This is a genomic window from Streptomyces sp. NPDC001890 (assembly GCF_042891445.1).
Taxonomy (GTDB): Bacteria; Actinomycetota; Actinomycetes; order Streptomycetales; family Streptomycetaceae; genus Streptomyces.
In genome coordinates this window covers 1-48,649 of the sequence record NZ_JBIATE010000039.1, presented here as the reverse complement: position 1 = coordinate 48,649, position 48,649 = coordinate 1, and the positions used below count along the sequence as shown (strand labels likewise).

Here is a 48,649-nt window from a genome sequence, read left to right as displayed (position 1 = left end):
ACATGATCAGACGAAGGCCGCCCCCACGTCCGGCGAACCCCCAGGTGAGCGACCCAGTTCGAGACACCGTTCGAGGCCGGAAGATAAAGAGCAAGCTGAGCTTGAGACGGCGATCAGTACTCGGCTCGCCGGCGATGAGGATCCATCGTGAGCGTGGGGACCTGCTTCGGCCACAGCCGGATGCCGGCCGTACGGACCGCCCGGCGCGCTTCGCGGACCCCAGGCCCGGCCGCCGGTCCAGGTGGCGCACTGACGACCTCGCGCCCCATCGGGCCGCCGCTCCCGACGAGGGCTGGGAATCCGCCAGGGAGTCGGCCAGGCCGCGCATTCGCTCCTTCTGTGGCTTATGCGTGTCCACCCGCCCCTTCTGGGAGTCCGTCGAAGCCGGAGACTGTGCTGGGGCCCGCATGGTGCTGAAGCACGTCCACGAGTCGGCCGAGGACGAGGTGTAGCCATGCCCGGCCCCGGCGGGATACCCGACCCGGACGAGAACCGGGTCCTGGTCGAGTGGCTGGAGTGGCAACTACGGCAGGCCCGGAACCGGGTGCGGGAGCTTGAGGACCAGGAGCCGCGGCGCACGAGCGGTCAAGGGATGGACATCAGCAAAATCAAGCCGGTGGTGGACCGCGTCATGTCAGTTGCCAAGATGTGAGCGGCCTACGAGGCGCTCGCGACGGAGCACCCGCGTGGCGAGACCGTTCTCCTTGTCGATCCACGGGGGTGAGGAAGCGGGTAGACGACGCATCGGCTCTGCCGCATGGCCACGGTGTGACTGCCAGGTGGTGACGAACCCGCCGTCGATCGTGACGTCGGAGCCGGCGACCTTGCTTGTCCGGTCGCTCGCCAGCACCAGAACCGCGTCCGCAACCTCGGCCGGCTTCGAGAACCGGCCGGTCACCGCCATCCCTGCGGCCTGCGCGGTCACCTCCTCCGGCGCCATTCCTGTCGCCTGCGAAACGGTGGCTGCGATGCCCTCAACGGCCGACCGCAGACCAATCTTGACGAGGCAGGAACTGACCGTGTTGACGCGGATCCCGCGACCGCCCACCGCCTTGGACACGACTTTGAAGAAGTGCACCAGGGCAGCCGGCTCCGGAGACGACGAGGGCGACGAATTCCGCGCCCGCGAGGGCCGGCGAGAGGTCACCCTGCTCGACGGAACGGTCGGAGAAGACGTCCAAGGCGGCGATCAGCAAGTCCCTGGGCGTGTGGTCCTGTCGGGCTCCATGTCAGAGTCACTGGCCGCGACAGTGCGGCCGCCGCGCTCTTTGCCGCGGTCATTCCGCAGTGCCCCGCCGAACCAGCCGCCGTGCTCGCGGCAGGGATTTCCTGAGCCGGAACGTCGAAGGCCGGCATGGGCCTCTGCCGGGGCATGCCAAAAGAGTTCATGCCTGCTGGGTGAGCCAGTCGCTGAAGCGCGTGCCGATGACCAGGTTGGCGAAGGCGGCATTCTCGTCCTTCTCTGGCGTACGGTCTCCAGCTCCATCACCGCGTCGTGGACGGCGGGCACCATGGTCGTCACCGCCTCGTCATCGACGCCATTCTCGCCATCGGATCGTTCGTCGTCGATGCCCACGGCCGAGGCGGGGGCGGCCAGAACGGGCTCCTTCTCCGAGCCGAAGGACAGCCAGCAGTTTTTGCTGCGGCTTCAGTTCACCGTACTCCTCCAAGACGGCCTGGCACGCGGCCGAGAGGTCTCGGCACCCGGGCACCACAGCCTGCCCTCGATCCGCTCGTAGGGTGCCCGTTGAGTGAGCCCTGCCGCAGCCTCGCCCATGAACCGATCTTCCGGCGTCGGCGATCCGCCCGACACGATGCGGTCTTCGTCCACGGCTACCGTCTTCGCACCGATGAGATCGATCAGCTCGGCTTCCGCGAGTGCGTGGGACAGGTCACCGTGTCCCACGGGATGTTTCAGAGAGTGGTCCGTGACCATTTGAGCAACTATGTCGTCGTGTTCGCCCGCATCGGCGACGGAGTATTGTTCGAGACCGTCCTGTTCGAGAACTCTCCGGATTGGCAGACGACATGGTGAGGGTCGAAGAGCTGGAGGCCGCACTGCCTTCGATGACACGGTGGCGTGTGCCAGGCGGACGCAGCGTGGACTGGACCGCCCTTGAGGCGGGCCTCGGGACGGCGCTGCCCTCGGACTTCCGCTCTCTGGCGGAGGCGTACCCGGTATTTGCCATCGATGATTTCCTCATGGTGTCCCTTCCGACGCCCGGCGCCGAGGCGCCATGGGCGTCCGCGTCCAGGGACGACGAGATCCTTCAGGATCTGTACGAGATGGGCGATACCGAGGACTACGTTCCCTACCCGCAGCCGGGAGGCCTGATCTCCTGGGCGTCGTCCTATTCCGGGGACACTTTCTACTGGAGGACGAGCCCTGTGGATCCGGATGCATGGCCGGTGGTCGTCCGTACGGACAACGCCGAGTGGTTCGAGTTCCCAGTCGGTGCCGTCGAGTTCCTGGCCGGCGTGTACGGGCGCACCATCGATGTGCCGGGCATGCCCAGGAACTTCCCCAGCGACAACCCGAAGGTGCTGGGCCTGAGCGACCGCATCGACTGATCGGCAACCCAGAGGGCGCTATGTGAAGTTGGTGCCCGTGTTGTCCTTTCGCTTGAGGCGATCGGCCTGGCCGCGGGTTCGCTGGTCGGCTATGGCCGCGGCCGGGTGAACAACCCTTGCTCGGTCCGACCAGGATCCCGCGCTTGGTCAGCCGCTTGAGTCTCAGGCGGACGTTGTTGATGTTGTTGGGAGCGATCTCCACGTCCATCGCCTCGCACATCGCCCGCGCCCGCAGCGGGGCGTCGGCTGCGGCGAACACTGCCATGATCTCCCGGCAAGCCGGATGGTCCGGCAGCCACCAGGTACGGGGCCAGCCCGGGAGCAGCACGAGCGGTTCGGCCGAACCGATGCTCACGTAGTGCGGACGGACTCCGTTGACATGGGCGAAGTGGTGGTCGAAGGATTTGGATGGCGCGGGCGTGGTGGGCATGTGGGATCTCCTGCAGGTGCTGCGCCGTCGATGCGCGAAGGAGGCGTGTCCGCCCGGGCCGTGTCAGATCGCGTCGTGTCGGCGGCCCGGGCGCCAAGTTACAGGCTCTGGCTGAGTTCGGTCGTCCGCTTGCGCACGACCGCGTCGCTGGGGGAGTCCGTAGGCCTGGCACAGGGTCTCCTGGTCGGGAAGGGCGTCGAGGCGGGGTGGGTCGAAGGTGCTGTGGGGGCTTGTTGACCGTGCGGTTCTTGACCGTTTGGTGGTCATAGTCCGATGAAGTTCACTGTTTCGGTCATGTCTGCCCGTCCGGTGCGTAGTGGTGGGGTGCCTTCCTTCTCGAATCCCACCGAGACGCCGCAGAGCAGTACGTGTCCGTTGTCGGCCCCGACTGCCTGGCTGACGGTCTTGTGGTACATCGTCCACATCACCTGGGGGCAGCTGTGCAGACCTTCCGCCCTCAGCAGCAGCATGACCGTCTGCAGGTACATGCCTGTGTCCGCCCACTGCCCGGGGCCCATCGTCGGGTCGAGGTAGCAGAACAGTACGAGTGGTGCCCCGAATGCCTCCGTGTTCAGGGCGGCGATCTTCATGGGCCGGTCGGGGTCGTCGCGTTCGATGCCCAATGCCCTGTACCGCTGGGTGGCTGCGGCGGCGAAGCGGTCCTTGTACGGCGAGGCCAGTTCGGCCGGGTACATGGGGTACTCCCGTTCGTCGCCCGGGTCGCCTGCCAGTGCCCTGCCCGTCGCGCGTCTCTTCAGTTCGGCCAGGGGCTCGCCGGCCACGACGTAGACGTGCCAGGGTTGGAGGTTCCCGCTGGACGGAGCCCGTGTCGCTGCGGTCAGCACTCGTTCGAGAGCCTCCTGGGGTACCGGCTCGTCCCTGAACGCCCGCACGGCCCGGCGGCCGTCCACGGCTTCATACACATCCACGTGGTTCTCGTCCTCTCACTCGACGTAGTCCAATTCCTTGGCGCTGGGGCCGCCGAGATCCCGTGGCCCTTGAGTCGGCGACAGAACACTGATGGAAGACAGCTTCTTGCTCTGTGCGGCCGACGGCCGGCGCCCGCCGGGGTCAGAGGTCTCCGAGGCGCAGTCGGCCAAGGGGATCTACGGGCACCGATTCTGTTGGAGGTAGCTCTGTGTCAGTTCGAGCAGGCGGCTCCGGTCGAAGCTGCGGCCGTGGCCCGGGTGGACGACGGACAGGTCCAGGTCCGCGAGGTGCTCCATGCTGTGCCGGTAGGCGGAGCGGACCGATTCAGGGAGGTCATCGATGAGGTGGCCGTCGTAGACCACATCCCCCGTGTACAGCGCGCCGGTGCGCTCCTCGTGGAGGGCGATGCATCCGGGTGTGTGGCCAGGCAGGTGGATGACCGTCAGCGTTCGGCCACCCAGGTCGATGACGTCCCCGTCGTGAAGACGGCGGGTCACCGTCAGTGGAGCCACGCTGTAGGCGCGCGGGTCGTATCCAGGGCCCGGGAGAGAATCGATCAGCAGGTCCGGCAGGTACTCCTCCGCCGGGACGATGCCGATTCTGTTGTAGAGCTCGGTGGTGTACAGGCTCGCGGGTATGCCGCGCGCGAGCGCGTCGGCGGCAGCAGTGTGGGCGGCTTGTTCGCGGAACTCGCCCGCTCCTCCGACATGGTCCAGATGGGCATGGGTGAGGATCACCAGCGGATCCCGCTCGAACAGCTGCGGGATCTCCGCGCTCAGGGAGGCCACGCCCAAACCCGCGTCCACGACGATGTCGCGGTCTGCTCCACGCAACCACCACAAGTTGGCCCGCAGCAGCTTGTCGACATGCGGTTCGGTGATCCGGACGACTCCGTCACCCAGTTCGTGCAGCTCATACCAGCAGCCCGTGACCACCCCGATCATCCGCCGTTCCCCCGCAGAGTCTCGCCGCTCCCCGCTGTGAGCAGGCGGTGGCCGTACTCCACGGACTTCCGGTTCAGCTCGAAGGGCAGTTCCTCCGCGTCGGCCAGGACCTTGCGGCGACCGGGATGTGGGGCGAACGTGACCCGAGCGGGGGCCGCCGCGGTCACGTCCGCATCCGTCAGCTCGTAAGAGCCGACGCCCGCCCCGACATCGACTACGGTGCGAGGCCCAGCCATAGCGTTGCGGATCAGTTCGGCCAGGCGCGGGGCGGGTTTGCGGACCTGCTGGTAGCCGACACCGATACGGTCGTACGTCGCCGTCGCCGGGCTTCCCCCGGCAGCAGAAGCAGTCATGCGCCGGATCACATCAGGCTGTTCACCCACCACGCGAAAGATTTAGTGTGGGCCGAATGTTGCTGCTCCGGCTCGACGTCGACGACCTGGCCTCGGTCCGGTTCGCGTATTCACCCCTCACCGAGACCGTCCTGAGCCTGTGGGCGTGGCACAACCCGGCGCGGCATGCCGAACACCAGCCCTTTCTCCGTCAGTCCGCCCCGCTGCTGAGACAGCTCGACTGGCCCTTGCTGCAGGCACTGGTCGGCCCACGTCGACGGATTCCCGACTTCGTCACCCCGCATCCGACGACGTCCACCCCCGACATCGATGACGAGTTCGCGGCGCTGCGGGCGACACCGACCGAACGCATGATGCCCGAACTGCTCCAGGCCGCCAGCGGCAGAGAGCTGGACCCGAATCTCCAGCAGGTGTACGACGCACCTCGGCGCCTCCTCGCGCGGATCACCGACGCCCTCCACGCCTACTGGGCGCTCGTGATCGCACCGCATTGGCCGCGGATGCGCGCCGTTCTTCGGGCCGACGTCCTCCACCGGGCCCGCCGCCTGACCGACGAGGGCGCGGCCGCCCTCTTCCCGGACATCGACCCGGGGCTGTGCTGGGAGGCCGGCACGCTCAGTGTGGACACTCTGTGCGACGAGCCCCGCGATGAAGCCGTGGACGGACGCGGGGTGATCCTCACCCCGTCCCTGTTCAGCCACCACACCAGCACCCTCGTCAATCCCGCGCTGCCGCCGAGGATCCTCTACCCCGCGCGAGGCCGGGCCACGGTCTGGCACACCGAAACGGCCGCTCCACCCCAAGCCCTGGCAGACCTCCTCGGCAGTACCCGTGCCCGCATCCTGACACTTCTCGCCGAGCCCGCGAGCACCACGGACCTGGCCCGCCGACTCGCGCTCAGTCAGGGAGCGGTGAACCAGCACCTCGGCATCCTGCACCGGACCGGTCTGGTCACCCGGGCCCGGCACGGGCACCTCGTCCTGTACCTGCGCGCCCCTCTCGGCGATCAGCTCGTGACATGACGGGACCGCGGTCGCTGGTCCGGCGTCGGCGGCAGTTGATCGATGGCATACGGTTCCGGGTCCGGGCCAGACGAAGATCTTCGGCAAGATGGATCGCGCCGAGGACGTACCCGCCGACTACGCCGCCGGCTGGACGGCCTTCGCGTCGCTCAACCTCGTCCGCTCGGATCCCGCCGGAACGGCAGAGATCATGTTCCGCATGGTCACCGACGGCGACCGCAAGAAGGTCCACTACTACTCGGGCCCGGACGGCGAGGCGATCTTGCGAGTGAAGCAACTCCTCGGCCAGGACTGGTACTTCGAGGAGCTCAGCGCCCGCAACCGCGGCCAGGCCAGCCCCCTGTGGACCGCGGTAATGCCGACACCGGTCGCCGCGCCCGCCGGATAGCGGGAGCGGAGCGATGGCGCCGGAGTCCCGCCTCGCCTGGGCACGGCGCCTCACCGACGTGTGAACGGGCGATGGCTCACGCGCCCCACTCCCGCCCGGCTCGGCCCGGATCCGATCCGCCGCCTCCCGCAGCCCCACGACCGACGGCATCCCGCCCTCCCGGAGCGACGCCACGGCACGCCTTCACTCCCTGGGGCCGCCGCCCTCAAGCCTGAACAGCGGAAGAGCAGCCCCCGAGTCCCTGAAGACCAACAGTTGCTGAAACCGGATCCGGATCTCACACTCCTGCGTCACCCGGCATCTTCCTCATGCCGGGGGTAACCTTCCGGCGCCGCTGACCTCCAGTCAGCGCGGTGTGCCCGTGGCCGTCACGCGCCCGACGGCCACGGGCATTACTGCATCGCCGAAGGCGACTACGTCGTCGGACAGTGGGAGGACGGCGGCACCCACACCGGGCCGGTCGTCTTCGACGACCTCCCCATCGGCTCCGCCCCCGCGGGATCCGGCAAGACACTCCGCTTCACCGGTAGGTCGTCCGCATCTCCCGCTCACGATCGGGCAGGCCTTGGCCGAGCGCAGCCCGCTGCCGGGCCCGGCGCAGAGAGCCGGGCCGGTGGGCCTCCAGCGCGACCAGTGCGCCCTTCAGATCGTTCAGCACACCGGCAGTCTCCACCGGCAGTATCCACCGGCGTACCGGCCTCCCGCGGCTGGGTTTCACACCTTCACCAGTATCGACGCGCGAGACGCGGCGTCGGTGCGGGAAAGGAGCAGGCCGGTCAAGCGCACGGACGAGGGCGGGGCGGGCACGGGCGGCTGGCGGCGGCGGCCGGGAACAGGAAGCTCCGGACAGGCCCGCAGTGGCAGACTGCCGTAGAAATGCCAAGGGTGGTGAGGGGAGTTGGGGGTGGTCGAGAGCTTCGCTCCGGTGGACTTCCTGCTGGTGGGGCTCACCGGCCCGGGAAAGACGACCTACGCCCGGCGGGTGCTGGAGCCCCGGGGAACCGTGCGGCTGTCGGTGGACGAGGTGGTCTTCCAGCGGTACGGCAGGTACGGCATCGACTACCCGGAGAACACCTACTTCGAGAAGGAGGCCTCGGTCCTTGCCGAGCTGCACCGGCGGCCGGCCGAGCTGGTTGCGGAGGGCCGAGACGTGGTGTGGGACCACGGGCTGTGGCCGCGCAAGGACCGCGACGCGATGACGGAGCCGGTGGAGTCGGCCGGCGGGCGGTGGAGGCTGCTGTATTTACCGGTCGGGCGTGATGAGTTGCTGCGTCGCCTGGCGGAGCGCAATGAGCGCGGGGACGCGAACTCGTTGCTCGTGACGCCACAGGCCCTGGACGACTTCTTCGGCCGGTTCGAGGAACCTCAGGGGGAGGGCCAGGAGATCGTGGAGCCGGACTGTCTCTGAGGCGCCGGAAAGCGCCGGACGGTGGTGATCGTGCCGGTTTCGGCGGGCCAGCCGTCCGGGTGGCGGTCGAAGGTGACGCGGGCGGAAGACCGGGCGGGGGCCGGAGATGCCGATCCGGCCGGAGTGTTGTGGGCCCGTGCGTTCTTGAGGTCCTTCGGTCTGAGCGGAGGTGCGTGCGGGGGCGCGCCGCGGAGTTGCCGGTCCCCGTCCACGTCGTCGAGTGACTCGTTTCGGTGAACTCACCGCGGCACGTCTAGCACGGAGGCCCGGGATTTCACTAATAAAGGTGTCTGAACACTTTTGCCTGCCTCGGCGGGCCCGAAGAGATGGGGTGTCCATGAGCGTCCGACGCTGGGCGATGGCGGCAGTGGCTGCGTTCGCGTTCATCGGTAGCGGTATCGCTGTTTCACCGGCAGACGCCGCAGCGACGTGCCGTGGCAACGCCTGCGACGGGAAGAATCCGCATACGACCGGTTGCGACAAGGATGCCCGCAACCTCGGAGACCCGATCCGCGCCAGCGGCGGGCCCGCCGTACAACTGCGGACCTCCTCGCGTTGCAGCGCGGCCTGGGTCACCATCGAAAAGGGCGACCACGCCTGGAAAGGCTGGATCCAGATCAAGGGCGGTGCGCTGTACCACGTGAACGCGACCACTTCACGCCCCGCGTACTCCCTCATGGTCGGCACCAGCCACGCCTACCGCGCGTGCAAGAAGGACTCCGACGGCGGCCAGATCTGCGGCGCCTGGCACTGAGCGGCGCCACGAAGGCGGGGCGGCCCCGGCCGTACTGCGTCCCGTCATGGGGACCGGGGCCTGTCCCGCACACTCCATCCCGGCGCGGGCCACAGCGAGCCCAACGGGTGAGCCGAGAGCCCCTGCACGAGTCTCCGCCGGCCCGACTCACCGGCCGGGACGGGGCACCACAACGGGCACGGCACCGAGACTGCCATGAGGCGTTCACGCGGCTGGCTTCCGCACCCGAGAGGTGTCGCGAGCGACGTCTTCTCCCCGCACTGTCATCACCGCCCAGGACGCGGGCTGTGTTGGCCTCGGTGGGCCTGGCGGTGAGACCGAGAAGCCAGCGAAGGTCTCGACACCACTCTTCCCTTCCAACTGGGCGAGCAGCGCCGCTGCTGCCACGCCGCGAGCAAATTCACTCGCGGTCCGGACCACACGGTTCTGCGCGCGACCGACCGAGGACGACCATCGCTGAACTGAAGCACGTCACCGTTCTCGCCCGAACTGCCGCCGGCGCGCTCGGCTTCACCACGTACCTCCTTGCGAGTTCCTCCCGGCTGAGCCGGGGGTATGAACAGAGCGCCTCGTGGCGCACACGACCTGTTCGACCACACAGCGGCGACGCGCCAGCCGAGAATCCGATCGGCTCCTGAGAGCCCGAGGTCAACCTCTTGACCTCTGTGACCAGAGCCACTACTTTGCGGTAATCGTCGAACCATGACTACCGGAAGGAGGCGACCAGCGGATGTACACCAGCTCCGACCTCGGTCGCCTCGCCCAGTGCACGGCCTGGGTTCCGGGTCGGATCGCGCACGGCTGCTGAGCACGCCGTTCTGATGTGCCCGGTCGTGGCACATTCCGGGATTTCCCTTACCACCTTCCAGCACGTCGCTGTCACGTGCCTTTCTGCGCCCGCCCCTCTCACGTGGCGCGACTGAACACAGAAAGCTGCCTGAAAATTGGCGAACATGATGAATCGACCGATCACGCTCCGAAGCGAAGGCCTGTCATGGTAGCGGCGCGGATCACGGTCAACGGAAAAGAAGCACCGATTTCACCGGCCGCGCCCCACACCACAGCGCTGGATTTCCTGCGCGAGCGTGGCCTCACCGGAACGAAGGAGGGTTGCGCCGAGGGTGAATGCGGCGCCTGCTCGGTCCTGGTGGCCCGTCCCGGAGTGAACAAGCCCACCGAGTGGGTGGCGGTCAACGCCTGCCTGATCCCGGTCGCGGCGCTCGACGGTCAGGAGATCATCACCTCCGAGGGGCTCGCCACAGCTGGCGAACCCGGCAAGCCGCCCACCCTGCACCCGGTGCAGGAGGAGATGGCGGTGCGCGGCGGCTCCCAATGCGGGTACTGCACGCCGGGATTCATCTGCAGTATGGCCGCCGAGTACTACCGACCCACGCGCTGCGCGCACGCGGACTCGGCCGACAGTACGGGCTCGGAGGACAGCACTGACGCCGAACACGGTCCGAACGGTTTCGACCTGCACGCCCTGAGCGGAAACCTGTGCCGCTGCACGGGATATCGCCCCATTCGCGATGCCGCGTTCGCCGTCGGTGCACCCACCGAGGAGGATCCGCTGGCGCAGCGTCGCGAGCAGTCCCCGCCCGCACCGGCTGCCACCGAGTACATCCAGGACAGCAGTGTTTTCCTCCGGAAGAGCACCCTGGCCGAAACGCTGGAGTTGCTGCGCGAGCGGCCCGATGCGGTGGTGGTCGCCGGCTCCACCGACTGGGGCGTCGAGGTCAATATCCGTGCCCGTAGGGCGGACTGTGTGGTCGCCATCGACCGGCTGTCCGAATTGCGGGAGCTGCGAGTCGAATCCGACCACATCGAGATCGGGGCGGCGCTGACGCTCACCGAGATCGAACGCCGTCTCGACGGCGACGTCCCGCTGCTGGCCGAGCTGTTCCCGCAGTTCGCATCCCGGCTCATCCGCAACGGCGCCACCCTCGGGGGCAACCTGGGTACCGGCTCTCCCATCGGTGACAGCCCGCCGGTACTGCTCGCGCTGGAGGCGTCGGTGGTGCTCACCGATGCCGACGGTGAGCGCGAGGTCCCGTTGGCGGACTACTTCACCGGTTACCGGCAGAGCGTGCGCCGTCCGGGCGAGCTGATCCGCTCGGTGCGTATCCCGCTGCCTCTGTCGCAGGTCGTGGCCTTCCATAAGATCGCCAAGCGGCGCTTCGACGACATCTCCAGCGTGGCAGTCGCTTTCGCGCTCGACATCGAGGACGGCATCGTCCGCAAGGCACGCATCGGCCTGGGCGGCGTGGCCGCGACCCCGATCCGTTCCCTCGCCACCGAGGCGGCACTGGAGGGCAAGCCGTGGGTGGCGGAGACCGTCGAGGCCGCGGCCCGGGCGCTGCGGGGTGAGGGCACGCCGATGAACGATCACCGCGCCAGCGCGCTCTACCGTTCCGCGATGCTGGGCCAGAGCCTGCTGAAGCTGTACGCGCAAACCACTGAGGCGGTGTCGTCATGAGTCATTTGTCCGAGCGCCCTGAGAAGCCTGTCGTCGGCGTATCGATGCCGCACGAGAGTGCCACCCTGCACGTCACCGGGAGCGCGCTCTACACCGACGACCTGGTCTGTCGCACCAAGGACGCGCTGCATGCCTACCCGGTCCAGGTCATGAAGGCCCATGGCAGGATCACCGCGCTGCGCACCGAGCCTGCGCTCGCCGTGCCCGGTGTGGTCCGTGTCCTGACCGGTGCCGACGTGCCGGGCGTCAACGATGCCGGGATGAAGCATGACGAGCCGCTGTTCCCCGACGAGGTCATGTTCTACGGCCACGCCGTCGCCTGGGTGCTCGCTGAGACCCTGGAGGCGGCCCGGCTCGGTGCGGCGGCCGTCGAGGTGGAACTCGACGAACTGCCCTCCGTGGTCACGCTGCAGGACGCCATCGCGGCCGACAGTTTTCACGGCGCTCGGCCCGTGATGCTGACCGGCGACGTCGACGCCGGCTTCGCCGACTCCGCGCACGTGTTCACCGGCGAGTTCCAGTTCTCCGACCAGGAACACTTCTACCTTGAGACGCATGCGGCGCTGGCCCATGCCGACGAGGCCGAACAGGTGTTCATCCAGAGCAGCACCCAGCATCCTTCGGAGACCCAGGAAATCGTCGCGCACGTGCTCGGCCTGCACAGCCACGAGGTGACCGTGCAGTGTCTGCGGATGGGCGGCGGCTTCGGCGGGAAGGAGATGCAGCCGCACGGGTTCGCGGCCGTCGCCGCGCTCGGCGCCAGGCTGACCGGCCGACCGGTTCGGCTGCGGCTCAACCGTACGCAGGATCTGACCATGTCCGGTAAGCGTCACGGGTTCCACGCCCAGTGGAAGATCGGCTTCGACGCCGACGGCCGCATCCGGGCGTTGGAAGCCACCCTGACCGCGGACGGTGGCTGGAGCCTGGATCTTTCCGAGCCGGTGGTGGCCCGTGCGCTGTGCCACATCGACAACACCTACTGGATTCCCAACGCGCGCATCGCCGGTCGCATCGCCAAGACCAACAAGGTCTCCAACACCGCCTTCCGCGGCTTCGGCGGACCGCAGGGCATGCTGGTGATCGAGGACATCATGGGCCGGTGCGCGCCGCTGCTCGGCCTGGACCCGATCGAATTGCGGGAGCGCAACTTCTACCAGAAGGGGCAGGCGACTCCGTACGGACAGCCGGTCGTCCATCCCGAACGCATCTCAGCCGTCTGGCAGAAGGTCCAGGACAATGGCGGCATCGCCGATCGCAAGCGCGAGATCGCCGCGTTCAACGCCGCACACCCGAACACCAAGCGGGCACTCGCGGTCACCGGCGTCAAGTTCGGAATCTCGTTCAACCTCACCGCCTTCAACCAGGGCGGCGCGCTGGTGCTGATCTACAAGGACGGTTCGGTCCTGATCAACCACGGCGGCACCGAGATGGGCCAGGGCCTGCACACCAAGATGCTTCAGGTGGCCGCGACCACGCTGGGTATCCCGCTGTACAAGGTGCGGCTGGCCCCGACGCGAACCGACAAGGTGCCCAACACCTCTGCCACCGCCGCCAGTTCCGGGGCGGACCTCAACGGTGCGGCGGTGAAGAACGCCTGCGAGCAGTTGCGCGAGCGGCTGCTGCAGGTGGCCGCCTCGCAGCTGGGCTCGAATGCCTCGGATGTGCGCATCGTCGAGGGTGTCGCGCGTACCTTGGGCAGCGACAAGCAGCTGGCCTGGGACGATCTGGTGCGCACCGCGTACTTCCAGCGCGTCCAGTTGTCGGCGGCCGGCTTCTACCGGACCGAGGGACTGCACTGGGACGCGAAGACGTTCAGGGGCTCGCCGTTCAAATACTTCTCCCATGGCGCCGCCGCGGCCGAGGTGGAGGTGGACGGCTTCACCGGCGCCTACCGCATCCGGCGGGTGGACATCGTGCACGATGTCGGCGACAGCCTGTCCCCGATGATCGACATCGGTCAGGTCGAGGGTGGCTTCGTGCAGGGGGCGGGCTGGCTGACGCTTGAGGACATGCGCTGGGACGCCACTGACGGGCCGAACCGCGGCCGGCTGCTGACCCAGGCCGCGAGCACCTACAAGCTGCCGAGCTTCTCGGAGATGCCCGAGGAGTTCAACGTCACGCTTCTGGAGAACGCCACCGAAGAGGGCTCGGTGTACGGGTCCAAGGCGGTGGGTGAGCCTCCGCTGATGCTGGCGTTCTCGGTGCGCGAGGCATTGCGGCAGGCCGCCGCCGAGTTCGGACCGCGCGGGGTCGGCGTCGAGTTGGCTTCGCCCGCAACCCCGGAGGCGGTGTACTGGGCGATCCAAGCGGCTCGCTCGGACGATGCCTCCCGGAACGGTCATGCCCGTGACGGACACGCCGCCGACGGCGAGATCCGATCCGACGCAAAAGCGCTGAACGGTGCCTGACATGACGTGGGTTGCCGCGGTCGCACGGTTGCGAGCGCGCCGGGAGTCCGGCGTACTGGTCACCGTTGCGACCGTGCGCGGCCATGCCCCGCGCGATGCCGGTGCGAAGCTCGTCGTGGGGCAGACCGAGACGTGGGGTTCGATCGGTGGCGGCAATGTCGAGGCCGTAGCCATCGATCGGGCCCGGGAGATACTCGCCGTGTCCAAGCCCGTGCCGGAGCTGATTGATTTCGCTTTGAACGACAAGGTGACCAACCAGCATGGCGTGCAATGCTGTGGTGGCACGGTCTCGGTGCTGCTCGAACCGCTGCCGGTGGTACGGGCAGTCGCGGTCTTCGGCGTCGGGCACGTCGGGCTGGAACTGGCGCGCATCCTGGCACGCCAGGACCTCGACCTCCACCTGATCGACACCCGCTCCGACATCCTCACCGAGAAGCGGCTCGACGTACTGGCAGACGCGGTGGCGCAGGTACGCGTGCATCACACGCCTCTGCTGCCCGAGGAGGTGCTGGAAGAGTTGCCGCACGGCACCCACGTCCTGATCATGACCCATGATCATGCCGAGGACGCGGCTCTGTGCGACGCCGCCTTGCGTACAACCCATCTCGGCTCCATCGGACTGATCGGCTCGGCGGCCAAGTGGGTGCGGTTTCGCAAACGCCTCGCCTCCGAGGGCGGCCACGACGAGGCCATCATCGATCGGATCAAGACCCCGATCGGGCTGGCCGACATCACGGGCAAGGAACCCGCGACGATTGCCGTGAGCGTCGCTGCAGATTTGCTGCGTACCTTCGAATCCGAAGGCAACTGACCCCCTACCCTGGATCGAAGCGGTGCCCCGCGCTTGTGAGAACGCACACATGCGGGGCACCCATTCGGCATGACTGCGCCCGCCACTTCAACAAGCATCTGCTTCACCAAGGCAGGAACCCGCTTACGCCCTTCGACGACCCGAACGCCCTCCTGCGCAAATTGTTGGAGATCTTGGTGAGCGAGACAGCGGTGGTACGGAGTCGGCTTGAGGTTTCCACGAGCCAGTCCCGCGCGCCCTGTGTGCTCGGGGTCGGTGAGGGGCCGACGGCGAAGCCGGCAGCGGGGCATGCTGTGCGACGATTTCGCCGCCAGAGGTGAAGACGGTGATCTGGTCGTTTCCGGCCTGCACAGCGACCTGATGGTCGATCGCCGCAAAGCCGACGGATTCGCCGCAGATGTCGACGCGGACGTGGTGGTCGCGGCCCAGCCAGGTCTGAAAGCGCCACCAGGTCGACGGCGACCGCTCAAGCACCCCAGGTCAAGGCACCGACCAGCCCAGAGATGGCTTGTCGCACGATCTGACATGGACGTTCCGTGGAGCAGGGGGACGTGCGCGTCGGTGAGCCACAGGTCGCACTGGGACAGCTCACCCGGCCGTCAGACCGTGCGGAAGACCGGATCGACCGCTTGACCGACCGCTACCTCGGCATTCAGGGGCACTGCATGTTCGGGATCTGTCCGGGTGCTTGATCCCGTGAGACCGAGGGCCGACAGCGGTCAGCCGCAGTCACAGCTGGTGCGACGGAGAACGGCGGCCACACCATGGCGGTGGCGGTTCGGGAGACGCGCACCGTCCTGCCGCCCACCGCGACGGCGTGCAGCGCAGGCTTCGACGGCGGCTCGGGCTGTTGTGGCGGTGGTGTTCTTGCCTGGAGACATACGTCGATGGCCGCGTCCGGCGCGTCGATGTTGAGATGCTGGAGCGGACGACGGACTACAGACGGTGGCTGCGCGGCTGCGTGCGGCGCCAGCCGGATGTCGGTGAGCGGGTCGGCTCGGAGGCCGAGCACACCCAGGACGGACTGCAGGGCATCGTCGATCCATTCATCGATCCCGATGCAGGAGCGGGCCCCCGGTGAACACCGCGGCAGCGGCCGCGCATAGCAGCGCCAGAGCGGGGTACCGACGCCCCCGCAAGCCGCGGGGAGCAGGCAGCGGACCGATGAATCGTCACACGCGAGACCGGCGAACCGGACGGATCGCGACTTCGCAACGAACCTGCCGCTGCAGCCTTCGGATCTCTGCCCGGTCCGCCACGAGGATGGCCTCCCCGCCTGCTCTTGATCACCGAACCCGAATTCAGGCGGAGATCACCAAGTGAGTCACTTTTGATGCACCGTCAGAAGGTCAGTGTTCGGCCGTCGTAGAGATCCCTGGAGACGATCCCAGGACGATGTATGACTCGGTCGTCATGCCGTCCCCCGGCTTGCGGGGGTATTCAATTTTCCTCTCGGGGGTTCACTTCTCTATTTCAGTTCCAGAATTTTTGGGACCCGGAGAGGTCTGGTTGATTCGATGTACTCGATGCCGGTGCGCGGTGAGCCGGGTGCTCAGTAATCGATACGGTCGGACTTGGCCAGCCAGGCGTCGAACGGCGCCGTACGGTTCGGCATTTCCAATCGCTCGATCGCCATCGGCCACAGTTCCGCGGGCTTCTTTTCGAACAGGTCGTAGAACTTGCGGTCGTCGAAACCGGCCACCGCAGCGTCGTCGCGATCAGCAGCGAAGATGATCCGGTCGACCCGCGCCCACAGTGCAGAGGAAAGACACATGGGGCACGGCTCGCACGAGGTGACCAGGACGCAGCCCTCCAGCGAGAAGGTGCCCAGCTTCTGGCAGGCGGCGCGGATCGCGCTCACCTCGCCATGCGCCGTCGGGTCGAGGCTCGAAGTAACTCTGTTGTTCCCGATTGCGAATATCTCGCCATCCTTTGCCATGAGTGCGCCGAACGGACCGCCGCCGTTCTTCACGCTGTTGGTGGCAAGGGCGATGGCCTCGTCCATCCAGATGCGCTCAAGCGCGTGGATGCTCGTTTCTTGGGTGTGTGCGGTCATGGTCACTTCCTTGTCGCAGAGGTTGAGGGCTCCCCGAATGCTCTGCCCATGCGGGACACCGCACACGCAGACTAACCGGGGGAGCAAGTGGGGCTCTGCGGTTGCCGCCTCGAAAATCAACTCGGCCGGCGACACCCGCGGGAGATCAGCGCGGCTAAGGGCTGTCCCGTAATCCCTGGTGGGCGTGCGGCGTCAGACGCGGCACGCTGATCCACCAGGGATTACGGGACAGCCCTTAGGCGCACACAATGTGCTCTGGTGAGGTGGGAGGAATATGGATGGCCATCAGAAAGACCCTGCTGCCCCTTCCGTGACTCGTTCAGTTGCTGTTGACGCGGAATAGCACAAGTACATCCGGCGGACCCTGCCGAAGGTCAGTCACCGAAGCCATGAAGGAGTTGGCTGGTCGGCTGCCCCCTGTTGTGGATTCGCACGAAGGGCAGCGCTCAGTGAACCCTTCCGCGACCGGCTCGATACCGCACCACGCAGTCAAGGAGGCGGGGACCACTGACCGCAAACGCGGCAAACGGATCAAGGCACGCATGGCCCGGCGGACCCGCGAGCCAGGTCACCCACGCCTCGCTGCTGGTGAGCATGTCAGCGGTCCGTCTGTCGACGGGACCCGTGTGGAGCGCACGGCGTCGTTCTTGCGTCGGACGGTGGGGGCGCTGCCGCGCCGTGAAGCTGACGAAGCCCGGAAGCGTCACCGCGGGCACTCGCGCGACCTGGCCGCCTGCGAGGTCGCCGCTGACCTCCCGAACAGTGGCGCTCGCTGTCGTTTGCCGACAGGTGGTCCGTGTTCCGGTGACGCAACTGGGACAGGCTGCCGTCTGCCGTCGGTGAAACCGACCCGACAGGGCTCGACGGTCGATACCGTCCCATCTCGTGACGGTCAGATCTCGTACGATCGAATACCCGGCCTAGGGTCTGACGACGATGGGATACCTTGCGTTCCCCGCCGGTGCGGAGCGTCGGTCCGCAGCCTCGATCGGGCCCGAGGGGATCGGGATCAGCGACGAGCGTTGCCGAGCCGATGCCCTGGCCGAGATGGGGTACGTGGCGCCGGCCTTCGACTTCCACGGCGGACGCTGCCTGAGCAACCCAGGGGAGATGCGGGAGCGTTGCACGCCGCTGCACGCCGCTGCTCGCCGATTCCGACCGGATGCGGGGCATCGGCCGCGCGGCACTCGATGTGTTGCTCGCGGAACCGCAGACCGACCCCGACCGGGTCGCCGCCGTTGGCCACGGCACCGGCGGCGCGATCGCGCTGGAACTCGGGCGTGCCGCCGTCGCCCAGGACTTCGGCGTCCGGCCGACCGCCATCTCAAGACTCGAAAGAGGACTCAGCCGGGACGACGACCTCACCCACGCCCACCGCGACTGGCTCCAAGCCGCTTGACAGCAATAGGAGCATCATCCCCAGCGCCCGGGGTCGTCCACCTGAACCACCCCAACAGACAGGCCGCACCCGGCCCTGCCGCACACGAATCGCCCCTCACTCGGGCGAATGAGGGAAGAGCCCGGCAGCCGGGCATTCCGCCTCGCCCCGATCCCGGCAGCGAGGCGTGCCGGTGTGCTCCGCTTAGGGCCTGCCGGGAAATATCTCGCATGTTCTGGCTCTTGACGCCCCAGCGCAGTCAGGGTGTTCGAGAGCCAGTTGTTTTCCGGCAGGCCCTTACCGGCACCTCGCACCCTGGCGCGCTGCGCTTCCCGGGGGAGCACTCCTGCGAGGGACAGGGCGTTGCGCGGCCACCTGGAGGCGCGTCCGCCGCCCGCCCTGGTGCGAGATCACGCTCGACCACCATGCAGCCGCGCCCATGTCGGACGGTGCGATGTCCCGGCCGCTCGGTGCCGACCCACTGAGGTTGATCCCCGGTAGTGGGCAACAGGTTTCATGCGACGGGCAGGCCCAGGTCGGCTGCCAGGCGGGCGCGGTGCCAGGCCGGCGGGCCGAAGAGCTGGGCCGAGCCGTGCGCGCGCTTGAAGTAGCGGTGGGCGTCGTGCTCCCACGTGATGCCGATGCCGCCGTGCAACTGGATCATCTCGCCCGCCACCACCGAGAATGCCTCCGAGCAGGCCGACTTGGCGGCGGCTGCGTGGCGGGAAAGCTCCTGGGCGCCACCCCCGGCGGCTGCGAAGGAAGCGCCGAGCGCGACCGAGCGCGCAGATTCCACCAGGACGTAGGCGTCCGCGAGGCGATGCTTGACCGCCTGGAAGGAACCGATGGGACGGCCGAACTGGATCCGCTCCTGGGCGTAGGCGAGAGTGAGCTCCAAGCAGCGTGAGGCGGCACCGACCTGTTCGGCTGCCAATGCCGTGCAGGCCAGGTCCAGTACGTGTGACAGCACCCGGTCGCCCTCACCCTCCGCTCCGACGAGCCGGCCCTCCGCACTGGTGAGTACCACGTGTGCCTGCGTCCGTGTGGAGTCCATTGCCACCGTCGCCTCGCGGTCCACGCCCGCGCCGTCCCCGGAGACCTCGAAGAGCGAGACCCCCGCTCCCGAACGGGCCGCCACGAGCAGCACCTCGGCTTCCGCGCCGTCCAGCACGTGCTCCTTGGTCCCGGTGATCCGCCACCTTCCCCCGGGCCCCGGGGAGGCATCGGCCTGTATGGCAGAGGGGTCCCAGGAACCGCGCTCGGCCCACGCGAGGGCCCCCACAGCGGCACCCGAGGCCAGCCCCGGCAGCAGTCGCGCGCACGCTGCTTCGTCGCCGGAGGCGAGTAGTGCCTGCACCAAGAGCACCGCGGAGCCGAGGTACGGGACAGGGCTCAGCTCTCGTCCCAGTTCCTCCATCACCACGTTGACCTCCCGGGCCCCGCACCCGGCGCCACCGTACTCCTCGGGGACGGCGAGCCCCGCGACGCCGATCTGCCGGGTCAACGGCCGCCAGGCCGTGTCCCCCGCATGGCGTGAGAGGACGCCCCGCACAGCGGACCGCAGTTCTGCCTGCTCCTCGGTCAGTCTCACGCTTCTGCTCCTGTCGATGTCGGACGGGTACGGGGTTGCTCGCCGGGCGCGGCCGGGTACTCCTCCCACGAGTCCCGGCTCCGGGTCTCGGCGGTGCGCCAGACGGCCGGAGCGGTCACGAGTCCGCAGACGACGGCGGGCGTCGCGAGGGAGCGCTCCGGGCGTCGCCCGAAGCGGAGAGCAGGCCGTCGGCGACGGAGGGCGGGGTCAAAGGGTCTCTCGGGGATGTGCGGGGACGTGCGGGGAACACGGTTGACTCCCAGGTGCGGTGGGGATGCCGGGGCCCGGCGGGCGGTGGTGTGTCGGACCGGGGGAGTGGGCGCCGTTCAGGCAGCGAGGACTCGGGCGCGGCAGGCCGCGGGGGTGCCCCAGGCGTCGCGGAGGGGACGGGCCTTGCGGGTCCACAGGACGAGGTCCGGCTCCTGCGTGGAGCCGACGGCGCCGTGGAGCCGCAGGGCCGTGCGGGCGGCGGCGTACGACGCCTCACCCGCCGTGACCTTCGCCGCGGCGACCCCGGCGGTGCTGTGGCCCGTTCCTTCAGTCGGGGCCAGGGCGACGGAGCGGAGCAGGGGCTGAGTGGATTCCAGTGCGATGAGCGTGTCGGCGAGGCGGTGCTTGACCGCCTGGAAGGAGCCGACGGCGAACTCCAACCGGATGCGCTGTCCGACGTACTCGACAGTCCGGGTCGAGGAGGACGCGGTCGAGGCCGAGGGACTGGGCGGCGGTGGCCGGGGTGGCGACCTGACAGGTTCCGTGGACGCGGTGCGGGCAGTGGACATCCACCCTCCTTCCCTAACAAGTGTTTGGTAGGTTAGCGTACGGCCATGAGCAACGTCGAGGAGTTCCGCAGAGAGGTCCGCAGCTGGCTGCGCTCCAACCTCACGGGTGAGTTCGCCGCCCTGCGCGGACACGGCGGCCCCGGACGGGAACACGAGGCGCACGCCGAACGCCTTGCCTGGGAGCGGCACATGGCCGCCGAGGGGTGGACCTGTGTCGGGTGGCCCAAGGAGTACGGCGGGCGAGGCGTGACCCTCGAACAGCAGGTCGCCTTCCACGAGGAGTACGCCCTCGCCGGCGCCCCCGCACGCGTCGACCACATCGGCGAGCAACTCCTGGGACCCACCCTCATCGCCTTCGGCACACCCGAACAGCGCGAGCGGTTCCTCCCGCCGATCGTCGCCGTCGAGGAGCTGTGGTGCCAGGGCTACTCGGAGCCGGACGCCGGCTCGGACCTGGCCAATGTCCGGACCCGCGCCGAGCGGGACGGCGACCAGTGGGTGGTCACCGGGCAGAAGGTCTGGACCTCGCTCGCGCACGAAGCCGACTGGTGCTTCGTCGTCGCCCGTACCGAGCCCGGAACGACCCGCCACCGGGGCCTGTCCTACCTCCTCGTTCCCCTGGACCAGCCCGGCGTGGAGATCAGGCCGATCGTTCAGCTGACCGGGACCTCGGAGTTCAACGAGGTGTTCTTCGACGGGGCCCGCACCCACATCTCCCACATCGTCGGCGGCCCCGGCGACGGGTGGCGGGTGGCCATGGCCACCCTCGGCTTCGAGAGGGGCGTGTCCACCCTCGGCCAGCAGGTCGGCTTCCGCCGCGAGCTGGAGGCCGTCATCGAGCTCGCCAAGCGCAACGGCGCGGCCACCGACCCCCTGATCCGCGACCGGATCGCCCGCGCCTGGATCGGCCTGGAGACCATACGGTTCAACGCTCTGCGCATGCTCGGCGGAGTCGCGGCCGGGGCCCCGGGCCCCGAGGCGTCCATCGGGAAGATCTTCTGGGCCACCTGGCACAGGGAGCTGGGCGAACTCGCCATGGACGTCTGCGGCGCCGGAGGCATGCTGGCCGCCGGCGAGCCGTACGACCTCACCGACTGGCAGCGGCTGTACCTCTTCTCCCGCTCCGACACCATCTACGCCGGCTCCAACGAGATCCAGCGGAACATCATCGCCGAGCGTGTCCTCGGCCTGCCCAGGGAAGTCCGCCTGTGACCGCCCCGCACACGCCTCCGCCCTACGTGACAGGCCACGGACTGCTCGCCGGCAGCGCCGCCGTCGTCACCGCCGCCGCGGGCGCCGGCATCGGCGGCGCGACTGCCAGGCGGGCTCCTGGAAGAAGGCGCGCGGGTCGTCCTCTCCGACGCTCACGCCCGCAGACCGAGGGAGTCCGAGGCTGAGCCGGCCACGGAGTTCGGCGCCGCCCGCGTCGACGCCCTGCCCTGGGACGTCACCGACGAGACCCAGGTCGCCGCACTGTTCGACTTCGCCGTGGAGCGCCACGGGCGCCTCGGCATCGTCGTCAACAACGCGGGCCCCGGCGGTACCGCCGACCTGGTCGACATGGCCGACGAGCAGTGGGACAAGGTTCTCGACGTCACGCTGAACGGCACCTTCCGCTGCACTCGCGCCGCGCTGCGCCGCATGAAGGCCGCGGACGCTGGGGGCGTCGTCGTCAACAATGCCTCGGTGATCGGCTGGCGGGCCCAGAAGGGCCGGGCCCACTACGCCGCCGCCAAGGCCGGATTGATGGCCCTCACCCGCTGCGCCGCGCTGGAGGCCGCCGCGTACAGGGTCCGGGGTCAACGCCGTTTCCCCGAGCCTGGCCATGCACCCGCACCTGCTGAAGGTCCCCTGCTGCACGAACTGGAGCGCACCGGCGGTCGCTACGGCCTGCAGACCATGTGCGAGGGGGGCGGTCAGGCGAACGTGACGATCATTGAGCGTCTCTGACTCTGCCGGGGCATCGGAGGACATCTGTCGCCAGGCGGTGTGATCGGTGCGGGGATGGCGGGATCCGTTCACGGCCGGTGCGGAAGGAGGCCGGACGGAAGCGATCTGACCGTGAGGTCTCTGCGCGTGGGAAATTGTGTGAGAAATGAGGTCATGACAGAGGCCCGTCGGGGTGCAGACACCCAGGCGGACCTCTGTGGTGGGGGCCTGGTCACCGCACCAGTCTCGCGCGGAGCTTCGCCAGGGTCCGGGCGTCCAGGCCGAGCCCTTCCCCGAGGTAGCTGTGGAAGGAGCCGTAGTCCTTACGGATCTGGTCCAGGGCCGCCCCCAGGTAGTCGGCGCGGACCTCCTGCAGTGGCACGAGCAGCTCGGGGTTCTCCATGTAGCCGGCCTGCTTCAGCCCCTCGCGGACCTTGCGGTCCGCCTCCCCGCGGAAGTAGTTGGACAGCAGGTAGTCCCGCTCGGCGGCCCTGGACGGGACGCCGACTGCACGCAGCAGGAGATAGCTCATCCAGCCGGTGCGGTCCTTGCCCGAGGTGCAGTGGAAGAGCAGCGGGGCCCCCTTGTGATGGGCGATGTCGCGGATCGTCGTGGCGAACTGGCGGCGGCTGTCTGCGTCGGTGACGAAGGTGCGGTAGATGTCCCGCATGAGCTGCTCGGCCCTGCCGTTCCCGAGCGCCTCGTGCTGCCTCACGGGATCCTTGGAGCCGATGACCGCCTTCGTCGTTGCATACAGGCCGAGGTCGGCCACGGGGCGGGCGGTCGGCGCGAGTTCTCCCGGGAGGCGGTCTGCGCCGTCCTGCGCGACCTCCTCCGGGGTACGGAAGTCGAGCACGGTGCGCAGGTCCAGTGCGGAGAGGACCGCGAGGTCGGCGTCGGTCAGTCCGTTCAGCGCGTCGCCCCGGAACACCTGGCCGTAGCGGATCCGTCGGCCGTTGTCGGTGCGCTGGCCACCGAGGTCGCGGACGTTGACCGCGCCCTGGAGAGCGATGTGGCGGACGGCGCCGGGCCCGGCTTGGTGGGAGGCCGATGTCACGGGCCCGGCCGGGGCGTCGGCTGCGGCGAGGGTGGGCAGAGCGCTCAGGACGACGGTGGCGGTGACGGCGGCGGTCGCACGTCGGATGGGGAGGGCGCGCATGATTCGACTCCAACGGGTTTCAGGGGAAGGTGCCTGTAGGTGAGGAGTGCGGTGGGGCGTGGTGCGGTCGGTCCGTGGTGGGCAGGGCGTGGATCACGGCCCGCGCATCGGTCACGAGGCGGTCGACGAGTTCGGTGCAGGACGGCAGATCGTCGGTCACTCCCGCGACCTGCCCGGAGGGCATCACGCCGAGATCGGTACGGCCGTCCACCATGGACGCCTTGAGCAGCATGGGGGTGTTGGCGCCCAGCAGGATCTGGTTCCACGTCAGGTCCTTGCCGTGCTTCATCGCCAGGCCGTCACGGATCATCTCCGCCCAGGTCCTGCCGGACTCGGGCCGGAAGGCCGAGGCATGCCGAGACCAGGCCGCGGCCGTCGTGGAAGCCGCCGGCCGCGACGACCGGGATGTCCACGGCGTCCACGACCCTCACCCGAGCCACGCCATGCCTCCGCGCAGGCGACGACGCAGTACTCGGCCCGTGTCGCCGTCGCGGCCGTCGGGGTGATGCCGGTGCCCTCACGCTTCCTCCTCGTGGAACGCCGCGACCGCGGTCCGGTAGGCGTCCTCGTCGCCGGACAGGAACCGGGCGGTGAAGGCCTGCCACGCCTCGGGGTCCCGGGCCGCCCCGGCGTAGGCGCGCTGGAACCTCTCGTCCCGGTCGTAGTCGGGGACGCAGGAGGTGAAGTGCGCGCCGTTCGAGGTCTCGACGACACCGTCGACGAACGCGCGCTTGAGCAGCAGTGACTGCGGTCCCGCCTCCTTGAGCAGGTCCGAGGTCTCCACGATCCGCTCGCACGAGACGTACGCGGCGTCGGCGGCCTCGCAGAACAGGTCGTCGAAGTACGGGTCGGGGCCCAGGTACTGGCCGTTGCCGTGCGCGTCGGCACGGTTGAGGTGGACCAGCGCGGCGTCCAGGCGCAGTGCGGGGACGGCGACGAGCTCCTCGCGTTCTCCGTACGGGGACGTGATCGTCCGCAGCGACGGGTTGACGCTCATCACGTCCGAGGCGAGGCCGGCCCGGACGGGCATGAAGGGCAGCCGGTGCACGGCGGCGGTCAGGCCCCACATGACCATGGCCTCGTCCAACTCCACCAGTTCGAAGGCCCCGTGCTGCCGGGCCCCGCCGAAGTGAGGCTCCAGGGGGATGGAGTCGAGCGTGGCGAAGGCCGCGACCAGCTTCCGGATCTTCCCGGCGGCGGCCAGCAGCCCGACGTCCGGGCCACCGTACGAGACCACGGTCAGATCCGTGAGGTCGGACCGCAGCAGCGCCCGTACCAGTGCCATCGGCTTGCGCCGGGAGCCCCAGCCGCCGATGCCGATCGTCATCCCGCTCCGGAGCCGGCCCACGACATCCTCGGCGGTCATCGTCTTGTCCCTGCTCATGACTGCTGCTCCTTGTCCGTGTCGAAGGCGACGTCCTCGCCGGCGGCGACGTCCTCGCCGAACGTGTCGCGGACCCGATCGGCGACGCCGCTGAGGTCGGCCTCGAAGGTGAAGCCCTGTTCGAAGCCGTAGCTGTGGCGGACGTCCACCGGATCGATTCCGTTCATCGCGGCCTCGGCGAACCGGACCAGCTGCCCGTCCTTGGCGGAGATCTCCCGGGCCGGTTCCAGCGCCGTGTCCAGCAGCCGTTCGCGCGGGACGACGCGCCGGACCGAGCCGTGCCGGTGCAGTTCCCCGGCGGCAACCGTGACGCAGCGCACCCGGGGATCGGCGCCCGCGGCCCGTTCCGCAGCGGCGAAGTCGTACCAGCCCTGCACGGGGGAGGCGTTGACCGGTGAGAAGCCGACGGTGACGACGGCGACGCCCTCGTCCGGGGCGGAGGTGAAGACACCCATGAGCCGATCAGCCACCTTTCCACCAAACGTTTGTTAGGCGGAAGATAGCAGCGGTTCGCGCGCTGCGGGAGGTGTCCATTGGCAGTCACCATCGATCTGTCGGGATCCGTCGCCGTCGTCACCGGCGGCACACGGGGCGTCGGCGCCGGGATTACCCGGGCGCTGCTCGAAGCCGGCGCGGAGGTCGTCACCTGCGCGCGAAGGGCTCCGGACAAGCCCGTCGAGGCGGCCGGGCGCACGGCCCGCTTCCTCCCCGTCGACCTGCGCGACCCAGCCGCCGTCGCGGACTTCTTCGACCGGGTGCGCGCCGACCACGGAAGGCTGGACGTCCTGGTCAACAACGCCGGGGGTACCCCGTTCCGGATGCTCAGTGACGGCGGAGCCGAGCAACAGGCCCGGGTCGTCGAGCTGAACCTCGTCGCCCCGTTGACCGCCTCCCTCGCCGCGTACGAGGTGATGCGCCATCAACGCGAGGGAGGGGCCGTCATCATGATCGGCAGCGTCAGCGGCACCCGCCCCTCACCGGGCAGCGCGGCCTACGGGGCCGCCAAGGCGGGCCTGGACAACCTCGCCCGGTCCATGGCGGTGGAATGGGCGCCGCGGGTGCGGGTCAACACGCTCGTCCTCGGCATGGTGCGCACCGAACTGTCCCACCTGCACTACGGGGACGGGGCCGGCACCGCCGCCGTCGGCCGCACCGTGCCGCTCGGCCGGCTCGCCGAGCCCGCCGACATCGGCGACGCCTGCGTCTTCCTCGCCTCCGACCGGGCCGCGTACATCAGCGGCGCCAGCCTGCTTGTGCACGGGGGCGGGGAACGCCCGGCGTTCCTGGACGCGGCCACCGTCAATCACTGACTCACCCATCGGCCATCGCTCATCGAAAGGCGCACACCATGACAGGACTGCGCCAGGGGCGCGCAGTGATCGTCGCCGGGGCCGGCCGCGGGCCCGGCCGCGCGCGATGGCGCTCGCCTTCGCCGCCGAGACGGCCCGTTACGGCGTCCGGATCACCGTCATCGAGGGCCGGCGCCCGGGCCCGACGGCCGACAAGGGGGGCCTCCGAGGCATCGGGCCCAGGGCCGGCACCGTGTTCCGAGCCGCCGTCGGCGCCTCGGCGGTGGCCTTTCCCGCTCACCGGGAACCGGCGCTCCCCGGGGCCGTCGGCACCGGCCTAGCCTCGCCGGACAGCCCCAACCGCCCCCAGGAGGGACCCGCCATGCTCACGGACCGCCAGAGACACGAGGCGGCCGAGCTGTTGCGCTCCGCCGAACACGGTGTGACGCCGATCGCTCCGCTCACCGAGGCGTTCCCCGGCATCGGCACCGAGGACGCGTACGAGATCCAGCTCGTCAACATCCGGCACCGCCTCGCGGCCGGGGCGGAGGTACGCGGCCACAAGGTCGGCCTGTCGTCCCCGGTCATGCAGCGGATGATGGGCGTCGACGAACCGGACTACGGTCATCTGCTCCATGACATGCGACTGCGGCCCGACGTTCCCGTGCCCGGCGTCCGCTACTGTCACCCGCGTGTCGAGGTCGAGGTCGGCTTCGTTCTCGGCGACGACCTGCCGGGCTCGGCCTGCACCCCGGCGGACGTGCTCGCCGCCACCGAACGGGTCGTGCCCGCACTGGAGCTGATCGACAGCAGGATCCGCGACTGGCGGATCACCATCGCCGACACCATCGCGGACAACGCCTCCTCCGCCGGATACGTCATCGGGGAGGGCCGGGACCCCCGCGAGCTCGACCTCAAGGCGATCGACGCCCGGCTGACCAGCGACGGCGAACTCCTCGCCGAGGGGCGCAGCGACGCCGTGCTCGGTGACCCGACCGTCTCCGTGGCCTGGCTCGCCCGGACCGTCGCCCGCTTCGGCGTGCCCCTGAAGAAGGGGCACGTGGTGCTGCCCGGCTCGTGCACCCGGGCCGTCGACGTGGCGGCAGGGGCGACCTTCACCGCCGAGTTCACCGGGCTGGGCTCGGTCTCCCTCTCGTTCATCTGAGGTGATCATGACCATCAAGACAAAGGCGACCGCCGCCATCGTCGGATCCGGCAACATCGGTACCGACCTGCTGTACAAGCTGCAGCGCTCCGAGTACGTCGAGCCCCGCTGGATGATCGGCGTCGACCCCGGCAGCGAGGGCCTCGCCCGCGCCGCCCGAGCAGGCCTGGAGGCCAGCCACGAAGGCGTCGACTGGCTGCTCGCACAGAGCGAGAAGCCCGACATCGTCTTCGAGGCCACCAGCGCCTACGTCCACCGGGCCAACGCCCCGCGCTACGCCGAACTGGGCATCAAGGCGGTCGACCTGACCCCGGCGGCGGTCGGCCCCGCCGTCGTACCGCCCGCCAATCTCCACGAGCACCTCGACCAGCCCAACGTCAACATGATCACCTGCGGCGGGCAGGCCACCATCCCCATGGTGTACGCGGTCTCCCGCGTCGTCCCCGTGGCATACGCGGAGATCGTCGCCTCGGTAGCCTCCGTCTCGGCCGGCCCCGGAACCCGGGCGAACATCGACGAGTTCACCCGCACCACTTCGCGCGGCATCGAGACCATCGGCGGTGCCGGGCGCGGCAAGGCGATCATCATCCTCAACCCGGCCGAGCCGCCCGTCATCATGCGCGACACCGTCTTCTGTGCCATCCCCGAGGACGCCGACCGGACCGCAATCGCCGTCTCGGTCAAGGAGATCGCGGACCAGGTCGCCGCCTATGTGCCCGGCTACCGGCTGCGTACCGAACCGCAGTTCGACGATCCGAGCCCCGAGAACGGCGGGATGGCACGCGTCGCGATCTTCCTGGAGGTGGAGGGCGCGGGCGACTACCTGCCGCCCTACGCCGGAAACCTCGACATCATGACCGCCGCCGCCACCAAGGTCGGTGAGGAGTTCGCCAAGGCGATCCTCGCCCCGGGCGCGTAAGGAGTACTTCGCATGCCCTACTCGGACACCCTCGACATCCGGATCACGGACTCCTCGCTGCGCGACGGCTCGCATGCCAAGCGCCACCAGTTCACCGCCGACGACGTACGGTCCGTCGTCGCGGCCCTCGACGACGCCGGCGTCCCGGTGATCGAGGTGACGCACGGCGACGGGCTCGGCGGATCCTCGTTCAACTACGGCTTCTCCAAGACGCCCGAACAGAAACTGATCAAGGTCGCGGTGGACACCACGCGGCGGGCGAGGATCGCCTTCCTGATGCTCCCCGGACTCGGCGTCAAGGACGACATCCGGGCCGCCCACGGCAACGGCGCGAGCATCTGCCGCATCGCCACCCACTGCACCGAGGCCGACATCGCGGACCAGCACTTCGGGCTCGCCCGGGAGATGGGTCTGGAGACCGTGGGCTTCCTGATGATGGCCCACTCCACGACACCCGAGAAGCTGGCACGGCAGGGTCGCATCATGGCCGACGCGGGGTGCCAGTGCGTGTACGTGGTCGACTCGGCCGGCGCCATGGTCATGGACGACGTCACCGCCCGGGTCGAGGCCCTGGTGGCCGAACTCGGCGACGACGCCCAGGTCGGCTTCCACGGACACGAGAACCTGGCGCTCGGCACCGGCAACTCCATCGCCGCCGTCAAGGCCGGGGCCCTGCAGATCGACGGCTCCACCCGTCGGCTCGGCGCCGGCGCGGGCAACACGGCCGTGGAGGCCCTGGTCGCCGTCTGCGCCAAGATGGGCATTCGCACCGGCGTCGACGTACTGAAGATCATCGACGCGGCCGAGGACGTGGTCCGCCCGGTCATGGACGACGAGTGCCGACTCGACCGGCTCGCCCTGCTGATGGGTCACGCCGGCGTCTACTCCAGCTTTCTCAAGCACGCCTACCGGCAGGCGGAGCGCTACGGCGTCTCCGGCGCCGAGATCCTCCTGCGCGCGGGCGAGCGCCGCCTGGTCGGCGGCCAGGAGGACCAGTTGATCGACATCGCCGTGGAACTCGCCGCACAGAACTGAACCGACAGAAAGAGGAGGGACGAGATGACTGCTCTCAACGACGAGGTCCGGGTCATCGAGACGGGCAGGCCGCCGGCACGCTTCGCCCGCGGCTGGCACTGCCTCGGCCTCGCCGAGGGCTTCAAGGACGGAAAACCGCACGAGATCGAGGCCTTCGGCACCAAGCTGGTGGTCTTCCAGGGGCAGGACGACGGGCAGCTGCACGTCCTGAACGCCTACTGCCCGCACATGGGCGGCAACCTCGCCCAGGGCAACGTCAAGGGCGACGCCGTCGCCTGCCCCTTCCATGACTGGCGCTGGTCCGGCAACGGCCGCTGCGCCGGCATCCCGTACGCCCGCCGGGTCCCGCCGCGTGCCAGGACCCGCGCCTGGATCTCCCTGGAACGGAACAAGCAGCTCTTCGTCTGGAACGACCCCGAGGGCAACCCGCCGCCCCCCGAGGTCACCGTCCCAGAGATCGCCGGCATCCACGGCCCGGACGCCGACCAGTGGAGCGACTGGACCTGGAAGACCCTCCGGGTCGAGGGAGCCAACTGCCGCGAGATCGTGGACAACGTCGTGGACATGGCGCACTTCTACTACGTCCACTACGCCTTCCCGGAGTACTTCAAGAACGTCTTCGAGGGCCACGTCGCCACGCAGTACATGGAGAGCAGCCCCCGCGGAGACATGGAACTGGGCACCCTCAGCTCCGGCCGCCTGCGTTCCGACGCCTCCTACCACGGCCCCTCCTACATGATCGACCACCTCTACAGCGACGTCGGCGGCGGCGCGGAGATGGAGATCGTCCTGATCAACTGCCACTACCCGATCGACGCCGACAGCTTCCTGCTCCAGTACGGGGCGATCGTCAGGCGGCTGCCCGGGATGACGGACGAACAGGCCGCCGACGCCGCACGGCTCACCGCCGAGGGAGCCACCGTCGGCTTCGAACAGGACGTGGAGATCTGGCGGAACAAGACCCGGATCGACAATCCCCTGCTCACCGAGGAGGACGGACCGGTCTACCAACTGCGCCGCTGGTACGAGCAGTTCTACGTCGACGTCGCCGACGTCAAGGACGAGATGACCCATCGCTTCGAGTTCGAGATCGACACCCAGCGTGCCAACAAGGCATGGCGCGCGGAGGTCGAGGAGAACCTGGCCCGCCGCGCGGCGGAGACGGAAGCCGGAGCCTGACATGCGAGCGGTGGAGTGTGCGACCTGCGGCAACCAGGTCCTGTGCGAGAAGTTCAGCATCGCCCACACCTCCGTGCAGTGGACCGCCGACGCGGCCGTCGTCTGCGCGGAGTTCCGCGACCGGGTGGGGCAGTGCGGGACCACCGCCCGGATACGGACCTGCCGGGCGCTGCGGTCGAGCATCGACCGCGCGGTCGAGGACGGAACCCTGGAGATCGGCACCCTGGGGTCCGGCGCCCCGGAGGTCGCCGATGCCTGAGTCCACGACCGGGGCCCGCACCCACTGGCTGCGCGTCGTCGAGGTCATCGCCGAGACGGCGGACGCGCACTCCCTGGTGCTCCAGGCACCACCGGAGAGCGCGGACCGCTTCAGCTACCGCCCCGGGCAGTTCCTCACTTTGAAACTGCCCGGCGTCGCGGGCGGCCGACCGGCCGCCCGCTGTTACTCCCTCGCCAGTTCGCCCCACACCGGTGAACCCATGAAGATCACCGTCAAACGGGTCGCCGGCGGATACGGCTCCAACTGGGTCTGCGACCACCTGTCGCCGGGGGACGAGCTGGAGGCGCTGCCCCCGGCCGGTACCTTCACCCCTGCCTCCCTCGACCGCGACCTGCTGCTCGTCGCCGGAGGAAGCGGCATCACCCCGGTCCTGTCGATCACCAAATCGGCCCTGGCCGAGGGCCGGGGCCGGGTGGTGCTGCTGTATGCCAACCGCGACGAGTCCTCGGTCGTCTTCCGCGACGAACTGCGGGCGCTGGCCCAGGACCACCCGCACCGGCTGGTCGTGGTCCACTGGCTGGAGTCGCTCCAGGGACTGCCCGCTGTGGACCGGCTGGCCGCCACGCTCGCGCCGTACGCCGACCGCGAGGCATTCGTGTGCGGCCCGCAGCCGCTCATGGACGCCGTCGAGCAGGCCCTGTGCACGCTCGGCGCGCCTGGCGACCGGATTCACCGGGAACGGTTCTTCTCTCTCGACGCGGACGTCTTCGACGCCCCCGCGGTGCCGCCGGACACGGCGGCCGGGGGCGGCGGCACGGCCGAGGTCGAGCTCGACGGCGAGACCCACACGGTCGACTGGCCGCCCTCCGCTCCGCTGCTCGACGTGCTCCTGGCCGCGGGCGTGGACGCCCCGTACTCCTGCCGGGAGGGCGCCTGCAGTGCCTGTACCTGCCGCGTCGTGGCGGGCGAGGTCAAGATGCTCCGCAACGACGCCCTGGACGACCGGGACATCGCCGAGGGATACGTCCTGGCCTGCCAGGCCCTCCCCCTCACCGACCGGGTAGAGATCACCTACTCCTGAAGAGGAACCCACCATGTCGCGTACCTGCCTGGTCACCGGATCGGCCTCCGGCATCGGCAAGGCCACCGTGGCCTTCCTGGCGCAGCGGGGCCACACCGTCATCGGCGCCGACCTCGACGACGGCGACATCCGCGCCGACCTGGCCACGGCGCAGGGGCGGGCCGAACTCGTCGTCCGGGCCCGCGAGCTGACCGGCGGTCGTCTCGACGCCGTCGTCTCCTGCGCGGGCGTCGCGCACTTCGACCCCCTCACCATCAAGGTCAACCACTTCGGTGCCGTGGCCACGCTCGACGGTCTGCGGCCGCTGCTGGCGGCCGGTACCGATCCGCGGGCCGTCGTCGTCGGCTCCATCGACTCCGTCCATCCCACGGACCCCGCGATCGTGGCCGCCGCGCTCGCCGGGGACGAGGCGGCGGCGGTGGACGCCGCACGGGCCGCCGTGGACCGCGGCGAGGGGCACCTCGTGTACTCCTCCTCCAAGGCGGCGATCTCCCGCTGGGTCCGTCGCGCCGCCGCCACCGACGACTGGGCCGGCGCGGGTGTCCCGCTCAACGCCGTGGCCCCCGGCGTGGTCGTCACGCCCCTGACACGCCCACTGCTCGACGATCCGCAGACGCGGGCGCTCGTCGAGCGGAGCGTGCCGATGCCGCTGGACGGTCACGCCCGCCCCGAGCAGATCGCCCCGCTGATCGCATGGCTGGCCTCGCCCGAGAACACGGTCGTGACCGGGCAGGTCGTTTTCGCCGACGGGGGCGCCGACGCGGTCCTGCGCGGCGACAGCACCTGGTGACGAACCGTACGAGGCCGCGGACCCGGCTCCGCACCCGTACCCGACCCGTACCCGACCCGTACCGAGGAGACGACCATGAAGCCCCGCACGCTCGAACGCTCCATTACGCTCGCGGCCACGCCCGACGCCGTGTGGGCGGTCATCGGTGATTTCGGCACTCTCGCCGACTGGCACCCGCACCTGCCGCCGTCCACCCTGGAGGACGGCGCTGACCCCGAAGTCCCCGGCGCCGTCCGGGTCTTCGCGGTCGACGGAAAGGCCGTCGCCCGGGAGCGCCTGCTCGACCGCGACGCCGCTGCCCGCTCGTACCGCTACACCCTCCTCGACCCCGTCGCGCTCCCGGTCCACGACTATGTGGCGACGCTCGCCGTGCGTCCGCACCCCGACGGGGCCGAGGTGACATGGTCGGCCGCCTACCGGAGCGCGGACGACGTGGTGTCCGAGGTGGAGGCCCTCTTCGGGGACGGCACCTACGGCACCGGACTCGCCGCCCTGCGGGCACGCCTCACATCCAGTCGCTGAAGCGCAGCCAGGCCATCATGTTGTCCATAGAGGGCTGCGGAACCCCCGGAGCGGCCACCGCGCCGACCGCCCGCTTCTCCGACTGCCGCCCCGGACCGAACAGCGACTGCCACACCGACCGTGCGCAGCCGCGTACAGCCGGGGCGAGCCGTTCCATCTCCCGGTGGACACCGTGGCCGCACACCGAGATCGCGGCGACCGCCCGGCCCGCGCCACGCAGCGGAGCGGCCACGCAGAAGACCTCCCGGTACCCCTCCTCATGGTCGAAGGCCACGCCGCGCGCCCTCGTCCTCGCCAGCTCATGACGGAAGGAATCGGGGCGGGTGATGGTGCGCGCGGTACGCGGCCGCAGCCCGTCCCGTACCACCTGCTCGACCAGGGAGCCGTCACTGAAGGCCAGGATCGCCTTGCCCGACGCGGTGCAGTAGGCCGGCTGCCGCCCGCCCATCCGTGACGGCACCCCGGAGTCGTCCGACCCGCCGATCCGCTCCAGATAGACCACCTCGGAGCCGTCGAGCACGGTGAGGTGCACCAGATGGCCGGTGGACTCGTGCAGCGCGTGCAGGTACGGCAGTGCCGCCCGGCGCAGCCGGTTGTGGTGCGAGGCCATGGCGCCGAGCTCCAGCATGCCCATGCCCAGCCGGTAGTCGCGGCCCTCGCGCTCCAGCCAGCGCAGCTGCACCAGCTGATCAAGGATGCGGTGCGCGGAGGACCGGCGGATGCCCGAGCGCTGCACGACCTCGGTCAGCGTGAGCCGGGGCCCCGCACTCTCGAAGGCGCTCAGCACCTTCGCCGCCTTCTCCAGCAAGGACAGAGGCGGCATCCCGGACTCGGAAGCCTCGACAGCATGGGTCGTCATCGGCACCTCCCACACGCAGAGTCGGCCGACTGACGCCGGCCGAGTCCGTGATCTCCTGTATTGCGTGGAGATTGTCAGAGGATGGCAGGTGCAGGGAAGAGGGAGTTCCGTCTCGGAACAGTAACGCGTAGGTTCCCTCTCGTCACGACACGACGAGACCGGAATCCGGGAGGGGCGCCATGAGCGACGACGACGTCCTCATCGCGGTCCGCGCTCTCGCCCCCGCCCTGCGCGAGCGCGCGGCCGGGACCGAGGCACTGCGGCGCGTTCCCGACACCTCCGTGAAGGAGCTGGAGAGCGCCGGATTCTTCCGGCTGCTCCAGCCCAGGGCGTACGGCGGACTCGCCACCGATCCGGCCGTCTTCTACGCGGCCGTGCACGAGATCGCCAAGGCCTGTGGCTCGACCGGCTGGGCCGCTTCGGTCCTCGGCGTCCACCCCTGGTACGTCGCCCAGTTCGACCCACGGGCCCAGGAGGAGGTGTGGGGCGCGGACGGTGCCTCCCGGATCTGCTCCTCCCACGCCCCCACCGGGAAGGTCGCTTCCGTCGCCGGTGGTTTCCGGCTCTCCGGCCGGTGGCGCTTCTCCGCCGGTTGCGACCACGCCCGCTGGGCCCTGCTCGGCGGCCTCGTCACCGACGGCGAGGGCCGGCCGGTCGATGTGCGGACCTTCCTGGTGCCGTGCGCCGACTACCGCGTCGACGGCGTGTGGGACACCGTCGGCCTGCGCGGCAGCGGCAGCAACGACATCGTCGTCGAGGATGCGTTCGTTCCCGCCCACCGGACGCTCGGCTACGGCCCGGTGACCACGCTGCGCTGTCCCGGGCACGAGATCAACCACGAGCCGCTCTACCGGCTGCCGTATGCCGCGGTCTTCACCACCGCTGTCTCGACCGCGATGGTGGGCATCGCCGAAGGCGCCTACGAGGACCACCTCGTGGCGGCCCGGGAGAGCGTGCGCGCCTCCCACGGCCGGCGGGCCGCCGAGAGCCCCTTCGCCCAGGTGCGCCTCGCCCGCGCAGCCGGCGAGATCGACGCGGCCCGACTGCAGCTCGGCCGCAACATGACGGACCTGTACACGATCGCGCGCAGCGGTGCGGAGATCCCGACGGAGCTGCGCGCCCGCACCCGCCGGGACCAGGCGCTCGCCACCGAACGCGCCCTCACGGCCGTGGACCTCCTCATGGAGAACGCCGGCCGCGGGCCGCTGCGCACGGACGACGGCGTCCTGCAGCGCGCCTGGCGGGACCTGCACACCGGCCGCGGCCAGGCGGCCAACGACGTGGAGCGGGCTCTGGCCCTCTACGCCCAGGACGCCCTCGGCATGGACGTCCACGACCCCATGCTCTGAGCCGCAGATCCCTTTCCCGTGCGGGGGTTCCCGCTGAGTGGGAGCAGCGCATTTCGCCGCTGTACGGCACGCCGTACGGTCCTGGCATTCCCCCACCACGACCCGAAAGGGGATGCCCCATGGCCGATGACGTCCTGGCAGCGATCCGTGACCTGGCCCCCGCCCTGCGCGAACGCGCGGTCGAGGCCGAGGCACTGCGCCGGGTGCCCGACACCTCCGTCAACGAAATCGAGGACACCGGCTTCTTCCAGCTCCTCCAGCCCAGGGCCTTCGGCGGGCGCGCGGCCGACCCGGTGCTCTTCTACACGGCAGTCAAGGAGATCGCCAAGGCGTGCGGCTCGACCGGCTGGGTCGCCTCCGTGGTCGGCGTCCACCCCTGGCACGTCGCCCTGTTCGACCCCCGCGCCCAGCAGGAGGTGTGGGGCCAGGACCCCAAGACCCGCATCGCCTCCTCGTACGCCCCCACCGGCAAGGCCACCGGGGCGGCCGGCGGCTTCCGGCTCTCCGGCCGGTGGCACTTCTCCTCCGGCTGCGACCACGCCCGCTGGGCGCTCCTCGGCTGCCTCGTCACCGACGGCGAGGGCAACCCGGTCGACATGCGGGTCTTCCTCGTCCCCCGTTCCGACTACCGCGTCGACGACGTCTGGGACACCGTCGGCCTGCGCGGCACCGGCAGCAACGACATCGTCGTCGATGACGCCTTCGTCCCCGAGCACCGCGCCCTGAGTTTCGGCCCGGTCACCGCCCTGAAGGTGCCCGGCCACGAAATCAACCCCGAGCCGCTGTACCGGCTGCCCTACGCCGGAGTGTTCACCACCACCATCTCCACCCCGATCGTCGGCATCGCCGAGGGAGCCTTCGACGCCTGCGTCGAGGCCACCAGACAGCGGATCCGTGTCTCGTACGGACAGAAGGTCGTCGAGGACCCCTTCGCGCAGGTCCGCATCGCCCGCGCCGCCGGCGACATCGACGCGAGCTGGCTGCAGCTCACCCGCAACATGGGCGAGATGTACGCCCTCGCCGAGCGCGGCGAGGAGATCCCGATGGAGCTGCGCACGCGCACCCGGCGCGACCAGGTGCTCGCCACCGAACGCGCAGTCGCGGCGGTCGACCTGCTGATGGAGAACTCCGGCGGCAACGCCATGCGCACCGGCCCCGGTCTCGTCCAGCGCGCCTGGCGCGACGCCCACACCGGTCGCGGCCACGCCGCCAACGACCCGGAGCGGGCACTGCTCCTGTACGGGCAGAGCGCGCTCGGCATCGACATCCAAGACACCATGGCCTGAGAGGCGTTGCAGATGGCTGAGCTCACCCACGAGTCGACCTCCCGCACCGTCAAGGCGGCGGGACTCACCCTCCACTACCACGAGGCCGCGCCCGCCGGCCGCCCGCACGAGGCACCCGTCGTCATCATGCTCCACGGTGGCGGTCCCGGCGCCTCCGCCTGGAGCAACTTCGGCCGCAACCTCCCCGTCCTCGCCGAGCACTTCCGCACCCTCCTCGTCGACCAGCCCTGCTTCGGCCGCTCGGACAAACCGGAACTCGACAAGGACTACTTCAGCTTCAGCGCGGACGCCGTCGCCGCCCTGATGGACGAACTCGGCATCCACCAGGCGCACTTCATCGGAAACTCCCTCGGCGGCGGCACCGCTGTCCGCATGGCCCTGAACCACCCCGACAAGGTCGGCAAGCTCCTTCTGATGGGCCCCGGAGGGGTCTCCGTCAACCTTTTCGCACCCGACCCCACCGAGGGCATCAAGCGCCTCTTCGAGTTCAGCGCCGCACCCGAGCCGGCCAAGGAGCAACTGCGCGCCTTCCTCGAAGTCATGGCGTACGACCAGTCGATCGTCACCGACGAACTGGTCGAGGAACGCTGGGCCTCGGCCAGCGACCCCGACACCCGGCTCGGCAACGCCCGGATGGCGGCCTCCTTCGCCAATCCCGCCTGGGCCGAGGACGTGATGCTCTGGCGCGAGGCCCACCGGATCACCCAGCCGGTGCTGCTCACCTGGGGCCGCGAGGACCGCGTCAACCCCCTCGACGGCGCGCTGGTCGCCCTCAAGACCATTCCCGACGCCCGCCTGCACGTCTTCCCGCACTGCGGGCACTGGGCCCAGACCGAGCAGGCCGACGAGTTCAACCGCCTCGCCGTCGACTTCTTCTCCCACTGAATCCCCCCTGACCTCCCCTGACCTTTCGTCACGACACAAGAGGTGCTCACCATGGACATCCGTGCTCTCGGCTACCTTCGCCTGGAGACCACCACGCTGGACGACTGGCGGCGCTACGCCCTCGACGTCCTCGGCATGGTGGAGGCATCCGGCACCACCGAGGACACCCTCTGCCTGCGCCTGGACGACCGCGCGTACCGCATCGTGATCCAGGCGGGCGAGAGCGACCGGCTCCTCGCGGCCGGCTGGGAGGTGGCGAACGCCGCCGAACTGCTGCGCGCAGCCGACGAGCTGGAAGCGGCGGGAGTCGCCGTCAAGGCCGCCGACCCCGCCGAGCTGGCCGAGCGCCGCGTCCGCGGCCTGATCCACGTCACGGACCCGGGCGGCAACCCGCTGGAGATCTACTGGGGCCAGGCACAGGACCACAGCGCGCTCGGCACCCCGTACGGCAATCGCTTCGTCACCGGAGACCTCGGCCTCGGCCACGTCGTGCTCCCGGTACCGGACATCGAAGCCGCGCTCGACTTCTACGAGAACCTGCTGGGCTTCCAGCTCCGCGACTCCATGAAGCTTCCGTCGCAGGCCGTCCCGACCGCCGCTGAACAGCGGGAGTTCCACTGGATGCACTTCCTGAGCCCCAACCGCCGTCACCACAGCCTCGGGCTCTACCCCGGCGCGCTGCCTCCAGGCATCGTGCACTTCATGGTCGAGCTGGAGACCCTCGACGACGTGGGCCGGGGCCTCGACCGCATGCAGGCCGCGGGCATCCCCATCGCGTCCAGCCTCGGCCGCCACACCAACGACCGCATGGTGTCGTTCTACGCCCAGGCCCCCGGGGGCTTCCAGGTCGAGTACGGCTGGGACGGGCTGATCGTCGACCCCGCCACCTGGGTGGCCAAGGAGATCACTGCCGACAGCTTCTGGGGCCACCAGTGGAACGGCTGATCGCCCCCTCCGAATTCAGGGACGTGCTCGGACGTTTCGCCAGTGGCATCACGGTGGTGGCGACACTCGACGGCGCGGAGCCCGTCGGGTTCGCCTGCCAGTCCTTCGCCTCGCTGTCCCTCGACCCCCCGCTGGTCATGCTGGCCGTCGGCAAGAACTCCACCAGTTGGCCGAGGATCGAGCGGTCGGGCCGCTTCTGCGTCAACATCCTTGCCGAGGACCAGCAGGCCACCTGTGCCGCCCTCGGCCGCAGCGGACCCGACAAGTTCGCCGGGGTGCGGTGGCGCGTCGGCGAGCACGGGACCGTGCGCGTCGACGGAGCCCTGGCCCATGTGGAGTGCGAGCTGCACGCCGTGCACGAAGCCGGGGACCACCACCTGGTCACCGCACAGGTGGTGGCGCTCGACGCCGGCGAGGACGGCCGGCCGCTGCTGTTCTTCCGCAGCCGCTACGCCGTGGGCGCGTTCTGATGGCCCTCGACGTCGCGAAGGCGACCTCCGCGCCTCCGGTGCGCACCGAAGTCACGTGGGACGAGCGCGACGTTCGGCTCTACCACCTGGCGCTCGGAGCGGGCGTCCCCGAGACCGACCCGCGCGAACTGCGGTACGTCTACGAAGGATCCGAGCGGGGCCTCCAGGTCCTGCCCACCTTCGGAGTCGTCGCGGGCGGCACCGGTGGCGTCGGCTTCCAGGTCTTCGACCTGCCGGGCGTCGACATCGACCTGGCGAACGTGCTGCACGGCGGCCAGGAGATCACGGTGCACCGCCCGTTGCCCACCGCGGCCCGTGCGACCGCGGTCACCCGGGCCGCGGCCGTGTACGACAAGGGCAAGGCCGCCGTCATCGTCCAGGAGTCCACCCTCCTCGGCGAGGACGGCGCGCCGCTGATCACCCAGCGCAACCAGATCTTCGTCCACGGGGAGGGCGGCTTCGGCGGCGACCGCGGCCCCTCCGAGCGCCTTCCCGCGCCCGACCGCGCACCCGGCCTGGTGACCGAGATCCCGACGCTCCGTCAGCAGGCACTGCTCTACCGGCTCACCGGGGACTGGAACCCGCTGCACGCCGACCCCGCCATCGCCCGCCGCGCGGGCCACGACCGCCCCATCCTGCACGGCCTCTGCTCCTTCGGGATGGCGGTCAAAGCGGTCACCGACCGTCTGCTCGACGGCGACGCGAGCGCGGTCACCGGCTGCCGCACCCGCTTCGCCGGGGTGTTCTACCCCGGCGAGACCCTGCGGCTGCGTGTCTGGGACACCTCCGACGGCTACCGGCTGACGGCCACGGCCGCGGACCGCGACGACGCGCCGGTCCTCACCGATGCCCGTATCGCCGCACGCTGACCCGGGGGCCGGGACGGGGGACGGCCCGCCCCGGCTGCCGACCCACCCGACAAGATCAGGGAGAACGCGATGAACGACACGTGGGACCACACGTACGACGTGGTGGTCGTCGGCTCCGGTGCCGCCGGTCTGGCCGCGGCCATCACCGCCCGGCTGCGCGGACTGAGCGCCCTGGTGGTGGAGAAGACCGACGTCTACGGCGGCTCGACCGCCCTGTCCGGCGGCGCGATCTGGGTCCCGGACAACTTCCACCTGGACGCCGCCGGGCTCGGCGACACCCCGGAGAAGGCCCGCGCCTATCTGGACGCCACGGTCGGCGACCGGGTCCCCGCCGCACGCAAGGACGCCTATGTCGCGTACGGACCACGGATGGTGCGGGAATTCCATGACCGTACGGCCGTGCGGTTCGTCTACACCCCTGGCTACTCCGACTACTACCCCGAGCGGCTCGGCGGCTACCCGCAGGGCCGTTCCATCGAACCGCAGATCTTCGACCTCAAGAAACTCGGCCCGGAACAGCGGGCCACCCTGCGCCGTGCCGGGTTGCCCACCTACGGCCTCACCATCACCTCCAAGGACTTCCGACAGCTCAACATGGTCGGACGCACCTGGGCCGGCCGCCGGACCGCCGTCAAGGCCGGCGTCCAGGCGGTCAAGGCCCGGCTCTCCGGCCAGGAACTTCTTTCCCTCGGCGAGGCGCTCGTCGCCCGCATGCGGCACTCCCTCGACACCCTCGGCGGCGAACTGTGGCTCTCCGCCCCGCTGACCGGACTGCTGGAGGAGAACGGCAGGGTCACCGGCGTCCGGGTCACCAGGGACGGCCGGGAGCTCACCGTCCGGGCGAACGGAGGTGTCGTCCTCGCCTCCGGGGGCTTCTCCCACGATCAGCGGCTGCGCGAGAAACACCTGCCGACGCCCACCTCCACCGAGTGGAGCTCCGCGGCCGACGGACAGACCGGTGACGCCCTGGAACCGGCGGTGGCCCTCGGAGCCGCGACCGACCTGATGGACCGGGTGTGGGGCGCGCCGTCGGTGGTGCCACCCGACGGGAAGCCGTTCTTCCTCGTTGCCGACCGCGGAATCCCCGGCATGGTGATCGTCAACGCGGTGGGGGAGCGCTACGCCAACGAGGCCGCCCCGTACCACGAGTTCGTCGACGCCATGTACGCCAACGACAGGCCGGGGGCGACCACTGTGCCTTCCTGGCTGCTCCTCGACGCCACGTCCAAGGCCCGCTACATCTTCGTGGGACTCTTCCCGGGCCAGGCCTTCCCCAAGCCGTGGCTGGAAAGCGGCTTCGTCAAGAAGGCCGCGACAGTCGAGGAACTGGCCGCACGCATCGGCGTCGCCCCGGAGCGGCTGCGCGCCACCGTGGACCGCTTCAACGGCTTCGCCCGCGCCGGCCGCGACGAGGACTTCCACCGCGGCGACAGCGTCTACGACCGCTACTACGGCGACCCGACGCTGCCCAACCCCAGCCTCGCGCCGCTGGAGAAGGGCCCGTACTACGCGATCCCCGTCCACCCGGGCGACATCGGTACCAAGGGCGGCCTGGTCACCGACCCCACGGCCCGGGTGCTGCGGGAGGACGGCACCGCCATCGACGGCCTGTACGCCTCCGGCAACGTCTCGGCCGCCGTCATGGGGGAGACCTACCCGGGGCCCGGCGCGACCATCGGCCCCGCCATGACCTTCAGCTGGCTCGCGGTCGACCACATCGCCCGTACCCGCTCCCCCGAGAAGCGGTGAGGGGTCCGGTGGCGGATCTGCGGGGCAGGACTGTGATCATCACCGGTGGAGCGCGAGGGATCGGAGCGGAGGCCGGACGGGTGGCCGCCGAGGCGGGCGCCCGGGTCGTGCTCACCGACGTACGCGCGCAGGAGGGGCGGGCCGCGGCCCGGAGGCTCGGCGCCGACGCCCGGTTCGTCCGCCACGACGTCACCTCCGAGGACGACTGGCGCGAGGTGGTGGAGTTCGCGGTGGCCGCCTTCGGACAGGTGGACGGACTGGTGAACAACGCGGGCATTTCCGGCGGTTCCCACCTCCTGGAGGAACAGCCGGCCGAGGCGTTCCGCCGCGTCCTCGACATCAACCTCACCGGCGTCTTCCTCGGTATGCGGGCCGTGATCCCGGTGATGCGGGAGAACGGCGGCGGTTCCATCGTCAACATCTCCTCCGCGGCCGGCCTCATGGGCCTGGCGAAGACCGCCGGCTACGGGGCGGCCAAGTGGGGAGTGCGCGGGCTCACCAAGCTCGGCGCGGTGGAGCTCGCAGCCGACCGGATCCGCGTCAACTCCGTACACCCCGGCATGATCCACACTCCGATGACCGCCCACGTCGGCATCGAGCGCGGCGAGGGAAAGTACCCGAACACACCCATGGGCCGAGTCGGTGAACCCCGGGAGATCGCGCACACGGTCGCCTTCCTGCTCTCGGACGCCGCCTCGTACGTCACCGGCGCCGAACTGGCCGTCGACGGCGGCTGGACGACCGGCCCGACCCTCCGACCGACCGAGGAGAACCGCTGATGCCCGTCGATCTCACAGGAAAGGTCGCGCTGGTCACCGGCGCGGCACGCGGCATGGGCGAGGCCGAGGCCCGCCTGTTCACCGCCCTCGGGGCGAAGGTCGTCCTCACCGACGTCCTGGAGGCCGAGGGAGCGGCGACGGCCGCCTCCCTCGGCCCCGTCGCCCGCTTCGTGCACCACGACGTGACCGACGAGCGGTCCTGGGCGGCCGCCGTGGCCACCGCCCTGGACGCCTTCGGCCGACTCGACGTCCTCGTCAACAACGCCGCGATCTACTCCACCTCGCCCATCACGGAGGAGGACCCGGACCGCCTGGAGGCGATCCTCCGCGTCAACCTGATCGGCCCCTTCCTCGGCGTCCGTGCCGTCGCCGGGGCGATGAGCGCGAACGGCGGCGGGTCCATCGTCAACATCTCCTCGCAGGCCGGCCTCCAGGGCGTGTGGGGGCACGGCGCCTACGGAGCCGCGAAGTGGGGGCTGCGCGGCCTGACCAGGACGGCCGCGCTGGAGCTCGGTGCGGACGGCATCCGGGTCAACTCCGTCCACCCGGGCGCCATCGCCACGGCGATGACCGCCCACCTCGGAACCGAGAAGCATCCCGGCACGCCGCTCGGACGGGTGGGGCAGCCCGTGGAGGTTGCCCACCTCGTCGCCTTCCTCGCCTCCGATGACTCCTCGTACCTGTCCGGCGCCGAACTCGCCGTGGACGGCGGAGCGTCGGCGGGCCGCATGCCGGTCCTCACTCCGAAGGGAACGGACGCGTGAACCGACCCGACCCCGAAGTCCAGGCGGTCATCGACCTGGCCACCGCGGGCTTCCCACCGCTGGCGACGGAGATGACGGACATCGCCGAGGTACGCGCCTTCTTCGCCGCCCGCCCCCGCCCGCCCGTCCTCCCGCCCCCCGTCGCCCGGGTCTCGGACGAGGACGCCGACGGCGTGCCCGTACGCGTCTACGAACCGACTGCCCACGAGACCGCCCCCGTCATCGTGTTCTGCCACGGGGGCGGCTTCGTCCTCTGCGACCTCGACAGCCACGACGGCTTCTGCCGCTCCCTGGCCCGCGCCACGGAAGCGGTCGTCGTCTCCGTCGACTACCGCCGGGCCCCCGAGCACCCCTTCCCGGCCGCCCCCGAAGACGCCTACACGGCCCTGCTGTGGACGGCGGCGACCTTCCCGGGCCGCCGGATCGCCGTCGCCGGGGACAGCGCGGGCGCCAACCTCGCCACCGTGCTGACCTTGCTCGCCCGCGACCGGGGCGGCCCCGAGATCGCCTGCCAGGCGCTCTACTACCCGATGCTCGACCCCACCCGCTCCCGCCCCTCGCACCGGGAGAACGCCCAGGGCTACTTCCTCACCTCGGATCATCTGCGCTGGTACTGGGACGGCTACCTGCCGGACCCGGCGGCTCGCACCAGTCCCTACGCGGCCCCGCTGGCGGGCGCCGACCTGTCCGGGCTCCCGCCGGCCCAGGTCGTCACCGCCGGCTTCGATCCCCTGAGGGACGACGGACTGGCGTACGCGGACGCCCTTGCCGCGGCGGGCGTTCCGGTGGAGGCCCACCACCACCCGGGGATGTTCCACGGTTTCCTCTCCATGGCGGGCGCCCTGTCCGTAGCGGCCGAGGCCCGGGAGGCCGCCTTCGCCGCCCTGCGCGCGATCCTCGCCCCGAACTGACCGCCGCGTACGTGCGCGCTCCGCCCCCACCCGATCAGGTGGGGGCGGAGCGCGTTCCCGCATGACGGACGCCGCATGGACGTACCGTCGGCCCCGCCTCAGTCCCGTATCAGCGCGAACCCCTCGTACCCCGAGGCAGCGACGTCCGCGATGATCTCCCCGTACACCCCGAAGCCACCGATGAACGGCATGAACACCCGCGGCTTCCCCGGTATGTTGGCCCCCAGGTACCAGGAGTTCGCCGCCGGGAACAGTGTGGCCGCGGCCCGGTCGCGGCATTGCGCGCCCCACTGCTCGACGGCTTCCCCGCTCGCCTCGATCGCGCGGTAGCCGTGCTCGTCCAGATGGCCCAGGCAGTCGCCGAGCCAGTCGACGTGCTGCTCGGCGCACAGCACGACGTTGGCCATCACGGACGGACTGCCGGGGCCGGTGAGGTTGAACAGGTTCGGGAAGCCGTCGACACTCAGGCCCAGATAGGTCCGGGGGCCCTCGCTCCAGACGTCCTTCAGCGTCCGGCCGCCACGCCCGCGGACGTCCACCCGGTCGATCGCGCCGGTCATCGCGTCGAAGCCGGTCGCGTACACGATCGCGTCCAGCTCCACACGGGTGCCGTCGGCCAGCACGATCCCGGTGTTCTCGATGCGTTCGATCGCGTTCCCCCGCAGGCTGACGAGGCGTACGTCGTCGCGGTTGAACGTCTCGTAGTAGTGCGAGTCGGTGACGATCCGCTTGGTGCCGATCGGATGGTCGGTGGGGACGAGCAGGTCGGCGGCGGCCGGGTCCTCGATGATGGCACGGACCTTCTTCTCCCAGAACGCGCGTGCCGCGTCGTTCGCCGTGCGGTCGGTGAGCTGGTCCGGGAACGTCTTGGAGTACAGGACACCGCCGAGATCCCAGCGCTCCTCGAACGCGGCCCGCCGCTCCTCGGGGGACACGTCGAACGTCGCCGACGCGTGTGCCGTGTGGGGCGAACCGCCACCGCTGAGCCGGGACAGCCGCCGCCGCTCGGCGTAGCCGGCCTTCTGCCGGCGGCGCGTCGCGTCGTCCAGTGGCTCGTTGCCCGCCGGGATGCTGAAGTTGGCGCTGCGCTGGAAGACGGTGAGGTGCGCCGCCTGCGCGGCGATCAGCGGGATCGCCTGGATGCCGGAGGAGCCGGTGCCGATCACCCCGACGCGCAGGCCGCTGAAGTCGACGCCCGCGTGGGGCCAGGCACCAGTGTGGTAGGTGGCGCCGGTGAACTCCCCGGCCCCCGCGATGTCCGGTACGTGGGTGCTGGAGAGGCAGCCGACGGCGAAGACGCAGAACCGGGCCGACACCACCTCGCCGCCGTCCGTGCGGACCGTCCAGCGCAGCGTTTCCTCGTCCAGCTCGGCCGAGGTCACCGAGGTCGAGAAGGTGTAGCTGCGGCGCAGGTCGAAGCGGTCGGCGACATGGTGCAGATAGCGGATGATCTCCGGCTGGGCGGCGTACTTCTCGCTCCAGTCCCACTCCTGCTGTAGATCCTCGTCGAAGGAGTACGAGTAGTCCACGGACTCCACGTCGCAGCGGGCGCCCGGATAGCGGTTCCAGTACCAGACGCCGCCCACGTCGTCGCCCCGCTCGAAGCCGCGCACGCTGTGGCCGAGACCGCGCAACTTGTGCACGGCGTACAGACCGGTGACGCCCGCTCCGACGACCACCACATCGACATCGACGGACTCGGTGATGCTGTCGTTCACGTTCGTACTCTCCTCATCGGGTGGTGGTGTTCCCCGCCGGCCGCCGCAGCGCGTTCTTGTCGACCTTGCCCGCCGCGTTGTGCGGCAGGGCCGGTACGGAGCGGAAGGCACGCGGGACCTTGAAGTTCGCCAGCCGCTCACGCGTGTACGCGGTCAGCTCCACCGCGTCGATCGGAGCCCCGGCCGCCGGTACGCAGTAGGCGACGCCGACCTCCCCGAGCCGCGCGTCCGGCGCGCCCACGACCGCCACGTCCAGGACGGCCGGGTGGCCGCGCAGCACCTGCTCCACCTCCGCCGGGTACACGTTGAAGCCGCCCACCACGAACATGTCCTTCAGCCGGTCGGTGATCCGCAGGAAGCCGCGCTCGTCGAGGACACCCACGTCCCCGGTGTGCAGCCAGCCGTCCGCGTCGACGGCCTGGGCAGTGGCCTCGGGGTCGTCGAGATAGCCCTGCATCACGTGGTAGCCGCGGGTGAGGATCTCCCCGGGCTCCCCGGGCGGTCCGTCGACGCGCAACTCCGTGCCCTCCAGAGCCGTCCCGAAGGTGCGGGCCAGTGTCTCCGGGGACTCGTGCGGCGGGCAGATCGCGACCACGCCTGTCGACTCGGTCAGTCCGTACGCGGTGTTGACGCTTCGAGCGCCGAGGCACGTCCTGATCTGCTCGATGAGCGCGGTGGGGATGTTCGCGGCGCCCGTGACCGCCATCCGCATCGACGTGAGGTCGTACGTCTCGCGCTCGGGATGATGGATGAGCGAGGTGAAGACCGTCGGCGCACCGGTCAGGACGGAGATCCGCTCGTCCTGCATCCGCCTGAGGACGGCCCCCGTGTCGAACACCCGCTCCGGGACGATCGTCGCCCCGCGCAGCAGGCAGGCGAGGACACCGGCCTTGTAGCCGAAGGTGTGGAAGAACGGGTTGACGAGGAGGTAACGATCGCCACGCCGGAGGGTGACCGTACGCGCCCAGGCGTCGTAGACGCGCAGGTTCTGTCCGTGGGTGGTGGGCACGCCCTTGGGGCAGCCGGAGGTGCCGGAGGTGAAGAGGATGTCGGCGGTGTCGGCGGGGCGCACGGCGGCGGTACGGGCCAGCCGCTCCTCCCCGGTCACCCGGTCCGCACCCGAGAGGAATCGAGACCAGTCCGCGGAGTGCAAGGTCACCGTCCGCTCCAGGAGCGGGAGTTCCTCACCCGAGGCCGCAAGCAGCGCCCGGTAGTCCGTACCCAGGAAATCGTGCTCGGTGAACAGGAGCCGGGTGCGGGACCGGCGCAGGATGTCGGCGGCCTCGGCCGCCTTGTAGCGGGTGTTCACCGGGACCAGCACCCCGCCTGCCGCCACCGTGCCCAGCGCGGCCACCACCCAGCGGGCACTGTTGGGCGCCCACACAGCGACCGGGTCACCCGGGCGCACCCCCTGAGCGATCACCGCGCGTGCCATCCGGTCGACCCGGTCGCGCAGCTCCGCGAACGTCCAACGCTCCTCGCCGAAGACGAGGGCCTCCTCATCCCCGTATCTCTGCGCGGCCCAGTCCGCGAGCCGGGCGATGGTCTGCGCGCCCTTCATGATCTGTCACGTCCTCCCTGCGGCCCGGCCCCTCGGGCGGGGCACGGGCGGTGGAACCACGGCGGATCGGAGCCTGACAGGAAGAGGTGGCCCGGCGCAGGTGGCGGTTCCCGCTCACCGGGAAGGTGGTGGGAGCACTTCGGCCTTCCGGCTCTCCGACCGTCCGACACGACCGCGCAGCCTCCGGGAAGCCGCAGTGACACGGCGGACATGGCAGGGGCAACGCTTCAGCGCCGGATGCTGACGGTCACCTGAATGCCACCAACAGCGCTCATTCCGCCGCCGAGCACGGTCACGGCAGGGGCCGCGGCCAAATGGCCTGTCAGAGCCAGGACCACCACGGCGATGAAGGTGCCCTTGCCGAAAACGTCATCCGCATGAGGTCATGCGGCATGGCGGTACGCGTGGAGTATGCCGCCGAGACGATCGCGGCGGCGTATGTCGAGGTGGGCGATCGCGTCCGGAACAGCGATCGGTGTGGGAAATGGATACAGCGAGCGGGCATTCTCGATGCCCTGATGCGGCTGATGGGAGTTGTAGAACCGTTCGAACACGGGCAAGGCGTGGAGCAGATGCCGCTGATTCCAGATCGAGGTGCGGTCCAGCAGTTCGCGCCGACAGGTCTGCACCCGCCTCTCCATAACCGAGTTCATTCTCGGCGTCCGGACGCCGCTGAGCGCAACCTTGATGCCCGTATCGGCGAGGATCGCGTCGAACAAGGCGGGGGACTTCCCGTCCCGGTCCCGGTCCCGGTCCCGGATCGAGAATCGTGCCCAGCAGCGTGCGGACACCGGTTTCACTCAGAAGTGGCCCTTCCAGGACTTCGTCGACACCGCCGAGCCGGCGTGCTGGACGGCTGAGTGGAACGGGCAGGACATGCTCGGCGTGGCCCTATGCTCCATCTGCCGCCAGGACCACACCGTGGGCGAGGTCGAAAAGCTGAGCGTCCGAACGGACAAGCGACGCCGTGGAATCGGCCGGGCCCTGCTGCTGGACGGGCTGCGAAGTCTTCGCGGGTACGGTCCAGCAACAGCCTGGCTGTACACAGGCACGGAAAATCCGCACCGGCCCTACGATCTTTGCGAGAGCGTGGGGTTCCGGCGGCAGAACGAGTACGCCCGATACCGAAAGCCGCTGGTTTGACCGACCCGTCATCGGGCTGTCCAGACAGTCCACAGGATTCGACAATGCCTCGCGCGAGCTCCCCTGTGATTACTACGACGGTGTCCTATGTGGTGAGTCGGATGAGCCTTTTGTAGCAGCAGAGGGCGGCGGCGAGGCCGAGGAATGCCAGGTAGTTGTGGGGGTGGCGTTCGTAGCGGTGCTTGAGTCGGCGGTAGCCGGCCCTTTTGGGCCCGTACGTGGGCGGAGTCGAGGACCGCGTGGGTCAGGTCGAGCAGGCCGCACTCGTCGATGCGGTCGAGCACCGCCTCGTGCAGTGAGGTTGATCCCCGGGAGTGGACACCGGGTTTCACGCGACGAGTGACAGCGTACGTGACGTGATCAGTTGCTGTTCAAACTCGGCTGGTGTGA

General features: G+C 69.9%; 45 protein-coding genes and 7 pseudogenes. 34 read left to right on the top strand and 18 right to left on the bottom strand.

Annotated elements, in window-relative coordinates; translation table 11 throughout:
* Positions 1–454 precede the first annotated feature (454 nt).
* A complete protein-coding gene (locus tag ACFYY1_RS40005) occupies positions 455–652 on the top strand; it encodes a hypothetical protein (RefSeq protein ID WP_388594736.1) in 198 nt (65 codons plus the stop codon).
* On the opposite strand, the gene ACFYY1_RS40000 is transcribed toward ACFYY1_RS40005, so the two are convergent.
* Positions 635–1,078 carry an SDR family oxidoreductase gene (locus tag ACFYY1_RS40000; protein WP_388594735.1) on the bottom strand — a complete coding sequence of 148 codons (444 nt, stop codon included), beginning with the start codon at positions 1,076–1,078 and terminating at the stop codon, positions 635–637. The two genes, ACFYY1_RS40005 and ACFYY1_RS40000, sit on opposite strands and share 18 nt — an antisense overlap.
* Positions 1,079–1,747: 669 nt before the next feature.
* Here ACFYY1_RS40000 and ACFYY1_RS39995 point away from each other — a divergent pair.
* Both ACFYY1_RS39995 and ACFYY1_RS39990 read left to right on the top strand, forming a co-directional pair.
* Entirely contained in the window at positions 1,748–2,035 is a 288-nt protein-coding gene (locus ACFYY1_RS39995; RefSeq protein WP_388594733.1) for a hypothetical protein, read from the top strand.
* Between the two features lie 65 nt (positions 2,036–2,100).
* On the top strand, positions 2,101–2,571 hold the full coding sequence (locus ACFYY1_RS39990; protein WP_388594731.1) for an SMI1/KNR4 family protein: 471 nt from the start codon (positions 2,101–2,103) through the stop codon (positions 2,569–2,571).
* Between the two features lie 693 nt (positions 2,572–3,264).
* Here ACFYY1_RS39990 and ACFYY1_RS39985 read toward each other — a convergent pair.
* From ACFYY1_RS39985 to ACFYY1_RS39975, 3 genes are all read right to left on the bottom strand, one after another.
* Positions 3,265–3,930, bottom strand: a complete 666-nt coding sequence (locus ACFYY1_RS39985) for a nitroreductase (RefSeq protein WP_388594730.1) — start codon at positions 3,928–3,930, stop codon at positions 3,265–3,267.
* Positions 3,931–4,107: 177 nt separating this feature from the next.
* The gene (locus ACFYY1_RS39980; RefSeq protein ID WP_388594728.1) at positions 4,108–4,875 is read right to left on the bottom strand and encodes an MBL fold metallo-hydrolase; all 768 of its coding nucleotides are present in this window, start codon (positions 4,873–4,875) and stop codon (positions 4,108–4,110) included.
* Positions 4,872–5,228, bottom strand: a complete 357-nt coding sequence (locus ACFYY1_RS39975) for a hypothetical protein (RefSeq protein WP_388594727.1) — start codon at positions 5,226–5,228, stop codon at positions 4,872–4,874. The genes ACFYY1_RS39980 and ACFYY1_RS39975 overlap by 4 nt, the downstream gene beginning before the upstream one ends.
* 56 nt (positions 5,229–5,284) lie before the next feature.
* Here ACFYY1_RS39975 and ACFYY1_RS39970 point away from each other — a divergent pair, with 56 nt between their 5' ends.
* Entirely contained in the window at positions 5,285–6,250 is a 966-nt protein-coding gene (locus ACFYY1_RS39970; RefSeq protein ID WP_388594726.1) for an ArsR/SmtB family transcription factor, read from the top strand.
* A gap of 88 nt (positions 6,251–6,338) precedes the next feature.
* Positions 6,339–6,638 carry a hypothetical protein gene (locus ACFYY1_RS39965; protein WP_388594724.1) on the top strand — a complete coding sequence of 100 codons (300 nt, stop codon included), beginning with the start codon at positions 6,339–6,341 and terminating at the stop codon, positions 6,636–6,638.
* Between the two features lie 520 nt (positions 6,639–7,158).
* On the opposite strand, the gene ACFYY1_RS39960 is transcribed toward ACFYY1_RS39965, so the two are convergent.
* The gene (locus ACFYY1_RS39960; RefSeq protein WP_388594722.1) at positions 7,159–7,296 is read right to left on the bottom strand and encodes a hypothetical protein; all 138 of its coding nucleotides are present in this window, start codon (positions 7,294–7,296) and stop codon (positions 7,159–7,161) included.
* 246 nt (positions 7,297–7,542) lie between these two features.
* Between ACFYY1_RS39960 and ACFYY1_RS39955 the strand changes: the two genes are divergently transcribed.
* From ACFYY1_RS39955 to xdhC, 5 genes are all read left to right on the top strand, one after another.
* The gene (locus ACFYY1_RS39955) at positions 7,543–8,046 is read left to right on the top strand and encodes an ATP-binding protein (protein WP_388594721.1); all 504 of its coding nucleotides are present in this window, start codon (positions 7,543–7,545) and stop codon (positions 8,044–8,046) included.
* Between the two features lie 337 nt (positions 8,047–8,383).
* Positions 8,384–8,800 (top strand): DUF2690 domain-containing protein, encoded by a 417-nt coding sequence (locus ACFYY1_RS39950; protein ID WP_388594719.1) that lies wholly within the window; start codon positions 8,384–8,386, stop codon positions 8,798–8,800.
* Between the two features lie 994 nt (positions 8,801–9,794).
* Positions 9,795–11,276 carry a xanthine dehydrogenase small subunit gene (locus ACFYY1_RS39945; RefSeq protein ID WP_388594739.1) on the top strand — a complete coding sequence of 494 codons (1,482 nt, stop codon included), beginning with the start codon at positions 9,795–9,797 and terminating at the stop codon, positions 11,274–11,276.
* Entirely contained in the window at positions 11,273–13,684 is a 2,412-nt protein-coding gene (gene xdhB / locus ACFYY1_RS39940; protein WP_388594718.1) for a xanthine dehydrogenase molybdopterin binding subunit, read from the top strand. The genes ACFYY1_RS39945 and xdhB overlap by 4 nt, the downstream gene beginning before the upstream one ends.
* Before the next feature lies 1 nt (position 13,685).
* Positions 13,686–14,495, top strand: coding sequence for a xanthine dehydrogenase accessory protein XdhC (xdhC, locus tag ACFYY1_RS39935; RefSeq protein ID WP_388594716.1), 810 nt, complete (start codon positions 13,686–13,688; stop codon positions 14,493–14,495).
* A gap of 297 nt (positions 14,496–14,792) precedes the next feature.
* Here the strand turns inward: xdhC and ACFYY1_RS39930 are convergent.
* Positions 14,793–14,969 (bottom strand): annotated as a pseudogene (locus ACFYY1_RS39930) (IS21 family transposase); the annotation flags it as partial.
* Between the two features lie 442 nt (positions 14,970–15,411).
* Here ACFYY1_RS39930 and ACFYY1_RS39925 point away from each other — a divergent pair.
* Positions 15,412–15,576 (top strand): hypothetical protein, encoded by a 165-nt coding sequence (locus tag ACFYY1_RS39925; protein WP_388594715.1) that lies wholly within the window; start codon positions 15,412–15,414, stop codon positions 15,574–15,576.
* Between the two features lie 471 nt (positions 15,577–16,047).
* On the opposite strand, the gene ACFYY1_RS39920 is transcribed toward ACFYY1_RS39925, so the two are convergent.
* Positions 16,048–16,551 (bottom strand): nucleoside deaminase, encoded by a 504-nt coding sequence (locus ACFYY1_RS39920; protein WP_388594713.1) that lies wholly within the window; start codon positions 16,549–16,551, stop codon positions 16,048–16,050.
* Positions 16,552–17,487: 936 nt separating this feature from the next.
* On the opposite strand from ACFYY1_RS39920, the pseudogene ACFYY1_RS39915 reads away from it, so the two are divergent.
* A pseudogene (locus ACFYY1_RS39915) lies at positions 17,488–17,842 on the top strand (dienelactone hydrolase family protein); the annotation flags it as partial.
* Between the two features lie 601 nt (positions 17,843–18,443).
* On the opposite strand, the gene ACFYY1_RS39910 reads toward ACFYY1_RS39915, so the two are convergent.
* Complete coding sequence (locus tag ACFYY1_RS39910) at positions 18,444–19,520, bottom strand: acyl-CoA dehydrogenase family protein (RefSeq protein ID WP_388594711.1); 1,077 nt, start codon at positions 19,518–19,520, stop codon at positions 18,444–18,446.
* 326 nt (positions 19,521–19,846) lie between these two features.
* A pseudogene (locus ACFYY1_RS39905) lies at positions 19,847–20,261 on the bottom strand (acyl-CoA dehydrogenase family protein); the annotation flags it as partial.
* A gap of 83 nt (positions 20,262–20,344) precedes the next feature.
* Here ACFYY1_RS39905 and ACFYY1_RS39900 point away from each other — a divergent pair.
* Positions 20,345–21,511: an acyl-CoA dehydrogenase family protein gene (locus ACFYY1_RS39900; RefSeq protein ID WP_388594709.1), complete on the top strand. Its 1,167-nt coding sequence runs from the start codon at positions 20,345–20,347 to the stop codon at positions 21,509–21,511.
* A pseudogene (locus ACFYY1_RS39895) lies at positions 21,508–22,148 on the top strand (SDR family NAD(P)-dependent oxidoreductase); the annotation flags it as partial. The gene ACFYY1_RS39900 and the pseudogene ACFYY1_RS39895, both read left to right, overlap by 4 nt.
* A gap of 312 nt (positions 22,149–22,460) precedes the next feature.
* On the opposite strand, the gene ACFYY1_RS39890 reads toward ACFYY1_RS39895, so the two are convergent.
* From ACFYY1_RS39890 to ACFYY1_RS39875, 4 genes and pseudogenes are all read right to left on the bottom strand, one after another.
* Positions 22,461–23,387 (bottom strand): tyrosine-protein phosphatase, encoded by a 927-nt coding sequence (locus tag ACFYY1_RS39890; RefSeq protein WP_388594708.1) that lies wholly within the window; start codon positions 23,385–23,387, stop codon positions 22,461–22,463.
* A gap of 19 nt (positions 23,388–23,406) precedes the next feature.
* Positions 23,407–23,815 (bottom strand): annotated as a pseudogene (locus ACFYY1_RS39885) (hypothetical protein); the annotation flags it as partial.
* 89 nt (positions 23,816–23,904) lie between these two features.
* Complete coding sequence (locus tag ACFYY1_RS39880; RefSeq protein WP_388594706.1) at positions 23,905–24,771, bottom strand: CoA transferase subunit A; 867 nt, start codon at positions 24,769–24,771, stop codon at positions 23,905–23,907.
* Positions 24,768–25,226 (bottom strand): hypothetical protein, encoded by a 459-nt coding sequence (locus ACFYY1_RS39875; protein ID WP_388594737.1) that lies wholly within the window; start codon positions 25,224–25,226, stop codon positions 24,768–24,770. The genes ACFYY1_RS39880 and ACFYY1_RS39875 overlap by 4 nt, the downstream gene beginning before the upstream one ends.
* Before the next feature lie 78 nt (positions 25,227–25,304).
* Here ACFYY1_RS39875 and ACFYY1_RS39870 point away from each other — a divergent pair, with 78 nt between their 5' ends.
* From ACFYY1_RS39870 to ACFYY1_RS39830, 9 genes are all read left to right on the top strand, one after another.
* A complete protein-coding gene (locus tag ACFYY1_RS39870; protein ID WP_388594704.1) occupies positions 25,305–26,081 on the top strand; it encodes an SDR family oxidoreductase in 777 nt (258 codons plus the stop codon).
* Positions 26,082–26,187: 106 nt separating this feature from the next.
* Positions 26,188–27,225 (top strand): 2-keto-4-pentenoate hydratase, encoded by a 1,038-nt coding sequence (locus ACFYY1_RS39865; protein ID WP_388594702.1) that lies wholly within the window; start codon positions 26,188–26,190, stop codon positions 27,223–27,225.
* 7 nt (positions 27,226–27,232) lie between these two features.
* Positions 27,233–28,144 (top strand): acetaldehyde dehydrogenase (acetylating), encoded by a 912-nt coding sequence (locus ACFYY1_RS39860; protein WP_388594701.1) that lies wholly within the window; start codon positions 27,233–27,235, stop codon positions 28,142–28,144.
* Positions 28,145–28,156: 12 nt separating this feature from the next.
* On the top strand, positions 28,157–29,179 hold the full coding sequence (gene dmpG, locus ACFYY1_RS39855; protein WP_388594699.1) for a 4-hydroxy-2-oxovalerate aldolase: 1,023 nt from the start codon (positions 28,157–28,159) through the stop codon (positions 29,177–29,179).
* Positions 29,180–29,203: 24 nt separating this feature from the next.
* Complete coding sequence (locus tag ACFYY1_RS39850) at positions 29,204–30,358, top strand: Rieske 2Fe-2S domain-containing protein (protein ID WP_388594698.1); 1,155 nt, start codon at positions 29,204–29,206, stop codon at positions 30,356–30,358.
* A 1-nt stretch (position 30,359) separates the two neighbouring features.
* Positions 30,360–30,617: a hypothetical protein gene (locus ACFYY1_RS39845; RefSeq protein ID WP_388594696.1), complete on the top strand. Its 258-nt coding sequence runs from the start codon at positions 30,360–30,362 to the stop codon at positions 30,615–30,617.
* Positions 30,610–31,659 carry a 2Fe-2S iron-sulfur cluster-binding protein gene (locus ACFYY1_RS39840; RefSeq protein ID WP_388594695.1) on the top strand — a complete coding sequence of 350 codons (1,050 nt, stop codon included), beginning with the start codon at positions 30,610–30,612 and terminating at the stop codon, positions 31,657–31,659. The genes ACFYY1_RS39845 and ACFYY1_RS39840 overlap by 8 nt, the downstream gene beginning before the upstream one ends.
* Positions 31,660–31,672: 13 nt before the next feature.
* Positions 31,673–32,449: an SDR family oxidoreductase gene (locus ACFYY1_RS39835; protein WP_388594693.1), complete on the top strand. Its 777-nt coding sequence runs from the start codon at positions 31,673–31,675 to the stop codon at positions 32,447–32,449.
* 75 nt (positions 32,450–32,524) lie between these two features.
* Positions 32,525–32,971, top strand: coding sequence for an SRPBCC family protein (locus ACFYY1_RS39830; protein ID WP_388594692.1), 447 nt, complete (start codon positions 32,525–32,527; stop codon positions 32,969–32,971).
* Here ACFYY1_RS39830 and ACFYY1_RS39825 read toward each other — a convergent pair.
* Complete coding sequence (locus ACFYY1_RS39825) at positions 32,955–33,830, bottom strand: IclR family transcriptional regulator (protein WP_388594691.1); 876 nt, start codon at positions 33,828–33,830, stop codon at positions 32,955–32,957. The two genes, ACFYY1_RS39830 and ACFYY1_RS39825, sit on opposite strands and share 17 nt — an antisense overlap.
* Positions 33,831–34,009: 179 nt before the next feature.
* Between ACFYY1_RS39825 and hsaA (ACFYY1_RS39820) the strand changes: the two genes are divergently transcribed.
* From hsaA (ACFYY1_RS39820) to ACFYY1_RS39775, 10 genes are all read left to right on the top strand, one after another.
* Positions 34,010–35,179, top strand: coding sequence for a 3-hydroxy-9,10-secoandrosta-1,3,5(10)-triene-9,17-dione monooxygenase oxygenase subunit (gene hsaA / locus ACFYY1_RS39820; RefSeq protein WP_388594689.1), 1,170 nt, complete (start codon positions 34,010–34,012; stop codon positions 35,177–35,179).
* 119 nt (positions 35,180–35,298) lie between these two features.
* Positions 35,299–36,465, top strand: coding sequence for a 3-hydroxy-9,10-secoandrosta-1,3,5(10)-triene-9,17-dione monooxygenase oxygenase subunit (hsaA, locus tag ACFYY1_RS39815; RefSeq protein WP_388594687.1), 1,167 nt, complete (start codon positions 35,299–35,301; stop codon positions 36,463–36,465).
* A 12-nt stretch (positions 36,466–36,477) separates the two neighbouring features.
* A complete protein-coding gene (gene hsaD / locus ACFYY1_RS39810; protein ID WP_388594686.1) occupies positions 36,478–37,350 on the top strand; it encodes a 4,5:9,10-diseco-3-hydroxy-5,9,17-trioxoandrosta-1(10),2-diene-4-oate hydrolase in 873 nt (290 codons plus the stop codon).
* Positions 37,351–37,401: 51 nt separating this feature from the next.
* A complete protein-coding gene (locus ACFYY1_RS39805; protein WP_388594684.1) occupies positions 37,402–38,295 on the top strand; it encodes a VOC family protein in 894 nt (297 codons plus the stop codon).
* Complete coding sequence (locus ACFYY1_RS39800) at positions 38,283–38,765, top strand: flavin reductase family protein (protein ID WP_388594682.1); 483 nt, start codon at positions 38,283–38,285, stop codon at positions 38,763–38,765. The genes ACFYY1_RS39805 and ACFYY1_RS39800 overlap by 13 nt, the downstream gene beginning before the upstream one ends.
* Positions 38,765–39,634, top strand: a complete 870-nt coding sequence (locus ACFYY1_RS39795; RefSeq protein WP_388594680.1) for a MaoC/PaaZ C-terminal domain-containing protein — start codon at positions 38,765–38,767, stop codon at positions 39,632–39,634. Before ACFYY1_RS39800 ends, ACFYY1_RS39795 begins: the two co-directional genes overlap by 1 nt.
* 69 nt (positions 39,635–39,703) lie before the next feature.
* A complete protein-coding gene (locus tag ACFYY1_RS39790) occupies positions 39,704–41,383 on the top strand; it encodes an FAD-dependent oxidoreductase (RefSeq protein ID WP_388594679.1) in 1,680 nt (559 codons plus the stop codon).
* A gap of 8 nt (positions 41,384–41,391) precedes the next feature.
* Positions 41,392–42,162, top strand: a complete 771-nt coding sequence (locus tag ACFYY1_RS39785) for a glucose 1-dehydrogenase (protein ID WP_388594678.1) — start codon at positions 41,392–41,394, stop codon at positions 42,160–42,162.
* Complete coding sequence (locus tag ACFYY1_RS39780) at positions 42,162–42,926, top strand: glucose 1-dehydrogenase (RefSeq protein WP_388594676.1); 765 nt, start codon at positions 42,162–42,164, stop codon at positions 42,924–42,926. Before ACFYY1_RS39785 ends, ACFYY1_RS39780 begins: the two co-directional genes overlap by 1 nt.
* Positions 42,923–43,837 (top strand): alpha/beta hydrolase, encoded by a 915-nt coding sequence (locus tag ACFYY1_RS39775; protein WP_388594674.1) that lies wholly within the window; start codon positions 42,923–42,925, stop codon positions 43,835–43,837. Before ACFYY1_RS39780 ends, ACFYY1_RS39775 begins: the two co-directional genes overlap by 4 nt.
* Before the next feature lie 98 nt (positions 43,838–43,935).
* Here ACFYY1_RS39775 and ACFYY1_RS39770 read toward each other — a convergent pair whose 3' ends face one another.
* The 3 genes from ACFYY1_RS39770 to ACFYY1_RS39760 all read right to left on the bottom strand — a co-directional run bounded on the left by ACFYY1_RS39770 (position 43,936) and on the right by ACFYY1_RS39760 (position 47,835).
* The gene (locus tag ACFYY1_RS39770; RefSeq protein WP_388594673.1) at positions 43,936–45,555 is read right to left on the bottom strand and encodes a flavin-containing monooxygenase; all 1,620 of its coding nucleotides are present in this window, start codon (positions 45,553–45,555) and stop codon (positions 43,936–43,938) included.
* A gap of 13 nt (positions 45,556–45,568) precedes the next feature.
* Positions 45,569–47,116 (bottom strand): FadD3 family acyl-CoA ligase, encoded by a 1,548-nt coding sequence (locus tag ACFYY1_RS39765; protein ID WP_388594671.1) that lies wholly within the window; start codon positions 47,114–47,116, stop codon positions 45,569–45,571.
* Between the two features lie 383 nt (positions 47,117–47,499).
* The gene (locus ACFYY1_RS39760; protein WP_388594668.1) at positions 47,500–47,835 is read right to left on the bottom strand and encodes an integrase core domain-containing protein; all 336 of its coding nucleotides are present in this window, start codon (positions 47,833–47,835) and stop codon (positions 47,500–47,502) included.
* 64 nt (positions 47,836–47,899) lie between these two features.
* On the opposite strand from ACFYY1_RS39760, the pseudogene ACFYY1_RS39755 reads away from it, so the two are divergent.
* Positions 47,900–48,259, top strand: a pseudogene (locus ACFYY1_RS39755) (GNAT family N-acetyltransferase); the annotation flags it as partial.
* A gap of 85 nt (positions 48,260–48,344) precedes the next feature.
* Here ACFYY1_RS39755 and ACFYY1_RS39750 read toward each other — a convergent pair.
* Positions 48,345–48,461: pseudogene (locus ACFYY1_RS39750) on the bottom strand (IS5/IS1182 family transposase); the annotation flags it as partial.
* Positions 48,462–48,649: the final 188 nt, after the last annotated feature.

What these genes read in the sequence shown, in the direction of transcription:
- ACFYY1_RS39845 (WP_388594696.1), top strand. Translation starts at nt 30,360, where the DNA reads ATGCGAGCGGTGGAGTGTGCGACCTGCGGCAACCAGGTCCTGTGCGAG.
- ACFYY1_RS39860 (WP_388594701.1), top strand. Translation starts at nt 27,233, where the DNA reads ATGACCATCAAGACAAAGGCGACCGCCGCCATCGTCGGATCCGGCAAC.
- ACFYY1_RS39795 (WP_388594680.1), top strand. Translation starts at nt 38,765, where the DNA reads ATGGCCCTCGACGTCGCGAAGGCGACCTCCGCGCCTCCGGTGCGCACC.
- ACFYY1_RS39950 (WP_388594719.1), top strand. Translation starts at nt 8,384, where the DNA reads ATGAGCGTCCGACGCTGGGCGATGGCGGCAGTGGCTGCGTTCGCGTTC.
- ACFYY1_RS39980 (WP_388594728.1), bottom strand. Translation starts at nt 4,875, where the DNA reads ATGATCGGGGTGGTCACGGGCTGCTGGTATGAGCTGCACGAACTGGGT.
- ACFYY1_RS39780 (WP_388594676.1), top strand. Translation starts at nt 42,162, where the DNA reads ATGCCCGTCGATCTCACAGGAAAGGTCGCGCTGGTCACCGGCGCGGCA.
- dmpG (WP_388594699.1), top strand. Translation starts at nt 28,157, where the DNA reads ATGCCCTACTCGGACACCCTCGACATCCGGATCACGGACTCCTCGCTG.
- xdhC (WP_388594716.1), top strand. Translation starts at nt 13,686, where the DNA reads ATGACGTGGGTTGCCGCGGTCGCACGGTTGCGAGCGCGCCGGGAGTCC.
- ACFYY1_RS39945 (WP_388594739.1), top strand. Translation starts at nt 9,795, where the DNA reads ATGGTAGCGGCGCGGATCACGGTCAACGGAAAAGAAGCACCGATTTCA.
- hsaA (WP_388594687.1), top strand. Translation starts at nt 35,299, where the DNA reads ATGGCCGATGACGTCCTGGCAGCGATCCGTGACCTGGCCCCCGCCCTG.
- ACFYY1_RS39805 (WP_388594684.1), top strand. Translation starts at nt 37,402, where the DNA reads ATGGACATCCGTGCTCTCGGCTACCTTCGCCTGGAGACCACCACGCTG.
- ACFYY1_RS39865 (WP_388594702.1), top strand. Translation starts at nt 26,188, where the DNA reads ATGGCGCTCGCCTTCGCCGCCGAGACGGCCCGTTACGGCGTCCGGATC.
- ACFYY1_RS39790 (WP_388594679.1), top strand. Translation starts at nt 39,704, where the DNA reads ATGAACGACACGTGGGACCACACGTACGACGTGGTGGTCGTCGGCTCC.
- ACFYY1_RS39825 (WP_388594691.1), bottom strand. Translation starts at nt 33,830, where the DNA reads ATGACGACCCATGCTGTCGAGGCTTCCGAGTCCGGGATGCCGCCTCTG.
- ACFYY1_RS39765 (WP_388594671.1), bottom strand. Translation starts at nt 47,116, where the DNA reads ATGAAGGGCGCGCAGACCATCGCCCGGCTCGCGGACTGGGCCGCGCAG.
- ACFYY1_RS39970 (WP_388594726.1), top strand. Translation starts at nt 5,285, where the DNA reads ATGTTGCTGCTCCGGCTCGACGTCGACGACCTGGCCTCGGTCCGGTTC.
- ACFYY1_RS39840 (WP_388594695.1), top strand. Translation starts at nt 30,610, where the DNA reads ATGCCTGAGTCCACGACCGGGGCCCGCACCCACTGGCTGCGCGTCGTC.
- ACFYY1_RS39890 (WP_388594708.1), bottom strand. Translation starts at nt 23,387, where the DNA reads ATGCGCGCCCTCCCCATCCGACGTGCGACCGCCGCCGTCACCGCCACC.
- ACFYY1_RS39975 (WP_388594727.1), bottom strand. Translation starts at nt 5,228, where the DNA reads ATGACTGCTTCTGCTGCCGGGGGAAGCCCGGCGACGGCGACGTACGAC.
- ACFYY1_RS39925 (WP_388594715.1), top strand. Translation starts at nt 15,412, where the DNA reads ATGCTGGAGCGGACGACGGACTACAGACGGTGGCTGCGCGGCTGCGTG.
- ACFYY1_RS39965 (WP_388594724.1), top strand. Translation starts at nt 6,339, where the DNA reads ATGGATCGCGCCGAGGACGTACCCGCCGACTACGCCGCCGGCTGGACG.
- ACFYY1_RS39850 (WP_388594698.1), top strand. Translation starts at nt 29,204, where the DNA reads ATGACTGCTCTCAACGACGAGGTCCGGGTCATCGAGACGGGCAGGCCG.
- ACFYY1_RS39830 (WP_388594692.1), top strand. Translation starts at nt 32,525, where the DNA reads ATGAAGCCCCGCACGCTCGAACGCTCCATTACGCTCGCGGCCACGCCC.
- ACFYY1_RS39920 (WP_388594713.1), bottom strand. Translation starts at nt 16,551, where the DNA reads ATGACCGCACACACCCAAGAAACGAGCATCCACGCGCTTGAGCGCATC.
- hsaD (WP_388594686.1), top strand. Translation starts at nt 36,478, where the DNA reads ATGGCTGAGCTCACCCACGAGTCGACCTCCCGCACCGTCAAGGCGGCG.
- xdhB (WP_388594718.1), top strand. Translation starts at nt 11,273, where the DNA reads ATGAGTCATTTGTCCGAGCGCCCTGAGAAGCCTGTCGTCGGCGTATCG.
- ACFYY1_RS39835 (WP_388594693.1), top strand. Translation starts at nt 31,673, where the DNA reads ATGTCGCGTACCTGCCTGGTCACCGGATCGGCCTCCGGCATCGGCAAG.
- ACFYY1_RS39900 (WP_388594709.1), top strand. Translation starts at nt 20,345, where the DNA reads ATGAGCAACGTCGAGGAGTTCCGCAGAGAGGTCCGCAGCTGGCTGCGC.
- hsaA (WP_388594689.1), top strand. Translation starts at nt 34,010, where the DNA reads ATGAGCGACGACGACGTCCTCATCGCGGTCCGCGCTCTCGCCCCCGCC.
- ACFYY1_RS39880 (WP_388594706.1), bottom strand. Translation starts at nt 24,771, where the DNA reads ATGAGCAGGGACAAGACGATGACCGCCGAGGATGTCGTGGGCCGGCTC.
- ACFYY1_RS40005 (WP_388594736.1), top strand. Translation starts at nt 455, where the DNA reads ATGCCCGGCCCCGGCGGGATACCCGACCCGGACGAGAACCGGGTCCTG.
- ACFYY1_RS39875 (WP_388594737.1), bottom strand. Translation starts at nt 25,226, where the DNA reads ATGGGTGTCTTCACCTCCGCCCCGGACGAGGGCGTCGCCGTCGTCACC.